The 44255-nt window shown below is 66.9% G+C and carries 40 protein-coding genes and 2 pseudogenes; 20 read left to right on the forward strand and 22 right to left on the reverse strand.

The window, feature by feature from the left end; translation table 11 throughout:
* Positions 1-42: 42 nt before the first annotated feature.
* Positions 43-1263 carry an IS256 family transposase gene (locus ACTJK8_RS26525; RefSeq protein ID WP_440762770.1) on the reverse strand — a complete coding sequence of 407 codons (1221 nt, stop codon included), beginning with the start codon at positions 1261-1263 and terminating at the stop codon, positions 43-45.
* 57 nt (positions 1264-1320) lie between these two features.
* On the opposite strand from ACTJK8_RS26525, the pseudogene ACTJK8_RS26530 reads away from it, so the two are divergent.
* Positions 1321-2292: pseudogene (locus ACTJK8_RS26530) on the forward strand (IS3 family transposase); the annotation flags it as partial.
* 121 nt (positions 2293-2413) lie between these two features.
* Here the strand turns inward: ACTJK8_RS26530 and ACTJK8_RS26535 are convergent.
* From ACTJK8_RS26535 to ACTJK8_RS26595, 13 genes are all read right to left on the reverse strand, one after another.
* Positions 2414-3691, reverse strand: a complete 1278-nt coding sequence (locus tag ACTJK8_RS26535) for a hypothetical protein (RefSeq protein ID WP_440762771.1) — start codon at positions 3689-3691, stop codon at positions 2414-2416.
* An 8-nt stretch (positions 3692-3699) separates the two neighbouring features.
* Positions 3700-5952: a DotA/TraY family protein gene (locus tag ACTJK8_RS26540; RefSeq protein ID WP_440762772.1), complete on the reverse strand. Its 2253-nt coding sequence runs from the start codon at positions 5950-5952 to the stop codon at positions 3700-3702.
* A gap of 9 nt (positions 5953-5961) precedes the next feature.
* Complete coding sequence (locus ACTJK8_RS26545; protein ID WP_440762773.1) at positions 5962-6948, reverse strand: hypothetical protein; 987 nt, start codon at positions 6946-6948, stop codon at positions 5962-5964.
* Positions 6948-7868, reverse strand: coding sequence for a hypothetical protein (locus ACTJK8_RS26550; protein WP_440762774.1), 921 nt, complete (start codon positions 7866-7868; stop codon positions 6948-6950). The genes ACTJK8_RS26545 and ACTJK8_RS26550 overlap by 1 nt, the downstream gene beginning before the upstream one ends.
* Positions 7869-7951: 83 nt before the next feature.
* Positions 7952-8710, reverse strand: coding sequence for a hypothetical protein (locus ACTJK8_RS26555; protein WP_440762775.1), 759 nt, complete (start codon positions 8708-8710; stop codon positions 7952-7954).
* Positions 8707-9690 (reverse strand): peptidoglycan DD-metalloendopeptidase family protein, encoded by a 984-nt coding sequence (locus ACTJK8_RS26560; protein WP_440762776.1) that lies wholly within the window; start codon positions 9688-9690, stop codon positions 8707-8709. Before ACTJK8_RS26560 ends, ACTJK8_RS26555 begins: the two co-directional genes overlap by 4 nt.
* Positions 9687-10091 (reverse strand): hypothetical protein, encoded by a 405-nt coding sequence (locus tag ACTJK8_RS26565; protein WP_440762777.1) that lies wholly within the window; start codon positions 10089-10091, stop codon positions 9687-9689. Before ACTJK8_RS26565 ends, ACTJK8_RS26560 begins: the two co-directional genes overlap by 4 nt.
* Positions 10088-10759 carry a hypothetical protein gene (locus tag ACTJK8_RS26570; RefSeq protein ID WP_440762778.1) on the reverse strand — a complete coding sequence of 224 codons (672 nt, stop codon included), beginning with the start codon at positions 10757-10759 and terminating at the stop codon, positions 10088-10090. Before ACTJK8_RS26570 ends, ACTJK8_RS26565 begins: the two co-directional genes overlap by 4 nt.
* Positions 10744-10986 (reverse strand): hypothetical protein, encoded by a 243-nt coding sequence (locus tag ACTJK8_RS26575; protein WP_024827541.1) that lies wholly within the window; start codon positions 10984-10986, stop codon positions 10744-10746. Before ACTJK8_RS26575 ends, ACTJK8_RS26570 begins: the two co-directional genes overlap by 16 nt.
* Positions 10983-11621 (reverse strand): YcbK family protein, encoded by a 639-nt coding sequence (locus tag ACTJK8_RS26580; RefSeq protein WP_440762779.1) that lies wholly within the window; start codon positions 11619-11621, stop codon positions 10983-10985. The genes ACTJK8_RS26575 and ACTJK8_RS26580 overlap by 4 nt, the downstream gene beginning before the upstream one ends.
* Positions 11602-12783, reverse strand: a complete 1182-nt coding sequence (locus tag ACTJK8_RS26585) for a type IV pilus twitching motility protein PilT (protein ID WP_440762780.1) — start codon at positions 12781-12783, stop codon at positions 11602-11604. Before ACTJK8_RS26585 ends, ACTJK8_RS26580 begins: the two co-directional genes overlap by 20 nt.
* A 1-nt stretch (position 12784) precedes the next feature.
* The gene (locus ACTJK8_RS26590; RefSeq protein ID WP_440762781.1) at positions 12785-13888 is read right to left on the reverse strand and encodes a type IV secretory system conjugative DNA transfer family protein; all 1104 of its coding nucleotides are present in this window, start codon (positions 13886-13888) and stop codon (positions 12785-12787) included.
* 4 nt (positions 13889-13892) lie between these two features.
* Entirely contained in the window at positions 13893-14363 is a 471-nt protein-coding gene (locus ACTJK8_RS26595) for a hypothetical protein (protein ID WP_440762782.1), read from the reverse strand.
* Between the two features lie 6 nt (positions 14364-14369).
* Between ACTJK8_RS26595 and ACTJK8_RS26600 the strand changes: the two genes are divergently transcribed.
* A complete protein-coding gene (locus ACTJK8_RS26600) occupies positions 14370-14606 on the forward strand; it encodes a hypothetical protein (RefSeq protein WP_440762783.1) in 237 nt (78 codons plus the stop codon).
* Between the two features lie 10 nt (positions 14607-14616).
* Here the strand turns inward: ACTJK8_RS26600 and ACTJK8_RS26605 are convergent, their stop codons facing one another.
* On the reverse strand, positions 14617-15183 hold the full coding sequence (locus ACTJK8_RS26605) for a hypothetical protein (RefSeq protein ID WP_440762784.1): 567 nt from the start codon (positions 15181-15183) through the stop codon (positions 14617-14619).
* The gene (locus tag ACTJK8_RS26610) at positions 15180-15587 is read right to left on the reverse strand and encodes a hypothetical protein (RefSeq protein WP_440762785.1); all 408 of its coding nucleotides are present in this window, start codon (positions 15585-15587) and stop codon (positions 15180-15182) included. Before ACTJK8_RS26610 ends, ACTJK8_RS26605 begins: the two co-directional genes overlap by 4 nt.
* A 234-nt stretch (positions 15588-15821) precedes the next feature.
* On the opposite strand from ACTJK8_RS26610, the gene ACTJK8_RS26615 reads away from it, so the two are divergent.
* From ACTJK8_RS26615 to ACTJK8_RS26650, 8 genes are all read left to right on the forward strand, one after another.
* Entirely contained in the window at positions 15822-16619 is a 798-nt protein-coding gene (locus ACTJK8_RS26615; protein ID WP_440762786.1) for a hypothetical protein, read from the forward strand.
* Between the two features lie 82 nt (positions 16620-16701).
* Complete coding sequence (locus tag ACTJK8_RS26620) at positions 16702-16887, forward strand: hypothetical protein (RefSeq protein WP_440762787.1); 186 nt, start codon at positions 16702-16704, stop codon at positions 16885-16887.
* Entirely contained in the window at positions 16884-17537 is a 654-nt protein-coding gene (locus ACTJK8_RS26625; RefSeq protein ID WP_440762788.1) for a DotI/IcmL family type IV secretion protein, read from the forward strand. Before ACTJK8_RS26620 ends, ACTJK8_RS26625 begins: the two co-directional genes overlap by 4 nt.
* 287 nt (positions 17538-17824) lie before the next feature.
* Positions 17825-18679 (forward strand): DotH/IcmK family type IV secretion protein, encoded by an 855-nt coding sequence (locus tag ACTJK8_RS26630; RefSeq protein ID WP_051475823.1) that lies wholly within the window; start codon positions 17825-17827, stop codon positions 18677-18679.
* A 12-nt stretch (positions 18680-18691) separates the two neighbouring features.
* Positions 18692-19891, forward strand: a complete 1200-nt coding sequence (locus ACTJK8_RS26635; RefSeq protein ID WP_024827552.1) for a DotG/IcmE/VirB10 family protein — start codon at positions 18692-18694, stop codon at positions 19889-19891.
* Positions 19891-20148: a hypothetical protein gene (locus ACTJK8_RS26640; RefSeq protein WP_440762789.1), complete on the forward strand. Its 258-nt coding sequence runs from the start codon at positions 19891-19893 to the stop codon at positions 20146-20148. Before ACTJK8_RS26635 ends, ACTJK8_RS26640 begins: the two co-directional genes overlap by 1 nt.
* A 4-nt stretch (positions 20149-20152) precedes the next feature.
* Positions 20153-23137, forward strand: coding sequence for a hypothetical protein (locus ACTJK8_RS26645; protein WP_440762790.1), 2985 nt, complete (start codon positions 20153-20155; stop codon positions 23135-23137).
* Between the two features lie 20 nt (positions 23138-23157).
* Positions 23158-23553 carry a hypothetical protein gene (locus ACTJK8_RS26650; RefSeq protein ID WP_440762791.1) on the forward strand — a complete coding sequence of 132 codons (396 nt, stop codon included), beginning with the start codon at positions 23158-23160 and terminating at the stop codon, positions 23551-23553.
* A gap of 7 nt (positions 23554-23560) precedes the next feature.
* Here the strand turns inward: ACTJK8_RS26650 and ACTJK8_RS26655 are convergent, their stop codons facing one another.
* From ACTJK8_RS26655 to traA, 4 genes are all read right to left on the reverse strand, one after another.
* Positions 23561-24454 carry a hypothetical protein gene (locus tag ACTJK8_RS26655; protein ID WP_440762792.1) on the reverse strand — a complete coding sequence of 298 codons (894 nt, stop codon included), beginning with the start codon at positions 24452-24454 and terminating at the stop codon, positions 23561-23563.
* Positions 24451-25941 (reverse strand): Fic family protein, encoded by a 1491-nt coding sequence (locus tag ACTJK8_RS26660; protein ID WP_440762793.1) that lies wholly within the window; start codon positions 25939-25941, stop codon positions 24451-24453. The genes ACTJK8_RS26655 and ACTJK8_RS26660 overlap by 4 nt, the downstream gene beginning before the upstream one ends.
* 119 nt (positions 25942-26060) lie before the next feature.
* Complete coding sequence (locus ACTJK8_RS26665; RefSeq protein WP_440762794.1) at positions 26061-26348, reverse strand: hypothetical protein; 288 nt, start codon at positions 26346-26348, stop codon at positions 26061-26063.
* A gap of 195 nt (positions 26349-26543) precedes the next feature.
* The gene (traA, locus tag ACTJK8_RS26670; RefSeq protein WP_440762795.1) at positions 26544-30173 is read right to left on the reverse strand and encodes a Ti-type conjugative transfer relaxase TraA; all 3630 of its coding nucleotides are present in this window, start codon (positions 30171-30173) and stop codon (positions 26544-26546) included.
* 254 nt (positions 30174-30427) lie between these two features.
* Between traA and ACTJK8_RS26675 the strand changes: the two genes are divergently transcribed.
* The 8 genes from ACTJK8_RS26675 to ACTJK8_RS26710 all read left to right on the forward strand — a co-directional run bounded on the left by ACTJK8_RS26675 (position 30428) and on the right by ACTJK8_RS26710 (position 39615).
* Positions 30428-30790 carry a TraC family protein gene (locus tag ACTJK8_RS26675; protein WP_012329823.1) on the forward strand — a complete coding sequence of 121 codons (363 nt, stop codon included), beginning with the start codon at positions 30428-30430 and terminating at the stop codon, positions 30788-30790.
* A complete protein-coding gene (locus ACTJK8_RS26680) occupies positions 30774-30971 on the forward strand; it encodes a conjugal transfer protein TraD (RefSeq protein WP_012329822.1) in 198 nt (65 codons plus the stop codon). Before ACTJK8_RS26675 ends, ACTJK8_RS26680 begins: the two co-directional genes overlap by 17 nt.
* Positions 30968-32959, forward strand: coding sequence for a conjugal transfer protein TraG (locus tag ACTJK8_RS26685; protein WP_012329821.1), 1992 nt, complete (start codon positions 30968-30970; stop codon positions 32957-32959). Before ACTJK8_RS26680 ends, ACTJK8_RS26685 begins: the two co-directional genes overlap by 4 nt.
* 422 nt (positions 32960-33381) lie before the next feature.
* Positions 33382-33927, forward strand: a complete 546-nt coding sequence (locus tag ACTJK8_RS26690; protein WP_012329812.1) for an RNA polymerase sigma factor — start codon at positions 33382-33384, stop codon at positions 33925-33927.
* 102 nt (positions 33928-34029) lie between these two features.
* Positions 34030-35028 carry a FecR family protein gene (locus ACTJK8_RS26695; RefSeq protein WP_440762796.1) on the forward strand — a complete coding sequence of 333 codons (999 nt, stop codon included), beginning with the start codon at positions 34030-34032 and terminating at the stop codon, positions 35026-35028.
* 166 nt (positions 35029-35194) lie between these two features.
* On the forward strand, positions 35195-37684 hold the full coding sequence (locus ACTJK8_RS26700; RefSeq protein WP_012329810.1) for a TonB-dependent siderophore receptor: 2490 nt from the start codon (positions 35195-35197) through the stop codon (positions 37682-37684).
* Positions 37685-38125: 441 nt separating this feature from the next.
* Entirely contained in the window at positions 38126-38917 is a 792-nt protein-coding gene (locus ACTJK8_RS26705) for an alpha/beta hydrolase family protein (protein WP_244413338.1), read from the forward strand.
* Positions 38918-39405: 488 nt separating this feature from the next.
* A complete protein-coding gene (locus ACTJK8_RS26710; protein WP_139231624.1) occupies positions 39406-39615 on the forward strand; it encodes a hypothetical protein in 210 nt (69 codons plus the stop codon).
* Positions 39616-39725: 110 nt separating this feature from the next.
* On the opposite strand, the gene ACTJK8_RS26715 is transcribed toward ACTJK8_RS26710, so the two are convergent.
* Together ACTJK8_RS26715 and ACTJK8_RS26720 are read right to left on the reverse strand one after the other, a co-directional pair.
* Positions 39726-40871 (reverse strand): alpha-hydroxy acid oxidase, encoded by a 1146-nt coding sequence (locus tag ACTJK8_RS26715; protein ID WP_043347310.1) that lies wholly within the window; start codon positions 40869-40871, stop codon positions 39726-39728.
* Positions 40872-40953: 82 nt separating this feature from the next.
* Positions 40954-42621 carry an L-lactate permease gene (locus ACTJK8_RS26720; protein ID WP_012319507.1) on the reverse strand — a complete coding sequence of 556 codons (1668 nt, stop codon included), beginning with the start codon at positions 42619-42621 and terminating at the stop codon, positions 40954-40956.
* A gap of 253 nt (positions 42622-42874) precedes the next feature.
* On the opposite strand from ACTJK8_RS26720, the gene ACTJK8_RS26725 reads away from it, so the two are divergent.
* Together ACTJK8_RS26725 and ACTJK8_RS26730 are read left to right on the forward strand one after the other, a co-directional pair.
* The gene (locus ACTJK8_RS26725; protein ID WP_058608339.1) at positions 42875-43657 is read left to right on the forward strand and encodes an FCD domain-containing protein; all 783 of its coding nucleotides are present in this window, start codon (positions 42875-42877) and stop codon (positions 43655-43657) included.
* A gap of 196 nt (positions 43658-43853) precedes the next feature.
* Positions 43854-44255, forward strand: a pseudogene (locus tag ACTJK8_RS26730) (integrase); the annotation flags it as partial.

Raw genomic sequence — 44255 nt, forward strand, 5'->3', positions numbered from 1 at the left:
CGGGACTGTCAGGAATTCCGTGTGCGGGCGGCGGGTTGAACATCAGGCCGCCATGGCCCGGGTGAAGCGCTCGCCGAAGATGACGGCGAACTGCGCCTTGGCCATGACCCACTCACGCGGCCCCATCTTCCACGCCTTCTCGGAGCGGTTCAAGACCAGGTAGAGCAGCTTCAGCGCCGCCTCGTCGGTCGGGAAGTGCCCGCGGGCGCGCACAGCCCGGCGCAGCGTGGCGTTCAGGGTCTCGATGGCGTTGGTCGTGTACAGGATCCGGCGAACCTCGCCGGGGAAGGCGTAGAACGGGACCACCTCGCCCCAGGCCCGTCGCCAGCTCTGGGCGATAGCCGGATAGCGCCGACCCCATTCGCTCGTCTCGAAGGCCGCCAACGCCGCCTCGCCAGCCGCGGCATCGAGCGCGCGGTAGATGTCCTTCAGCGCACCCGCCACGAGCTTGCGGTCCTTGTAGGACACGAAGTCGAGGCTATGGCGTAGCAGGTGGACGATGCAGGTTTGGACCAGCGCCTCGGGGAACACCGCCCGGATCGCGTCGGGGAAGCCCTTCAGGCCATCGACCACGGCCAGCAGCACGTCCTCGACGCCGCGGTTCCTGAGCTCGTTCATGACCCGTAGCCAGAACTTGGCGCCCTCGTTCTGCTCCAGCCAGAGGCCGAGGATCTCCTTGGCGCCGTCGGCGCGCACGCCCAGCGCGATGTGGACGGCCTTGTTGCGGACGACGCCCTCGTCACGCACCTTGATCCGCAAGGCGTCGAAGAACACGATCGGGTAGACCGGCTCGAGCGGCCGGGCCTGCCAGGCGGCGACCTCCTCCAGCACCGCGTCGGTCACCGCGCTGATCAGGTCGGGTGAGACCTCGATGCCGTAGAGCTCGCGCAGGTGCGCGGCGATCTCCCGGGTGCTCATGCCACGGGCGTACATCGACACGATCTTGTCGTCGAAGCCGGGAAAGCGGCGCTGATACCGGGCGATCAGCTGCGGATCGAACGTCGCCTGCCGGTCGCGCGGGATCGAAAGCTCGATCCGGCCGGTCTCGGTGGTGACCGTCTTGCGGCCATAGCCGTTGCGCGTGTTGCCGGCGTCCTCGCCTGCCAGATGGTGGTCCATCTCGGCGTTGAGCGCCCGCTCGGCCAGGGCCTTCTTCAGCTCGTCCAGCAGGCCATCGGCCTCGAAGGCCGTCTTCGGATCGGCCCCGGCCAGGAGCTGGTCCAGGATTGCGTCAGGGATGCGGGGTGCTTTGCGTCGTGCCATCGGGAACCTCCTTCGGATCCACTATGGCCGCCCGCACACGAAATTCCTGACAGTCCCCCGGCCCCCGAGAAGCTGGAGATTATCCGGCTGGTCGAGCAATCCCACCTGCCGGTGCGTGCCACCCTGGACAAGCTCGCCATCACGCGCTCGACGTTTTACCGCTGGTACGACGCTTACCAGCGCGGCGGCCCCGAGGCGTTGAGCGACCATCCCTCGCGGCCGAGCCGGGTCTGGAACCGCCTGCCTGCAGAGATCCGCGAGCAGATCGTTGCGTTCGCCCTGGAGCAGCCTGAACTCAGCCCGCGTGAGCTGGCAGTGCGCTTCACCGACGAGCGGGGCTACTTCGTCTCGGAAGCGACCGTCTACCGGTTGCTCAAGGCTCAGGACCTAATCACCAGCCCGGCCTATATCGTCATCAAAGCCGCTGACGAGTTCCGCGATAAGACTACCGCGCCCAACCAGCTTTGGCAGACGGACTTCACCTACCTGAAGGTCGTTGGCTGGGGCTGGTACTCCCTGTCGACGGTCCTGGACGACTTCTCGCGCTACATCGTCGCCTGGAAGCTGTGCACGACGATGCAGGCCAGCGACGTTACCGCCACGCTCGATCTGGCGCTGGGTGCGGCTGGGCTCGATCAGGCGCGGGGGATGCAGCGGCCACGCCTGCTCTCCGACAACGGACCGAGCTACGTCGCCAGCGACCTGGCTGACTGGCTCGGCAGCCGGGGCATCATCCACATCCGCGGTGCGCCATGCCATCCGCAAACGCAGGGCAAGATCGAGCGTTGGCACCAGACGCTCAAGAACCGCATCCTGCTCGAACACGCCTACTTACCTAGCGAACTCGAATCGCGGGTGGGGGCCTTCGTCGAACATTACAATCCCTGCCGGGCTCATGAGAGCCTCGGTAACCTCACGCCCGCCGACGTCTACTTCGGACGCGGCGAAGGGATCCTGGCCGAGCGGAAACGCATCAAGCGTCAGACCCTCATGGATCGCCGCTTGCGCCACCAGGCGCAGGCTGCCTAACCTCTCACCCCAGATGGGCCAGAGCCTCCGTTCCTGAGCGCCTCAAGTCGTCCCAAATCATTTGACGACGGACAGGTGCCGGAACTCTGCCATCACAGGCCTGGGTAATTACTATAGGTATTCAATCGAATTCGTAAACCTGAAGTCCGAGTTCCTGTCGTGTTCGATCCAGGGAAGCGCTTAGATTAACCGATCTATCCGCATCACTCGCGGACCGATAGATACTAACGCCCTGAGTCTCAAATATCTGGGCGAACCTTTGCACAGTGATGTTTTCGTAAAAAGCAAGAACCAAGTCGCTGCCCGCGTGCTTGGCTGCGTCGATCAACCGGGAAGGTGGCAGCGAGGCCGATAGGACCGAGCCGGCAATGTACAGAATTTCATTGGATAACGATTCGGGAGCGAAGGTCGCGAGCGCTTCGATGCAGTCTGTGGCCACGAGCGTTGTCGTCCATGAGGACGAAGGCCGGATGCAGGTGATCCGACGGGCCGCCATGGCGGCGGACAGGCTCAGACCCCGCGATATCGACAGACCTGATGCGGCCGCCAGTTCCCGGGCATAAGGCCGAAGCTCATCACACGCCCGCGCTTGTTGGTCCTCCGTTATCTCGTCCAGAGGTCGCGAAAGGGCTGTGAGGACGGACGTGTCGGCCGACCGAGCATCGGCCGAACTGAGATCGATGCCGCCGAGGCGCAAGGCTCCTGAAGCGAGATCCTTCAGGAGCGCGGGATCGAGCAGGGTGGGGAACAAGGTCAGCGGCTCGTAAGACAGGCGGGGACCGAGCCAAGCCAGGAGGGGCAGCAGCACTCGCGCCAGAGCGTGTGCAGACGGCGTCAGGCCTTGGCCGGCGAGCGCGGCCATGATGGCAGATTCGGTCAGGCGTAGCGGCGCCGTACCTGCATCGTGAAGATCGACCGTGGCCATCTCTGCGTCACGGCCGAACGGGCGTGCGATCTCAACGAGGCGGGGGAACAAGCACGGCGCATGGTGAGCCTGGACCACGATGGCGCCCATCTGGTGTAGGCAGGCGCCGTGGATGAGGCGCGCGGTCATCTCCGCGTGCCAGTCGGGATCCTCGGCGATGTAAACGCTGCCCCGAGCCAGGTCCTCACGCAGCAGCCAGACCTGCTGACCGTCGGGGACGGTGGTGCCGAGCGGCCAGGTCGCCGCTCCGCGCCGACGCAGGGTCGCGTCGCGATAGCCCCGGCGGCCGAGGTGCAGTGGCACGCGTGCCGGTGCCTGCCAGAGACGGTTGCCGTAGAGGAAGTGCCGAAGGTAGCACGCTCCGGCGTAGAGGAAGACTGTCTCCGGCACGAAGGGGGCACCGCTCGCAGCCAGGGCCATAGCCGTGCAGAGCGCGAAGTGTTCGGCGACCGATGACGGCTGATCCGTCCGCATGGCCGCGCTCAAGATCCGGCCAACGGTGGGGTCCTGTCCCGCAACTGCCTGCGGCGAGTCCACCATTGGCTGGCTCTTTTCCCGCTGTTCCCGCCATCCCTTGCGGCCTGCTGAAAGCCTCGTGACACATGGCCGTCATTCAGGCCGGCCGGGAGCGCGGACGCGGCTGCTTGGCCGGCGGCGCGCCGCTCGATCGTGTGGCTGAGCCAGCCGAGCACCTGCTCGGGCAACGCGCTGATCTGGCCGGCCGCGAGGAGGATGATCGTGAACAGGACCAGAACATAGGTGACGATGCCGCCGACCCCGAGCAGCACCGAGGAGATCGTGCCATCCGGCGACATCATGGAGAGCGCACCGCGGAAGAAGATGTTGGCGATGTCGAACCCGACGCGCATCATCAGCAACGACAACAGGAGACCGACGATGATGAGCGGTGGCCGCAGCAGAATGCCGAGCAGGAAGAAGTAACCCTGGCTGCTGTCGCCGACGAGCCCTGTGCCGCGGGCAGGCATGAACTTGGTCAGCAGCCAGACCGGAACGGCGACCATCGCCTCGGCGATGACCAGAAACCAGTTGATCGCCGCAAGGATGAAGTGAACAACGAGCATGAAAGGCGTCAGGCCCGAGAGCACGAAGGCCGCCGCGAACAACGCCCCCGAAACCATCCACATGAACGTGCTGGCGGCGCCGCTGGCACCCGTGACATCCCACCGGCTGAGGACCCCAGTCCCGCCGGCGAGGCCCGCCGCGCCCATGCTGAAGTAGCTGATGGTGTTCCCGATCTGCTGGGCTTCGAGGATCGGGTCCTTCCAGGCCGTCGTGTCCGCCGTGCTGTCGCCCGCGATGATCCTGATCAGGTTCGCGTAGATATAGCTGACGGTGCGGGCGATCAGGCCGTTGCCATCGGCCTCCTTGGAGGCGCTGTCGGAGGCGACGGTAGACGGATTGCCGGTACTCTGGGCCGCGAACAGACCACTGAGGCTGTTCACATAGCCGATATCGCGCTCGGCCTTCTGAGATAGGATCGTATACGCGTTGGCGTCCCGGCCGAAATAGGGGATGTAGGAGGTCGGATCCGCAGGCTTGACGACGTGGCAGGTTGCCGTGATCGGCACCGACAGCAGCTTGGCGTAGACGGCGGTCATGGAGCGCTGCCACATCACGGCGGACAACCAGCCGTTCTGTCTCGCGTCGTCGAGGTACCGGCCGACGATGCCCTGCAGCTGGGAGGATTGCAGCAGGCTTTGCGTCGCCGTGGTCTCGGCCTCGTTCAGGGCTTGGACGATGGCGCGCTTGGTCGCGACGTCGTCGCGCACACCCTTGGAGATCTGATCGGCGATGGCCGCCGATCGGGCGAGGATCACGCCCATCGCGCGCTCTATGGATTGCTGACCGTACTGTTCGGCGAGCGTCGTCAAAGCCTTGCTCAAAGCAGCATCGTCACCGTTTGCGTTGGCGGGAATGAAGGTGCCGAAGTCGAACGACACGGCGCCGCACAGATTGTCGGAATTACGGAAATATCCGGATGGATCCGTAAACGTGTAGATGATCGCCTTTCCGAAGCTGTTCAAGCCTTCGGCCGTCGCGAATTCCTGCCTGCTCTCCGACAGCTGGACGGATTTGCCGCCGGAAACGTTTCGGGCGTAATCCTCCAGTGCGGCCTTGCAGACCTGACCGTAGAGCCGGCCTTCGAGGGCTCGGGCGAGGTTGGCGCGCAGGACGAAGTCGCCGATCATCCGCTCGGAGGGTGGAAGGCTGCCGTACATGCCGTTGAGCTGCGTCGCGGCGACGCGCTGCCAGAGCGTGTCGCCGGCGCCTGAGCCCCAGACGGCGACCTGCACGACCAGGAGCTGGATCAGCGACAGGCCAGACTTGATCGGCAGCGCGAAGATCGCGCCGGCCATGACCCGCAGCAACGTCCACTTCGTGTCGGTCTGCCGACCGAACGGCTCGCCGTCGTTGGCGGTGTCGGCCACCAGGGAATAGAGCAGGTAGCAGGCCAGGATCGTCGCGACGATCAGGCAGGCGACGTTGAAGTAGCCGAGCGCGATCGTGAGCGGCCGGTCGTCCGTGCAGGCCGCGGATTTCCAGACCCCGTCGACCACGCACCCGAGCAGCTTGCGCAGGTGCGTCAGGGCGAGATCGTTGTCGACGGGCGTGAAGATCTCGCGCGAGGTCGCGGGATTGGCCTGCTGAGCCTGTGCGGCGGCTGCGAGCGCGAGGAAGACGCCGGGGGCGGCGAGTAGCGGGATCCGGCGCATCCGGATGCCTCAGAGACCGCCGCCGGCCTGTGCCGCCAGCATGGTGCCGAGGACAGCCGTCGTGCGCGCCTGCTGCTCGACCAGCGCCTGCCGCAGGGTGAGGGTGATGGAGCGGAGGCGGCCGAGTTCGATCAAGAGTCCGTGCTCGGACTGACCGGCCAGGCCAGCCGACCATGTCTCGAAGGCGGGACCGCCGCCGTACTGGGCGATCAACGCGTCGAGCTGCTTGAGCGGCGATTGCGCCGCCATCCCGAAGCCGTGCCCTGCGCCCAGGGCGGCAGCACGGACGGCGCTCAGCGACACGAGGGCGGGTGAGCGGAGAGCCTCGACACGGCGGGCCCGCAGCATCATCAGGTCGGCTTCCGAGCCCGGCATCTGGGAGGTGGGCTTGGGCATCGGCAGGCCGGCCATCGCTTCGATGACGGACGCGCGATCCTGGTCGTTGGCCGCGGGGTCGAGCAGGACCGCGGCGTTCATCCTGTCCGCGTGGTCGAGTCGGTCACGCGTCGCCTCGGGCAGCGGCGTCACCTTGCCGGGGCTGACGTCGAGGTTCCGGTACAGGCCGCGACCGTTGAACGTGATGTTGGCGAGCGCCTCGTTCGTGTCCTGGAGGAGGCTGACGGAGCCGCACGCGTTGACCCCTTGGCCAGTCTCGATGCCATACTGCTCCTTGGCCTCGACCATGGCCTCGCCCTGGAACACGCCGGCGAGGGTGCCGGCGACGGCTTGGTGAGTGCCGCTGGCGACGTTGGTCTCCCGCTCGCCGTTGGTGGCGATCTGCGACACGTTCACCTTGATCGCGGACAGCACCATCTCGGCGGTCAGGGCGCGTGCGGCGGAGACGGCGGTGCCGAGCGCCGTGACCTGCCCGTTGAGCGCAGCGGTAGCGCTGACATGCCCCTCGATCCAGATCGGATCGGCGACGGGGCAGATCTGAGCCTGCGCCGGCACCGAGAGGGCGGCCAGGGCGGCGGCGAAGAGGAATGGGCGCGTCATCACGGGTAGCTCGCTCGGCGGAGTGTGGCCCCGGCCACGTCGGGGGCCTGGCTGGAGATCCGGGCGTTGACCATCGCCAGGAGCAGCGAAGCCGCGGTCGCTTCGGTGCGGAAGCCGTTCCTGAGCTGGATGGCGATCTGCGCGAGGTTGGCCGCCTCCATGCGCACGGCGTCCTGCAGCAGGCCGCGCGTGTGCTGCCCGGCGACGCCCGCAGCCCAGCTCGCGCCGCCGTCGCTGCCCTGCCAATGCTGGGACAGGTCGCGGGCCCGGGCGATGGGTCCGGTCTCCGCGTAGTCGGCGGCGATCCCGGCCAGTACCGTGGCCGTGAGCGAGCGGTACGTGTCGCGGCCGGTCTTCTCCAGCTTGGCGAGACTTGCTTCAGCCGTTTTGGGATCGCCTAGAGGCTTAGGCTCGGGCTCGGGATCGGGCGGGCCGATGACGGCGTCGATGAACCGGGTCGCGGCCGTCGCGTCACCGGAATACAGGGAGGCCCCGTCCGGCGCTTCGTTCGCCTTCAGGTCGGCCGACCACCGGGCGGGATCGGCATACTTCCCGGGCTGGGCCAGGACGGCGCCGGCGATGCGCTGGCTCTCCATTCGAGCGGCCTGGATGGCCTGATAGAGGTTCTGAGCCTTGCCGGCGGCATCGCAGGGGCGGTAGCCGATCGACTGGTAGCGATGCGTGGCCTCCGCGATGGCCTGACGCTGGCGCTGCGCGGCTATGGTGGAGGCGAGGGCCTGTCCGGCCCCATGCATGCCGTTCGAGAGCTGGTCGCTTCCCACCGCCGACTGAGCGGTGAGGACCCGGATCGCCGACACGAGCCGGGCACGCTCGAGTGTCTCCTGACCGATGAGGGCGGCCTGCGTTCCGGCGATCGTGCCGCCAACGGCGGAGACCAACGTCGCGGTCTGGGTGTTCACGCGCGCCTCGACGCCCTGACAACTCTGGGCGAGCGCTAATCCAGGGATCGCGGTCAGGACTAGTGCGGCACCAAGGGCAGCTCTCATGGCGTGGAACCTTCCTGCTGACGGTCGCCGCCCATGCCGCTGCCGATCACGCCGACGAGGATTGCGCGGGCACCGGTCAGGACGGCGCCCTGACGACGGGCGACGATGAGGTCGAGGTCCTGTTCGGCGGTCTGCGGGTTCGATCGCACGGTGGGCAGCGGTGCGATCACGTCGAGGTAGTCGGCGGCGGTCGCGATTTCCTCGGGGCCGTAGTTGCGGTTGAACAGCCATGGGCCGGCATCGGAGTCGCCGGCTCCGAACCCTCCGCCCACGGACTTCCTGCACCAGCCTGCCTCCTGCTCGTCCGCCGTGCAGTAGAGTTCGCGCCGCTGCTGAAGGCTGATGCCCATGCGCTCGGCACCGTCACCACCGGTGGTGAGCCAGGTCCGATCCGACTTGCGGAACGCATCACGGACCTTACGCGCGGATGCGTAGGCATCGCGCTCGTCGGCGATGCCGAGAGCAACCGTACAGGCAGCGTATCCGGCGCCGGTGTTGTAGCCGTAGGTGTGCTGCGCGCGGGCGAGCCGCAGGGCGTTGTCCTGGCTCGTGATCGCGGACGCCGCGCCCTGGGCGGCCATGGCATAGCCGTTGGCCGATTGCTGCGATCGGGTGCCGGTTTGGGCGTCGTCGACGCGCAGGGCGGACAAGAGCCGTTCGAGCGAGATCGGCCAAGCCTGGGCTCGGGCCGCAACGGGTTGAACGCAGAGCGCGATTGCAATGACGAGAAGGGACGGCGGGCGCTGCCAGGTCATGGCCGCGCACCGTCCGGAGAGCGCGAGCCGGCGGTCGGCCGAGCGTCGAGCGCATAGAGCGCGACGAGCTGCGCCAGCGCGGCGTTCATGCGCTCCTGATACTCGACGGCGGCGACGTTGGCCGTCAGTTCCGTGGCGTTCTGCTTGGCCAGCTCGATGTAGAGGCTGCGGTTGTCCTGGTTGGCCACCTTGACGGCGTAATCGGGCGAACCGGTCTGGATCGATGCCGCGCCCCCAATGGCGCTCTCCTGGGATTGCGTGGTCGCCTCGGACGGGGTCTCGCTGGCGGTGGGGCTGGCCGGGCCGTCTGTGGTCGGGCTGCAGGTCCTCGGGAGCGACATCGATCGCTGGCCGCCCTCCATGTCCGGATAGGGATTGGAGATCGGGATCTGGTGGGCGAGGAACGGCTCGGGGTTGACGTAGTACCAAGCGGTGGGCAGCGCTTCCTTGATCGCGTCCGCGGTCATGGGCGCGGTACTCTTCGGGGCATATTCTTTCCAGACACGGCCGGTCTGTCCGGCGGCTGCGATGACACTGCCCTTCAAGATGACGTAGAGGTGAAGGTGCGGCGCGCAAACCTTCATCCCCTTGCAACCCATGGTTCCGACTTGTTCACCAGCTGAAATCTCGGCACTCTGGCCGTTCTTCAGCCTAGTTGTCTCCATATGCAGATATTCGAAGCGCGTATCACCCGAAGTAACGTCAGCGATTACTCCACCGCCTCTAAAATTCCGAAAAAGCACTTTACCCGATGATCCAGAAAAGATCTTTTTTCCAAATCGATCGTTGTTTATTATATCAATACCTTGATGATAGCCTGGAGACGCTCCTTTGTGCCCTGTCCGATTGACGCCATAAGGTGACGTTATATGTTCGCCGGCCGGGTTCATGACGTCGACGCTCAGGCACGTGCCGGCATATGCGGGCTGAACTGGCGCGGTCAGGAGGACCAGAGCGATCTTGGGGATCGACGCCTTCAATTTTTTCCTCCGGAGCTGCACCGACCCATTGACGAATTGTTGTATACAATTTGATCGTTGGATTTGATCTTCAGAGAAAAGCCGTTATCTTCTTCATCTGGACCTTCACGCATTCCTTCTGGAACTGACGCATCCCATTTACATTTATAGTCACCATAGATGATGCCCCTTTTTGACGTAATACGAGTTATTTGACAATAACCAGATCCTCCGTCAAGATGTTGAATGACTTGTGTCGGCTCTATCGTCAGAACTAACCGAGTGCATGAAGGCTTGCCTTCGAATAAATCATCCCAAACACCGATGATATTTGCAGGCAAGCGCTGCTTGTCGTCAGCCACAGCTGTCCCAGCAAGTAAGGTAATGGCTATAACGGTCGCGGCGCGTTCAAACTTCTTCATTGATAGATCCCCCTGTATGGCGATGCCGCAGGTTCGGACGCACCGGCGGGCGCAGAAGGCTGCAAGGTCGGTTGCGTCGTTTGAGCGGGTTGAGGAACGGGTTGCTGGAGCTGCGGCGCATTCGTGAGGTCCAGGGCCGAACCTGTCGAGTTGTTCGGCTCGAACTTGTATCTCCCCAGATCTGGTATGTTCGGCATCATGACCGGAGAGACAGACCCGTTCAATGCGCCAAACAGATCACGCGTGATCGAGCTTTGAAAGCTCGCCATTTTCTGATTGATGCTGTCAATAACCTTCTCAAATTGTTTGTCCAAAATTCTACACACTTGGTTCTTCGCGGCATCGATTGCCTGCTGGATGAGGTTCTGTGCTTGGGAGGTCAGGAACCCGGACAGGTCCGGGATGAGGCTGGACAGGTCGAACCGCTTGAGCAGGTTCACGGCTACACACGAGTCGGATCCGTTGAAGAACTCGCTCGGGTTCACCTTGGCGGCGTCGATCAGCGTGATCTGACGCTGCACGGCGGCGTCGGCCGCCTGCTTGATGAGGCAGTCCGACTGCGGCTGCTGGGCTCGCGCTTCCCCGGAGAGCGCCAAGCCTGCCAACAGGATGGCGGCGAGCGCGGAGTTGGACCGGGAGCGACGCGCGACCTTCAGAACGATGGCCATTTTCCACCCTCTATGAATTTCGTGTGCCAGTATTTCACCATCTGCTGGGGCGTCAGTTTCTTCCTGGCGCAGTAGAACAGGAATACGGCATAGATGCCGAGCGCCATGAACGTGTAGCGCGACAGGCCCGTGAAGATCAGGAGCGGGAAGAAGATCGCGATGCTTCCGTGCATGCCGCCACAACGCAGCGGTTCAGCGGTCCAGCGCCACGGCAGCATCCGGTTCATGACGCGCTCCCCGGCGGGGGCAGAGCGCTGCCGGGGGTTGGGATTTCGCCCATGCCCGGCTCGGCCATCGAGCGCGGCCCCCCCGCCCAGGCTCTGACGCGGCCGACATCCAGGTGGCAGAAGCTCGGGTAGATGCCGACACCGCCTCGGGCGAACAGCGCGCCGGCCATGGCGACGGCCGCCGGGCTGTATCCAGCCGCCTTCACGTCGATCGCCCGGCCGGCGAGGTGCAACGATCCTCGGGCGGCCCCCTCGATGCCGGCATTGTGCCGACGCGTGCGGTAGCCCGAGGTCACCACGAGCGGCAGCGGCGCGCCGTGGACAGCGCTCATCGCGGCTTGGATCGATGCCAGCAGATCGAAGAGCTGCGGCTCGATCCACACGGCGGCATCGCCGTCATCCACGTCCCGCAGCAGCCACGACAGCATGACGAGGTCGCGGTGATTGTACCCGGCGGCCGTTCGGACGATCGCGCTCGCCTCCTCCCCGGTCCGCTCTCGCCGCAGCCACAGCCGGCCGATGGGTGCCATGGGAGGCGTACCGGCGAGCGCGCGGGCATAGGCCGGATCCGGACCGGCGAAGCGGAGCGCCGAGAGGCTGGCCAGCGCGAGGAGGCTACGCCGCGAGACGGTCATCGCGATAGCCGTAGTTTTCGAGGACGCGGTTGGCGGTCGCGGTGTCGATGGTACCGTCCTGGAGGGCGGCGAACACCGTCGCCTTCATCGACTGCCCCTCGTCGCCGCGTTGGATGATGGTGCGAAGCGTGTCGATCGAATGCTCCATGCCCGCGCGGCTCACCTCCCGCCGGATCGGGTCGGTGAGCACCTGCCATTCCCGCAGGCAGACGCGGCCTCCACCGACGCGCGGGACCAGGAGCTGTGAGACGACCATGTGAGTCGTCGCCAGCACATCGTGGAACGCCTGGATCTGCAGGTCGGCGGGGAACTTCAGGGTGAGCCTGCGGACGATGCTCGCCGCGTCGTTGGCATGTGCGGTGGTGTAGATCGGGTGCCCGGTGTTGGCGGCCTCGGCGCAGGCCAGGATCGTCTCCTTGTCGCGCAGCTCGCCCACCAGGATCAGGGACGGCTTGCGGCGGAGGCTGTTGCGCACGCCTGCGTCGAAGCTCGGCAGGTGCAGGCCGATCTCGTGCTGCATGATGAAGCAGCTGCCCGATGGCACGCCCTCGAAGACAAACTCGATCGGCGCCTCGTAGGTCAGGATATTGCCCTTGATCGGGGTGGGCTCTTCGAGCACGCGGCGCATCAGGGCGGCGAGCGTCGTGGTCTTCCCGGAGCCCGTGGCACCGGCGATGATCACCGCGCCTTGAGCGGGGGTCGACTCCGAAACGATGTCGGCTTCGACCTTCAGGGCCTCGACGGTCGGCGGCTCGATCGGGATGTGGCGGCAGACGATCTGCACGCCGATGTCGCCCTCGTAATAGCCGGAGGTGACGTTGATGCGGAAGCGGTGCTTGAGCGGTTCCCCATGCCGGTCACGTCGTTCGGGATCCTCAATCGAAACTGCCCGGTCGAAGTCCTGGCTGCTGTAGAGCTTCGACATCAGGGAGTCGGTGGAGGTCAGGTCGATGGCGATGCGCGCCAGGGTGGCCGGCTGGAGCCAGACGCGGGTGAGCGCGAATGGGGCATCGTCGATAAGGGCGAGGACCGGGCGGCCGGTCTGGAAGATGACGTCGGAGGCGCCGAGACCGATCGCGTGGATGAAGATACGCGTGACGTCTTCACGCGTATGGATCTGGAAGTCGGCTTCGAGATAGCGCGTGGCGCCGGTCCAACGCATCTCAGCCTCCCTTGGGCGCGGCCAAGCGCTGGAACTTCGGGCTGACGACGAGATCGATGGTCTGCTCGCCGACCTTGGCGGATCGACCGCCTCGACCGATCCGCGAGGCGGTGGACCGGACCTGGGTGACCGGCAGGCTGACGGCGCCCTGCTGGGCCAGGTCGTGATAGCGGCGCATGCCGGCGAGATCCCGGTCCAGGCGGTCGAAGTTCGCGTCGAACTCGAAGCGGGCCTGCTCGACGCCGATCCCGAGGCCGGCCTTGTAGCCGGCGTCCCAATTCGCCTGCTCTTCGGCGCCCTTGGGCGGGGTCCACGTGCCGGTAGAGCCGGGAGGTGAGGGGACGATCAGATAGTCGCGCCAGCTCGGCGGTGCGACGGCGAGGCGTGCCTGACGCACGATCTCGAACGACCCGAGCGCGGTCTGGATCGTCCGCGAACCGTTGACCTGCTTGACGTCCCGCAGCTCGGAGATGACCGGCGGGACGATGTGGCCTTCGATGAGGAGCGTCTCGAACGGGTACTTGGCGTCCAGCCGCCGGCCGATCTCCGGCGTGGCGAGATAGTCGGCGATGCGGTTCAGTTCCTCGACGTAGCCGGCCTGGATCCCGGCGGTGCGGCCGTTCTTCTGCACGACCTTGGCCGGCCGGTTGGCGTCGCCGAAGATGTCGGCGGAGTAGCGCGACAGGTCGGCGTTTTGCGGATGCGGCGGCACTGGCGCGGTGGTCTGCGTCAGGGCATCCGGCTGCATCGGCGGCGGCCCGGATTGGCCGGGGAGCGCCTGCGCGCCGTAGGTCAGGGCGCCGAGCGCCTGGGCCTGTGCGGATCCGTAGTAGCCGGGCGGGGGATAGCCACCGTAGACGCCGGGTGGGGGGTAGCCCCCATAGTAGCCGGAAGGCCCGGGACCGACATACGGGCCATACCCGTTGGGCATGTAGCCGGGTCCTGCGTATGCCGGGTAGCCGCCATAACCACCGTAGGCGGGACCGGGCAGCACCGGCTGGCAGGCGGCTGGATTGGCCGCGCAGTAGGTGTTGGGCACCTGGGCTGCGGCTGGCACCGAGGCGGCGGCCAGGAATGTCCAGAGAAGAATGCCGTGGAGGCGCACAGGCTCAGACTCCGTGCTTCTTCAGCTCGGCGTCGATGTGGCTCGACGTGTTCGGAGTGACACAGCCCGAGAGGACCAGACCCAGGCCTCCGAGCGTCATAACGGCGAGCACGAATTTGCCGGGGCGGCGGCGCGTGGCCTGCTGGACGGCGACGATCCTGGTAAGCATGGACAACGACAATTTCCCGAGTGAACGGCACGCATGGGCGTGATCTCTTTTCTCCGCCGCGTCGTCTCCAGACGAGTCGGGGTCGAGCACCGGCAATTCCGCGCGCTGACCGGCACCGTCCTCGGCGGTGAGCGCGCGCGCTGCCCGCATTGTCGGCGTGGGCGCCTCCGGATCGATCCGGAGGCGAACGACGTGCGGATCTGCGATGCCCCGGCCTGCGGCGCGCGCGTGCCGTTGTCGGCGCTGGCAGAGGTGTTCGCGGTCGCCGACGATCAGGCCGCGCGGGTGGCGGCGCAGGAGCGCCAATCCGCCGTGCTGTTCCTCGCCGGCGCCGAGGGGCTCCTGGTTTTCTGCGCGGCCTGGGCGATCTGGACGAGGTCCTGGGCGACGCTGCTGGGGGGGACCCTGCTGTCGATCGTCGTCGGCGCGATGGCCCTGGTCGCGCGCTATCGCGCTTGGCAGATCCAGAACGGGCGCATGTTCGAGCGACAGGCCCCTCTCGGAGCCTATCTGCGTTGGGAACTCGCGGGCCTGCTCGGCCGTCGGTGACGCGGGCATCTCAGCGACCCATCATCGCGCAGACGTTGTCCAGGGACACGTCCATGTGGATCGTGTTGCCCACGAGCCGCGCGACGTCGTTGACGAAGAAGGCCAGGGTCCCGCCGACGAGGTACATGACGGCCGAGCCGGCGCCCGGGTGATGGGCGGCGGTCGCATGGTAGAGCCTGAGCGCGGCCGTGAACCACGCGACCGAGCCGAGCGCCATGAAGAAGTAGGAGATCGCGACGCGGATCTCGTCGCAGGGCGCGGTGCGGTCGATCACGCCGTAGTTGAACAGGTTGTACGTGATGTTGCCGCCCAGGACGAAGCTGTTGGCGAAGCGCCACAGCAGGATGGGGGCGACGATCATCGCGCCGGCGAGCACGATCTTCCCGATCGCCACGTCGATCGTGACCGGGCGGTTGGAGAATTTGTACTCGCCGGCGGCGACGTTGTAGAGCGCAAACAGCCCGCCGGTACCGACCCAGATACCGAGCACGGCGATGAGGATGAAGACAAGCTGGACGACGAGCGGGAAGATCTCGCTCAGGGAGACCAGCAGGGCTCCGAGATCCGGGACGATCACGGCTTACCCCCGCGGCTGGAGCTGATGGCTCGCTTGGCCCGCTCTTCCATCTCCGCCTGAGCCGCCTGCTGGCTGAGCAGGAAAGCATCCAACCGTTCCATGCGCTCTTCGAGGGCGCTTACGCGGGCCCGCAGCTCCTCGAGCGACAAGTCGGTCGGATCGGCGTCGACCTTCGGCGCCCGATAATGGCGGTCGTCCACGACCTTTCCATCGACGTAGCCGAAGCTCGATCGTCCGGATTGAGGGGCCTGGGCCAGCGCGTAAGATCCGCAGCCGGCTGCGATCGGAGCCGCGAGGAGAGCAGCCAGCGCGAAGATCACGACGGCATGGTTCAACCCTCTGCCCTCAGGCCGAGGCCTCAAAGGCTGGGTGTGGGTGATCCCATTTTTGATCCAGTCACGCATCTTATCATCCGAGCGCTTCTCAAGTCTACGTGTGTAAATTTACAGAATCATTCCCAATCTCCGAGCGCTTCATTCGATCGATTGGATCCGATTTTAAATGCGTCAATTTCTAGTTACGCATTTCTATTTTGCGATCGCGCGGACGAGCCTGCTTGCCAACTATTGACACGCATCACGCCGCTTCGCAATAACCGTTAAGTTGGCGTTAAGGAACGGCCGGGGATCCGATCGACTATGCAAGGCGCGGTCAAGCACATCGCGTGGGCATCATCCGTCGCGGCATGTGTATATTTTGTGGCCGTCAACCACTGGTCACCGGTCCAGATCACTGCCCCCAATCAAATCGGCAGCACCAATACTTCGCTTGGTGTTCTGTCGGGACGTGTGATCGATGAGGTAGCCCCATGGGCCGCGCGGAAACCGGTGGGCGAGCCCTATCCGCGCGCGCCCGAGGCCGCTGTCGCGGCCATCCCGCCGACAGCCAACAGTTCCGGACCACTCGCCGGTGCCGCCGGCCCATCGAGCTCGCTGGCAGCGATCGAGGATCCCGCCTCGGCCCGTCAAGTGATGCAGATCCTCGGCAAGCTCGAAGCGGTCGCGGATGTGCCGCCGGGGACGCCCGCCGAGCGGGTGGCGACCATCTTCTTCGATCCGCGCTGCCCGTACTGCCATGCCGCCTTCACGGCGCTGCACGGCCGGATCGCCGCACGCTGGATCCCGGTCGTGGTTCTGGGCGAGCCGGAAGCCGGCAACCGCATGGCGGCCGCGATCCTCGCGGCTTCGGATCGGCAAACCGCCCTGGCGACGACGTTCGACCGCAAGCAGGACCCGGGCGGCACGCCGGCCACGGATCTCCTGGCCAAGGTCGCGGAGAACCGGGAGGCCTTCGCCGGCGTCTTCGCGGCCGCGCCCAGCCTGAAGCCCGGCGTGCCGACGCTGTTCGTACCCAGACCCGACGGCCGGGTGACGATTCAGGTCGGGTTCCAGGCGGGTGATGAGGCCAAGCTTCAAGCCCTGATGAACGGCGGCTGAGATGGCCTCCCGAACGACCGTCGGCGCTTTCAGCGTCCCGTCCTTGCCCGGCTGCACGCCTCCATCCGTCTTGGAGGCCGAGATGGTGCGCCTGTCGCGGGTCGCCTCGATCCTGTGCGGGGCCATGGTGGTATCGCTGGCCGGCACGGTCTGGCTGGCGCACGCCGCGGTCCGGCGTGCGGACGTCATCCCCTACGTCGCCGACGGCGGCGTGTTCGGCTGCGCGGTGCGCCTCGTGCCGACGCCGGCCGGCAAGGCGCGCTCGTGAAGGGTCTGGCTCAGATCGAGCGCGAGGCCGACGCCGGCCGCTCGATGATCCGCAACCTCTGGATCTGGATCGGCCTGCTGTCGGGCTTCACGACGCTGTCGCTGCTGGCCAACTTCATCCTGGCCTATAACGCCTTCTATCGCTTCCCGATCAAGCAGTTCGTCTGGACCTCGGACGCGCAGGCGGTCTGCGATGCCATCCCGCTGACCGAGCCGAGCATCAGCCAGGCGCGGCTGAAGGACTTCGCGGTCAGCGCGGCCGTCACCCTCAACAGCTACGATTATGCCAACTGGCGGGCGCTCATCAACAACGCCCTGGCGCAGTTCTTCACCCCAGGCGGGCGGGACCGGTATCGCGCGGCGCTGCAGGAGAGCGGCGTCATCCAGAAGGTCGTACAGAACTACCAGACCGTGTCGGCCGTGACCACGGACCCGGCCAACATCGCCGAGGAAGGCCGCATGAACGGCCGGTATTACTGGCGCGTCGAGGTGCCGATCCAGATCTTCTACCGGACCAACATGGAGACGAAGGTCGAGCGTCGGCTTCTGACCATGACCGTCGTCCGGGTCGACCCGTCGCCGATCAACCCCAACGGGATCGCGATCGACGCCGTGATCTCGACCCAGCAAGTCACGAACCAGGTGCCCTGATGCGCTCTCCTGCTCCCGCATGGCTGGCGCTCGCGATAGCCGTGGCGACCACGACGGCAGCCGCACAGCAGCCGGCTCCCCCGGCGAGCGAACCGTTGCCGGGTCCCGCAAACCCCGCGCCGATCCCTTCCGCATCCGCAACCCGGGCCTCGGACGGCAACATCCGGCGACCGAGCGGCGTGCCACCCGTCGGGGCGGGGATCCCGACGACAGGTTCGTCAGTGGCGGCACCACCGCCAACCCCGCGGGAACTCACGCCGGACGAACTCACCGACCTGAAAAGCCGCATGGTGACCGGTGCCCGGCGGGTGATCCTGGATCCCAAGGAGATCACGGACCTGCGGCGTTCGGTGCTCGACGCGCAAGGGGCGGCCAATTTCCCGGGCCGCGACGGCCGGATGCCGCGGCCGGAACCGCGCCAGATCTCGGTCACGGAGCGCTCCAGCCTCAGTGCGCCGGAGACGCTCAACCTCGCCTTCGGGGTCGTCAGTCCGATCACGTTCGTGGACGCGAAGGGCCGGCCCTGGCCGATCGCGTCCGTGGCCTACGACCCGCGGCTGTTCGCGCAGGACGGCGCGGGCTGCGGCACGGACGCGCCCCTGGGTGCCTCGCGGGTCGCCGCCTCGGCCGGCGGCGATCGGCCGAGCTCGATCAACCTGATGCCCTGCCGGGTCGACACCTGGGGCAACATCCTGATCCGCCTGGAGGGGTTCGCCTACCCGGTGGCGCTGATGGTGCTCAGCGGGGTCAGCGATCACGTCGACATCCCGATCACCGTCCGGGTCGCGGGCGCCTCGCCGCTGCAGCCGGTCGCCACGGCCAGGGCGGGCAGTACCGGGCCGCGGCCATCCCGATCGGGTCCGGTGCCGACCGTGAACGGCGACGCCCAGCTGCTGCACCTGTTCGGTGCCGGCACGCCGCCGCGGGACGCCCAGGCTCTGCGCGCCTCGGGCGGCGCCCAGGCCTGGATCTACCGCGACCGGATGTACGTGCGCGCCCGCGGCAGCCTGCTGAACCCGCCGCACGAGGCCTCGGCCGAGGCCGCCGACGGCTATCGGGTGTTTCAGCTCGCGCGGCCGAGCGCCCGGCTCCTGGCCGAAGGCCCGGACGGGTCGGACGTGACCATCACCGTCGACTTCTGAGGGAAGCGCAGGATGGCGATCAATCCCGTCTACCTCCTGATCGGCGGCGTCGTGTCGGTCCTGGCGCTCGGCACGGCGGTGGTCATCCTGGCCGATCGGCCGGGTACGGACATGGGCGCGGCGGGCCAGTCGGAGATCCGCGGCACCACGCCGAACCCGGCCAACGATACCATGAAGCCGGTCGGCCGCCAGGAGGCGGACCGGCGCGCGGTGGTGAACCAGCGACTGGCCGAGGAGCGGCGCCCCGGGGAGAACTTCGTCGCCCAGCCGGTCATCGCCGAGGCGCGCGGGCCGCAGCGTGGCGAGATGCCCGACAACCCGCCCACTGCCCAGCCGGCACAGCCGCTGGTCGCCGCCGCGCAGCCTGCTCGGCCACCGGCCACCGCCCCGCCTCCTGAGACGATCGTGATCTACCGGGACGTGCCGACAGCCCCGGTGCCGAGCCCGGATCAGGTCGCGGCCATCGCCGAGCAGATCAAGACGCTCCTGAAGCCGGCGCAGGGCGGCTTCGCCGTGCGCGCCTTCGACAAGGGCGAGCGGCCACTGCCGCAGTCACCGGTCGCCACGGGGCCGTTCGGGCCCGGCGTGCGGCACGCGATGGTCGCGCGGACCGGCGACGTCGCCTACGCACTCCTCGATCGTGGCTTCAATTCCGACGATCCGGCCGCACCGGTATTCGCGACCATCACCGACCTGGATGCGCATGGACAGCCTGGGCCGCTCAACGGGGTGCGGCTGATGGGCCAGATCGTCTACTCGGCGACGCAGGCCTCGATCCGGTTCGGCACCCTGATCCTGCAGGACGGCCGGCAGGCGCCGACCCAGGCGGTCGCGATCACCGTGGATCAGGCGCGCACCGGCGTGGCTGACGATGTCGATGAGCACACCCTGTCCCGCTACGCCAATCTGGTGGTGGCGAGTCTGATCCAGGGTGCTGGCCAGCTCGGGCAACAGCTCACGCAACAGAACACCTACACCGTCTTCGGCAACGGGTACGCCGTTCAGTCCGGGCGGGGCATCAACTGGCCGGCGGCCGGGATGGGAATGGCGATGCCCCTCGGGCAGGCGCTGACGGCCGTGGCGGCGCGCAACTTCAACCAGCCGCCCACCCTGTCGTCGCCGACCAACTTCCCGATCGGGATCGTGTTCCTGCAGCCGATCGTCCTGCCGGTCTACGGCGCTGGCTCGCCGGCCGCGGCCCGGGGTCCCTGATGTACGGCGACGGCAAGGGCTTGGCCGATATCCTTCGTGGGCTGATCGCGGCGGCGGAGAGCTACGCCGTTCTGGCCATCGTGGTCGCCACGGTGCTCGGCATGTTCCTGGCCGGCTACGCCCTCGTGCGCCTGCACCGGGCCAATCAGGCCGAGGACGGCACGGCGCTGGGCTGGATGATCGCGCTGATCGTCGCGAGTTCGATGACCTGCCTCGGCGTCGTGCTCGGCAGCGTCTCCTTCCTGTTCGCGGATTGAGCCGATGCGCGGGGCCGACCTGTTCTGCGATCTCGCGGGCTTCGAGCCGGAGCGGGACGAGCCCGTGGTCTTCGCCCATGACGGCTCGCAGCTGACGCTGATCGAGATCGACGGGACCCGCTCGATCGTGTCGGCGGAGGACTACGAGCGCAACGTGGTCGAGCGCTTCGCCGGTGGGATCTCGCAGATCCTCAAGCGGCCGGGCCATCAGCTCAGCATCTCCTACGAGAGTTCCCTGAACGTCGAGCGCGTCCTCGATCCCGCCGCGGAGCGCCAGGGGCGGCACGCGCGCCAGAAGGGCCTCGCGATCGAGGCCCTGATCGAGGAGGGCCGCGCGGTGCTCGAACGCCGGGCGCGCTCGGAGAAGATCCTGCTGGCGGCCTGGACGCGCCCGACGGCCGGCCGGCCCGAAGAGGTGGTCCGCGAGCAGAAGGAGAACGTCAAGGCGTGGCGCGCCCTGCCCCCGGCCGAGTCGGCGCAGAGCCCGTACCTGAAGCTGGGGGCACTGGAGGGACCGCACGCCGCGTTCGTCCGTCGGATCCTCGAAGCCCTGTCGGAGGCGCGGATCCAGGCCCGGGTGATCGGGCCCGACGAACAGGGACGGCGGCGGGATCTGGAAGAGATCCGCCGCGGCATCCTCTACCACGAAACGCCGGCGGGCTGGTCGCCCTACGGGCCGGGCGCGCGCCGCTACCCAGGCGCGAAGGAACGGCACGACGCGGACGTGTCGGAGTTCTTCGCCCCCACGGTCGCCCGCCAGATCATGACGAGCAATGTCACGACCTCAGCCAACCTGCGCACGGTCGAGGTCGGCGGCCGCCGTTACGCGGTGGCGGTGATGCGCATGTTCCCGGCCAGCATCCAGCCATTCAACCGATTGATCCAGAGCCTGCTGGAGGCCTCGTCGAAGTCGGCCGACATGCCGTTCCGGGTGTGCCTGCATCTGGAGGCGCTGAAGAGCGGCGACGTGAGCCTGCGTCTGCGCAAGGTCATCGCCGGGCTACTCGCTTGGGCGAGCCCCGGCAACCGGAACCTGTTCGAGGCCCTTCGCGGGCTGGACGAGCTGCTCGGCCGCGACGACGAGGCGGTCGTGAAGGCCCGCCTGAGCGCCGTCACCTGGTCGGAGCCCGGCGAGGATCCGATCATCGTCGAGCGGCGTCGCTCGGTCCTGGTCAGCGGCCTGATGACCTGGGGTGAGGCGGTGGTCGCTGACGCGGCCCACGACCCGCTGCGGGGCCTGTGCGAGACCATCGCCGGGATGACGCTGCAGGCGCGCGTCCCGCCGGGATCGCTCGCGCCCTTGGGCGACGTCGCCGCCATGCTGCCGTTCCACCGGCCGGCCGAGATCTTCCGGCAGGGCCAGACGATGCTCACGACCCCGGAGGGCAAGCCGATGCCCTACGAGGCCCTGTCGGCCGAGCAGCTGTTCTGGCTGACGCTGATCTACGCGACCCCAGGCTCGGGCAAGTCGGTGCTGATGAACCGGCTCAACGTCGAGTTCGCCGCCTTCAGTCCGGGGACGCTGCTGCCGTTCCTCGCGATCATCGACGTCGGCGTCAGTTCGAGCGGCGCAATCGAGCTGATCCGCAACGCCCAGGCGGCCGAGCGGGGCCACGAGGCCTACTACATCCGCCCGCAGAACGATCGCGAGCACGCGGTCAACCTGTTCGACCTGGGCCTGGGACGGCGCACGCCGCTCGACCGCGAGCGGACCTTCATCGAGAACTTCCTCACGACGCTGCTCAAGGTCGACCACCCCGAGTTCGCCCTGCTGGTCCCGCGGCTGATCGCGCGGGTGTTCCAGCTCAAGAGCGATCTGGAATTCTCCAGCTCGCCCGCGGTCTACCAGCCCAACGTCGATCCGGAGATCGACCGGTTGGTCGGTCGGCACGGGATCGGCGTGACGGAGCGGACCCGGTGGTGGCGGCTGGTCGACGCCTTCGTCGAGCGCGGCCTGTTCGTGGCCGCTGAGCGGGCGCAGCGTTACGCGATGCCGTTGCTGGAGGACCTCGCGCGTGTGCTCGGCGAGCCGATGATGGCGCAGGACTTCACGCCGGATCTGGTGCGCCTCGTCCAGCGCGCGCTCGAAGCGGCGATCGAGAAGTACCCGATGTTCGCCCGGCCGACGCGGCTCGACCTCGGACCGGCGCGCGTGGTGTCGATCGACCTGCAGGACGTGGCGGTCCGGCACAAGTCGCCGGAGGCGGAGCGCAACAACGCGCTGATGTTCATGATGGCGCGTCAGGTCTTCCTGTCGAAGATCTCGGGCCACGCCGACGAGATCGCGAAGATGGACTTGCCGACCGACGAGGGGATGCGGTCGGCCTACGTCCGGTACTGGGAAGTGCGCTATCACGAGATTGCAGAGACGCCCAAGCGCCTGTGCATGGACGAGTATCACCTCACGGGCGGCGTCGAGTCGATCGCCAAGCAGGTGAAGTCGGATGCGCGCGAAGGCCGTAAGTGGGGCCTGGAGCTGATCCTGGCGTCCCAGCTCCTGGCCGACTTCGACGTGCTCGCCGACATGGCCTCGACCGTTCTGGTGTTGAACGCGGACTCGAACGAGGTGCGCGAAGAGGCGCGCCGGGTGTTCGGCTTCGACGAGGCGGTGAAGACGGCTCTGGAGCGCCACGTCCACGGCCCACAGGGGCGGCGCGGCGCGAACTTCCTCGCCCGGTTCAAGCTGCGGGAGGAGGAGCGCTGGATCGTGCTCAACAACAGCCTCGGTCCGCGCATGCTCTGGGCGCTGACCACGAAGGCCGAGGATCGGCAGGTCCGCGACGAGCTGTACCGGCGGCTCACGGTCAACGAGGCACTGCGGATCCTGGCCGCACGGTTTCCGGATGGCACGGCGATCGACCTCTGGAACCGCGTCGCGGGCCGTGCGCGCCAGGGTGACGACCGGATCGCGAAGACCATCGTCGATCAGGTCTTGGGAGAGCTTGTGGGGGGCGACGGCGGCGGGAGAAAGCCCGCCTTGGTCGCCTGACGAGGAAAAGGGGGAACACTATGCGGTTGAATGACTTACAGTACAGGATCCTGGCGAGTGCGACACTGTGGGCCACGGCCGCGGCTTCGGCGCTGGGCCAAAGTTCCTCGTCGGATCCGTCGGCGCCGCTCGACCTGCTGAAGACCGCGCGCCAGAAGGCGCAGAACAGCTCGCTGAACGCGGACAGCATCGCGTCGGGCGGCAACAAGGCCGGTATCGTGATCATCGTGCTGTTCGCCGTGGTCGGGATCGGGCTGGCCGGGGTGAGCGGAGTGCGGCTGTACAAGGCGGCACAGGACGACAGCGGGCGCGAAGACACCGGCCGGGCCATCGCCGGTCTCGTGATCGGCGCGGCCCTAACCATCCTCGGCGTGGTCATCGGTGTGGTGACCAACTACATGACCGGCAGCAACTGATCCCGGCTCAGTCGAGCTCCGCGGAGACGACCCGCTCGTGGAGGAGCGGGTCGGCGAAGCGCAGCCACGCCACCGCCGTCACGGGGAATACGCGTTTGTCGCGCGCTGCGACGGTGAGCGCGGCCAACGCGTCGTGCATGGTCGAGGCGGCAGCGAGGCAGGCGTGGGCCGCGTCGAGCGCCCGAAGATCGCGGCCGGACAGCTCGGTCATGACCTGGGTCAGCGTGTCTTTGATCAGGGTCAGATCGCTGGGCTTGGGCTCAGGGTGATCCGCGCGAACGAGCCGCCAGACGAGTCGCGTCACCGACTCGATCGGAGTTCGGTCGGCGATCGGCGCCAGCGCGTCGGTCGCTAGGGCTAACGTCGCCGCCTGCGGCCAGGGCAGGACCTCCATCGCGGTCCAGACCGCCGAGCCGTCGCGCAGGTCGCGCAGGCCAGCGAAGGGATTGGGTTCCGGTCGCGAGGATCGGGCGAGCGGTCGCCCGGGCGGGATCAGGTGCGGAAAAGCGGGCTGCAGCGCCGTTCGGATGGCCTCGGTGCCGAAGCCGCCCGGGGGGGCGGCCAGAACCGCTCGGAGATGCCTCCGCGACACCTTGCGGTAGGCCGCCCAGCCGATCGCCGCGGTGCCGACGGCCGAGGCGAGGCCGAAGGGCAGGCTGGACTTGTAGATCGACAGGAAGTCGAACGGCTTCTCGGCCGGGACGCTGGTGAAGTATCGGCCCCAGCCGGTGAACAGCCACAGGCCGGCCGACTCGGCGATCCGGACGCCGGCATACAGGCGCCCCAGGATGGGAGAGGCGGCAGCCCAGATGGCGGCCAGCAGGCCCATACTGGCGAAAGCGAGGAGGGCCGCGGCGACGAGGGCGATCGAAGAAATTCTGCCGGAGGATCCAGTACTCATTGGCCGAGGCCCGGCCCATCTTGGGAGAGGTTGCGCTGCTGGGTGCGGGCATGAGCGAGTTCCTGCTCGGCCAGCACGCTGTCCCGCAGAGGCTGCAGCACCGCGCGGATTTCGTCCAGAGCCCGCGGATCCGGCAGCAGCTCGGCCGCCGCCGCCGGAGAGCCCTTGGCCAAGGTCGCGGCCCCGGGACGCCCGAACCGTTCGTAGACCGCCGCCTGGATCGTATGCACCTCCGCCATGAGGGTCGGGTCGGCCGCGATCTCCCGGGGCGAGCGGCTGGCCAGCGCGGCGGCCAGCGCGGCCGAGGGCGCCGGCACCGCGATCCGGTCGCGTTGGGCTTGGCGCTCAGCCTGCGCCTTCAGTTCCGCCAGCGCGGCCGCGGTGGCCACCTGCAGGGCTCGCGCCGCCCCCTCGAAGGCCGGCAGCGCGGCACGCGCCGCCTTACGCGCCTTATCCTCGCCGAAGGTGCCGCGTCCGCCGAGCAGCTCGTCGTCCCGAGGGGTCGCGACGGACTGCGGCTCAGGGCCGCGATGCTGCGCGACGGCGCTTACGGCTCGATGCGGCTCACGGAACACCCTGGCGGCTGCCTGCTCCAGCTCGGAACGGGCGTGGCGGACGTGGGAGCTCCGGCCGAGATGGGCCTCGATCGCGGCCGGCTGGAGGGTCGGAAGGCTCGCCTGTCGTCGGGGTGGGATGAGAGCCCGCACCTCGACGGAGGCCTGGGCCGGCTCCTGCCGGACGGACGGACGGGACGGCAGCTCGTCAGGCCCGAGGACGCGCACGGTCACGCGCTGGTTGTTCTCCGGCCGGTCTGGAAACGAGCGGAGCGGCACGGCGGCGACGTGATTGGCACGCTGGATCAGCACCTGATCGTAGGTCGTGGTCAGGACCTGACCACGGACCTCCGTGCCGATCTCGGCGCGCATGATCCGGGGATGGCCGAGCAGGCGCATCACCTCGACGGCCTCCGAGGAGAGGCGCCCCAGTTCGGGGTGGGCGCGCTGAAGCTCGGAACGGCGGGCCTCGGCGATGAGGCTCGCCAGAGGCGCGAGCTGGCCGTCGTTGGCGAGCACGAGCGCATCGCGGGTCTCACTCGCGACCCGGCTGAGAACCGTCTGATCCAGCGCGAGATCGCGCGCGCGGGTGAACTGATCGACGAAGGCGAACAGGGTGCGGGTGTTGCCCTCGCGGAAGGGATGCGCGCGCCAGAGCTCCGCGATGGTCCCGGCGAACTGGCCGGCCTCACGGCGCGCGGCCAGGTCGGTCCACTTCGTGTTACGCAGCTCGTTGAGTGCTCTCTCGGCGTCCCGCGCGATGTCGGGGGTGTCGCTGTAGAGAACGCTGCCACCCTTGAGGACGACCTCCGTCTTCCAGATGTCGATGGTCCGGATTTCCCCGGCCCAGTCGTACACCTTCTCGAACAGGCGGCGATGGACGTCGCGGTAGTGATCGAGATCGAAGGCGCCGGTCACGGGGGACCGGCGCATTGCTTTGAGTGCCGCGAATGAATGGGCTTGCTCGAAATCCGCGAGGTCTTCCGGATCGCGGAGTCCGGGCTTGTTCCTGAGAACGTTGGTCCCTGAGTAGACGTAAGGATCGCCGGCGCTCATGCGGCGTCGACCTTCTCCTTCTGGCGGCGGGCTCTCGTAGCCACGAGGCCTTCGTCCAGGGTTATGAGATCTCTCTCGGCGAGGAGGCTGACGAGCTGGAGCGATACGCTCATCTCGTTGCCGGAGCCGCGCATGATCGCGAGTGCCTGCTCGTCGTCATGGGTCGCGAGCCCCCGGACGAGGGGAGCGAGTTCGCTGTCGGGGACACCGCTCGCGATGCGCTCCAACAGGGCGACGGCCCCTTCACGGGACATGAGCGGATGAGCACGGGTTGGATCGGACATCACATCGTCTCCTACAAGGAAAGCTCGAACAACCCAACAAGTTTTATAACATAAAAGTGGCAGAAAGTCAAGTATAGATCAAATTCTGAGCGATCCGTCTATGCCGCGACGGCGGCTTCGCCTCCAGATCGCAATCCTCCCTCTGTTGAATTCTCGGTCCGAACACATAGGATCCGATCTCTCACTCTGATGCGCTCACAGACCGGGGCTTAGATCTCGACGCCGCCGCAAATCCTGTTGCGGGACTTGGTCCAGCTTGCCCTGTCGCGCCAATCGGGCGGCGAGGATGCCGGCACCGTTCATGAGATAGCGCAGCTCCTGGGTGACCGGGCCGTGGCCCGGCGGGAGCCGCGGCTCCAGCCGATGCCCGATCGAGCCGTCACGCCCGAACCGCTCCCCCGCCGCCCGGGCGAACGCCTCGATCTCCGGATACAGCGCTTGATCGGCAACCACCCGCGCGACCGCCGCATCCTGCGTACCGGGCTTGGCCTGCGCTACGGCGCGGATCGCCTCCTGGGCAGCCACGCTGAGCCCCGGCAGGGCAATGCGCAGGTGAGCGCGATAGGCCAGCTCGTCCCGGCGTGCGGCGGCGAGCTGCGCCTCGTGGGCCGCCTTCAGCTCACGGGCCTCGCGCCGCGCCACCGGCAGCGAGCGCACGGCCCAGTCGCGCTGCCGCTTCGCCGTCTTGGAGGCGAACAGCCCGGTCCCGCCGTGCAGGCCACCGAACCGCTCCGGCGCAGCGAGCAACGCGTCGACCCGTTCGGCGAACACGGCTTCCGGCTGCGTCAGCTCGGCCTGGATCGCAGCCAGCAGCGGCTTCGGATCCCGGACCATGTCGGCCAGGGTCTCCGCCAGTTTGGTTCGCGGTCGGTCGACGGTCTTCATCGCGGCCGCCCGGGCAGCGACCGCCGCCTCCAGGCCGGTCTCGCCCAGATCCACGGCCGCGAGGAACGGCATCGGCGGCGGCCGATCCTGTGCAGCGTCGGCCGGAGTCGGCGCCGGCTGCGCCGAAGGTCGATCCGGAGCCGGTGGCTCGACCGGAGCGATCGAAGCCGCCACGCGGGCGCGCGGACCCGCCATCGCCGCCCCGAGCCGATCGGACAGGCTCCGGAGTTCCGCCCATTGCAGGCGTAGTTCGTCCACCAGCCCGCGCAGACGCGCCACCAGCCCTGGCCAGACCGTCGCGGGCCCGTTCAGACCGCGCCGCTCCGCAAACGCCGAGGCCAGCGCCCGCAGGTCCCGCGGGCGCACCCGCTCGGCCGTCAGTTCCTCGCGCCGCTCCGCCACCGCGAGCTGACGTTCCAGATCGGCCAGGCTCGCCGCGACCGCTGGGTTGGCCAGCCGTGCCGCCTCCTCCCGGTAATCCGCCTCGCCCTGGTAATCGAGCGTCGTCTCCTTCGCCCCGTCCCGCGACAGGCGTCGCACCAGACCGGTCAGGGCCGCCTCGTCGTACTCCGCCGCGCTCGGCGCCGAACCGAGCTTGCCCTCCAGCTTGTCCCGCCGCCAATCCGGGATGAAGTCGGCATGGGCGGCGTGCAGCACCGCGCTGTGCCGGTGGCGCGTCATCGCCACGTAGGCGAGGTGCCGGTCCATGCCGGGTGTGGCCAGCACATGCACCCGATCGAGCGTCGCACCCTGGCTCTTGTGCACCGTCGCCGCGTAGCCGTGGTCGATGTTGCGGTAGGCCGCCTCCGCGATCTCGACCACCCGACCGTCGCCGACGCCGTCCTGGTCCAGGCGCACCCTGAGAAGACCGTTCGCCACCGCGACAACGCTGGCCAGCATGCCGTTCTTCACGCCGAGCTGCCGATCATTCTCCAGGAACAGCACCCGGTCGCCAGCGGCGAACTGGCGCTCGCCGCGCGCGGTCATGAACCGTGCCTCGCCCGCGAGCCGACCTTCGGCCTTCAGGGCCTCACGCGCCAGCGCGTTGAGGGCGAACACGTCCTGATTGGTCTGCGCCAGGATCAGCGTTTCCGTCGGCCGACCGTCCGGCTTGGTCGCCAGATAATCCGGCTTCCAGGCCGCGATCAGCGCCGCCCGGGCGGCCTCGCGCGAGGCCGTGAACCGTACCATCCCGAGTTCGCGGTAGGTCGTAAGCGCCGCTTCGGTTTCCCCGCGGGCGAGCGCCACGGATGCTTGGCGCATGCGCGGATCGGATTGGCGCCAGATCTCGGCCAGCTCGATGTAGCCCACAGCCTCGGTAATTGCCCGGAACGCCGCACCCGCCTCGATCGGCTGCAGCTGCATCGCGTCGCCCACCAGCACAAGCTTGGCCCCGCGCCGCTCCACCGCCTCGACCACCCGCGCGAGCAGCTGCGAGGACACCATCCCGGCCTCGTCGAGCACGAACACGTCGCCCGTTTCGAGTTGGTCCCTGCCTTCTTTCCAGGCCAGTTCCCACGAGGCCAGCGTGCGGCTCGCGATGCCGGAACTGCGCTCCAGGCCTTCGGCCGCCTTGCCGGCGAGCGCCGCGCCGAACACCCGGTGCCCGGACCCAGTCCAGGCCGCATTGGCCACGCCGAGCATGGTGGATTTGCCCGCGCCGGCGAAGCCGACCACCGCCGCGATCCGCTCCCGGCCGGTGACATGAACGACCGCCTCGCGCTGCGCCTCCGACAGGCTCGGGCGTGCGGCGAGGGCGGCATTCAGGGCGGCCTGTCCGACCACGTGGGAGTGCTCGGTCCAGAGCCGCGCGGCACCCGCCTGCATGGCCAGTTCCGTGCGCAACATCGTGCGCGTCGTGAACCGGGCCTGCGCGATCACCCGCTCAGTCTCCGGGTCGATCACCTCGGGGCAGACCGCCACCAGCTCCGGCGACGTTCCCAGCCGCAGTCGCACCGCCTCGAAGGTCGCCGGATCGTCGACGTAGCGGAACACCGCTCGGGCGATGTCGCGCTCCTCGAACACGCTCTTCTCGCGCGTCAGGATCGGCAGCAGCAGGCCCGGATCGGCCACGATCGCCGCGGCGTTGCGAGCGCGCAAAGCCCGCTCCTCGGTGACGCGGGCGGCTTCCTTTCCGTTCACCGCCATGTTGGTGGCGGTGACGCCGACATGCCCGGTCGGCTCCAGCGCGATGCCGGCTTCCGCGTGCGAGCGGTGATCGATCCGGACCTCCAGACCCGCCTCCGCGAGGTGGCGATTGGCCGTCTCGGCCCAGCTCCGCCGCCAGCCGGCGAGTTCCTTCATCGGTGCAGCCATCCGCTCGTAGCGGGGCTTGCCGTCATCCCGGTAGACGACGTTGCCGGCCGCGTCGCGCAGCAATTCGAACTTCGCCGCGAAGCCCTGTTCGGTCATCCGTCGCAGCGGGATCATGACGTGGAAATGTGGGTTGCCGGCAGCCTCGTGTACGGCCCAATCGGCCACGAAGCCCTTGGCGGTGACTTGGCTCTCGATCCAGTCCCGAGCGAGCGCAAGGGCCTGCTCGCGAGTGAGTTCCGCCGGCAGAGCGATGTTCATCTCCATCGCGAGGCCGGTGCCCTTCAGGCCCTCCTTGGCCTCGACCGCGTTCCACAACACCTCGGAGGCACCGCGATCGTCGCGGCCGTCGATGGCCGTACGGAACCAGGCGGGGACCTCGGCCGGCAGGCTAAGCTCGGCGTGGGTGACATGCTCCTTGGCGCCGTAGTCGAACACCTGACCGGTGGCCGCGCAGGTCAGTTCGGTGGCGCGCCGATATGCGGCCGCGGCGACGGCGCTTCGGCCCTCGGCTCTGCTGATGATCTGCGCGCTGAGATGGTAGATCGCCAAGCCCGCCCCCGAGGACTTGGATAGCACTGCCAGCGGGGAAATCAAGAATTTCCCCATAAGTGCGCCCTTCGCCAAAGCTCCGGGATCACGCAGAGGCACTATGCGCCGTAGATCTGCATAGACTCGATCCCTATCGGTCCAGAAATCCACACAAAATCAATTCGCTCGATGCAACGGCAAGCTGTCAGATGGTGCGGCCGGCTGCCACCAAATCTTTGAGAGATGCAGAATATTTGAACGATCCACGTAGCAGATCACTTCGCATCGGGCGGGACGCTTGCTATCCTGTGATCGCACATTCTTCCCGTGGTCATGGAATCCTGCACGACATGGCAAGGCTGCAATCCCGTAAGACGATCCTCAAGGAGATCGCCGCTCTCCAGGAGAAATTGAAAGAGCACGACAAGGCACAGGCCGAGCGGATCGGGCGCCTCGCCCTCAGGTCCGGTCTCGCCACGCTGGATATTCCTGAAGCCTCGTTGATGGCCGAGTTCGAAATCCTGGCGACGCGATTTCGCCAGCAGGCCGCTGCCGAGCCACAACAGACCGGAGAGGAGTCCCAAGGAGAAGGAAGCGAAGCTGACGGGATCGGCGATCCCGGAAGCTCCTCGACGGACGCGAGCGACGCCGAGGCAGCGACTGATCCGGCGCCTGCGGCGGTTGGAAAGACAGCTCGTGAACGCGCGGCGTGACGAGCGGCGCACCGACGCGCACCTCAAGATCCAGCTCGGCGGTCTGATCGTGAAGGCAGGACTTGCCGCCATGCCACGCGATCAGCTTCTCGGCCTGCTCTTGGATGGAAAGGAGCGTGCCCGGGATCCCGACACCGCCGAGCATTTCGTGCGGCTCGGAGAAAAGGCATTCCGGGAATGAAGTGGTGGGCTGCTGCGGCGATCGCGGCCGCAATCCTCGCGATCTACCTCGTCATGCTCCTAGTCATCTGGCCTTGGATGCTGTGGTGCTTCCCGTATAATCCGGGCTACACGCTCGCCTATCGGTCCTGCCGGGTGGCGACGATCGTGGCGCCGGCGATCTTCTTGATGGGCGCCTCAGGCTTGTCGAGAAAGACCGACCTCGGCCGGGTGGTCGCTGGAGTCGGCTCCCTGGTCCTGCTCGGCCTCATCGGCTGGACGGTATTTGACGAGGTCCGTCGTCTCAGCCGGTTCTCGCCGGCCTATCCCGTCGGCCAGATCCTCCACTTCGTCGACGTGCCGCTGTTCTGCGGATGCATGTTCGCGCTGTTCGTGGTGATCGTGGCCCCGCTCGTTTCCCTGGTGAAGGTGCGGCGCACGGCGCGCGGCTACGATCGGCCGTTGCGCTCGAATTCGGCGGCCTTCGGTGACGCAGAGTGGGCGAAGATGAAGCACGTCGCCGAACTGTTTCCGCCGGACGGTCTGATGCCGATCGGAGAGCGCTACAGGGTCGATCTGGACGATCGGGCAACCCGGGTGTTCGACCCCTCGGATGCCAAGACGTGGGGCTCGGGTGGCAAGCGTCCGCTGATGGGCTTCAACTGCAATTTCGGTTCGACCCACGGCCTCGTCTTCGCTGGATCCGGTGGCTTCAAGACCACCGGTTTCGTCGTGCCGATCCTGCTGCGCTGGCCGCACAATGCTGTCGTCCTCGATCCCTCGCTGGAGGTGCATCCGATGGTCAGCAAGTTCCGGGAGAAGATGAAGCCGGGCGTCGAACGCAAGGTGATCCGGATCGATCCCAACGAGGAGAACAGCGGCTTCAACGTGCTCGACTGGATCGGCACGGGCTTGGGAAGTCCCGAGGAGGATATCGCCGCCGTCACATCCTGGATGACGACCGGAAAGGTGACGCGCGACGATCCGAATTCGTTCTTCCGCAACTCCGCCCAGCAGCTCCTGCGGGGGCTGCTCGGATACATCTGCCTCAACGCATCCTATGAGGGTCCGCGGACCTTGCGCGCCATGCGGGAGATGATTTCCGATGACGAGCCGCGCTTTCGGGCGCGGCTGCGCGAAATCGTCGATGCCGAGGAGGAAGGCTCATTCGCACGGCTGGCGCTCGGTCCGTTCATGGCCATGACAGAGACGACGTTCTCGGGCATCTATTCCACGGCCTCGGAGATGACCGACTGGCTGTCCTATGCGCGCTATGCCGGCCTCGTTTCGGGCGGATCCTTTTCCAGCCAGGACCTGGCGACGAGCGACATGGATGTCTTCGTCTGCCTCGACATCAAGACCCTCGATAACCACTCCGGCCTGGCCCGGGTGATCTTCGGCGCCCTGCTGAATGCCCTCTACAACGCCGACGGCAGGGTCAGGGAACGGGTCGCATTCCTGATGGACGAGGCGGCCCGCCTCGGCCACATGAAGATCATCGAGACGGCCCGGGATGCCGGCCGGAAGTACGGCATCACCATGGTGATGGTGTACCAATCGATCGGTCAGCTGCGCGATCAATGGGGCGGAAAGGACGCGCTGTCGGCGTGGCTGGAGTCGACGTCCTGGCAGTCCTTCAGCGCGATCTCTGACCTCGACACGGCCAAGTGGCTGTCTGAGCGTTGCGGGTCCTATACGCAGAATATCGTGTCCTTCAGCCAGCAAGCTCGTTCGGGCGGCGGAAAAGGCGGGGGCGGTGTCAGCGTGTCGGCCTCGACCGCGCTGCAGAAGCGCCCGCTGATCTTCCCGGATGAGATCATGTCGGTCATGCGCCGGGATGAGCAGCTCCTGTTCGTGGCCGGTATCGCCCCGATCCGCTGCGGCCGACCGATCTATTTCCGCCGCCCCGAGATGGTAGCGTTGTGCGGTCAGAACCGGTTCGCCAAAGCCGGCCACCCGATAGACGTGGCGACAGAGCGGACGGCCATCGGATCTGAAGATGCAGCGTAGACATATGCAGAGCCTCTTTTACCGCCCAGTCCAACCAAGCCAAATCGCCTCAGGGCCTGGGCTTGATCTGTTTGGTCATGGGGATGTCCGCGATGGGTGGATATGCGACTGTCCGCTTCCAAGCGCAGAACGCATTAAGCAGACCCTGTTGTGCGCCCGCCTGCGACTGATTTCATTGTCAAAGCTTCGGACCGATGCCAGGCGCTGCCCCAAGCTGCGCAAGACGAGAAACAGTATGTTGTCGTATCGGCGAGGATACCGCTCATTAGTAGGAGCTGCAATCTACTTGAAGTTATATCAATTCCAAACAATTGCGATATTATCTTTGGTGTGGTTTCTGCGTCATAGTCCTTCAGCTGGGGAGTTGCGATCAGATCCGCTTGCGACGCAGCCGCTACGGTGCGGTGCATCGGATCGATTTCATGGCCGCGGCTTCCGATACCCAGAGCGAGCGAAATGCGCGGTTCGGTCTGCTCTATCGCTCCTACCAAACTGCGCTGCTGCGCTTCCTCACCAACCGAGTTGGCCGAGAGGACGCACCTGACCTGGTTCAGGAAACCTTCGTACGTATGGTTCAGAGCGGTACGGACCCCGGCGTCATTCGGAACGACAGGGCATTTCTCTTCCATGTCGCAGGCAATGTGGTCGCCGACCATGGCCGAGCAACCCGCCGCCGCAACCGGCTCCTCACGCCCGACGAGGTGGATGCCCTTCTATCCGTGCCCGACGAGTCTGCGCGGCCCGATCGGGCCGCGCAGGCGCGTATCGAGGGGCAGCACCTGGCCCGCGCGCTCGCCGAGATGCCGCCGCGACGCGCCGAGGCGTTTCGGCTGAGTCGGCTGAATGGCCTGAGCCATCAGGCCATCGCGAGCCGTCTCGGCGTGTCGGTCCGGACGGTGGAGGGGGAGATCCGGATGGCCCTCGATCACTGCGCCGAGCGGCTCGGCCGGCGGCCCCCGAACCCGTGATTGCGGGGGCGACCGGCCCGGAACGTCGAATGACTGGGGCAATGGGCGTATGGCATAGCCGCAGCGGCGGTACGGACACCGAGTGGAGCGTTTGCGGAGAGCATGACGACGGCCCACGACGATAACGGGCATCGCGACGCGGCGCACGCCCGCATCGAGGGGCAGGCCCGGGCCTGGGTTGTCCGCCTGACATCGGGCTCGGCCACAAAGGCCGATGCGGAAGAATGTGCGGCTTGGCGAGCGGATCCGGAGCACGATGCCGCGTTCCTGGCTGCCGCCCGCCTCTGGCAACTGACGGGGCGTGCCTTCGACGGGGGAGCGGCTGTGACCGGCCGGCAGACCTCCGCCCGGCCGACACGCCGCCACGTCCTACGCCGGGCGGCCTGGGGGGTCGGAGCCGCATCGATCGCTGCGGGTTGCGGCGCCGTCGCCCTGCGCTGGCCGGAACTCAGCGCGACCTACCGCACCGGCACCGGTGAGCTCCGGACGATCATCCTTGCGGATGGCACGCGGCTCGAACTCGATGCCGAGACGTCCCTTGATGAGGGCGGTGCGGACCGGCGGCCGGTGCTGCGCCTCCACACCGGCGCGGTCGCGGTCACCGCCACGGACGGCGTGCCGGTGACGGTGCAGGCCGCCGGCATGCGCGCGACGACCAGTGGATCCGCCGGCGAACTCGCCGTCAGCTTCCGTCCGGCGCCCGACGCAGCGGGCTGGTTCGGCGGCCGAGTCGTCACGGTCTCGTGCCTCGCCGGGGGGGTTGAGGTCAGGGAGAGCGACGCGGCAGCCTCGACCCTGCTTCGCGCTGGATACAGCATCGCGGTCGGACGTGGTCCGGCGGCCCCGCATCCCCTGGACAACGCCACGACAGCCTGGCGCCGCGGCCTGCTCGTCTTCCGGGATACCCCGCTCGCCACGGTGGTGGACGATCTCAACCGCTACCGGCCCGGACGGATCGTGCTAGCCGGCAGCGTGGCCGCGTCGCGCCGCGTGACAGGCGTATTCCATCTCGACCGGCCAGACGAGGCGTTGACCAGCATCCGCACCGCGCTCGGCCTCGCCGAGTACCGCCTGGGCGAGCGCCTCATCCTCCTGCGCTAGCAGCCACAAGTTTTTTTGCGGGCTTCGCCAGCCCAGACGTCTCAGCACCCGGGCAGGCACGGACGACCTGCCGATGAGCGGCGGCACGCCGCGCGGGGACGGTGGGCTGATGAGCGGGCGGGACGCATGGGACGCAGTACGCGGTGCAGGACGAGACGGACGTCGGATGGCGGCAGGATTGAGCGGTCTCGCGGTGCTCGTCGCCGCCATCCCGAGTCCGGCCTCGTCGGCGATTGCGGCGGGACCGGATCTCGGGCAGGCGATCAGGCCGGTTATTCGCGTCGCGGCATCGCACCCAGCTGAGGACGGGGCAGTAGTCTTCACGATCCCGGCCGGTCCCCTGGACGAGGCACTGGCCGCCTTCGCGTCGGCGAGCGGCGTGCAACTGATCTACGATGCCCAGACCTCCGGGCGGCTCAACTCTACCGGGTTGTCCGGCCGCTACAGCCGTGATGAGGGGCTGCGGCGGTTGCTCACCGGGACCGGCTTGGTGCCGCACTTCACAAGCGCGCGCGCGGCGACCCTGATCCGCGTCGTGGCCGAGGCCGTGCTGCCCGGACAGGACGGGACCGCCGTCACCCTCGACATGCTGGAAGTGATGGGCGAGAGCGCGGTCGGTCCCGTCAACGGCTACGTCGCGCGCCGCAGCGCGACGGCTACGAAGACCGGCACGCCGATCCTCGATACCCCTCAGGCGATCAACGTGATCGGCCGAAAGGAGATCGAAGATCGACAGGCCCAGACGCTGACTCAGGCGCTTCAGTATACCCCCGGCGTCATCGGCCAGTACGGCAACACCGATCTGCGGGTCGATTGGCTAACCGTGAGGGGCTTCGTGCCTGGCCGCTATCTCGACGGCCTGCGCCTACCCTTCGGCGCCCGCGGCTACTCGCAACCGCGCATCGAACCCTACGGGCTGGAGCGCATCGAGCTCTTGAAGGGGCCGTCCTCCGGACTCTACGGTCAAAACTCGCCCGGCGGGCTCCTGAACCTGGTCAGCAAGCGGCCGAGTTCGGTTCCGCTCGGCGAGATCCAGCTTCAGACCGGCAGCTTCGGTCGCGTCCAGGGCGCGTTCGACCTGTCCGGGCCCATCGATCCCGACGGACGCATTCTCTACCGGCTCACCGGTCTCGCGCGCACCACTGGCACGCAGGTCGATTTCCTGGAGGAAGACCGGGTCTTCATCGCGCCGAGCGTGACGTTTCGCCCGGACTCCGACACCAGCCTGACGATCCTGTCGCAGTACCTAAAGATCGACTCGCCCGGGGGCGGCGCACCTCAAGCCCTACCAACGCTCGGCACCCTCTACGCCAACCCGCTGGGGCGCATTCCCACCCGCCGCTTCATCGGCGAGCCAAACTACGACCGCTTCCGCCTGGAGCAGGGTTTCGTCGGCTACGCCTTCGAGCATCGCTTCAACGACGTCTGGACCGTGCGGCAGAACCTGCGTTTCTCGCACGTCGATACCGACACGCAGCGCGTGCAGGGTATCGCCCTCGGCGCCGACCGGCGAACCCTGTCGCGCTACGCCTGGGCCTTCCCCGAACGCGCGAACCTTTTCAACATCGACAACCAGGCCGAGGCGCGCTTTCACACTGGCCCCTTCGCCCATACGTTGCTCATCGGCCTCGACTACCTGCGCGAGGATGCGCGCTATGACGAGTCGCAGCTGCGCATCGTGCCGTCGATCAACGTGTTCGCGCCGGTGTACGCCAACACCGTGACGCGCCCGCCGGTCGGCACGCGGATCACGCAGGGCCGCAACCAGACGGGCCTGTACGCTCAGGACGAGATCCGCATCGGCGGCTTCACCCTGACGCTCAGCGGGCGGCAGGACTGGGCCGATGCGGTGACCCGCACCCGCACGGTGGCAACTGGCGCGACTACCCAGGTTCGACAGGACGACGCAGCTTTCACGGGGCGTGTCGGACTGAGCTACCTCTTCGACGGCGGCCTCGCGCCTTATGTCAGCTACGCCACGTCCTTCCTGCCGACCTCCGGCACGAACCGGCTCGGATCCCCCTTCGCGCCAACCACCGGTGAGCAGATCGAGGCCGGCATCAAGGCACAACCCGTGGGCACCAACCTGCTCATCACGGGCGCCGTGTTCGATCTGACCCAGCAGAACGTGCTGACGCCCGACAGCTCGGACTTCCGCTTCAACACCCAGGCGGGCGAGGCACGCGTCCGTGGCGTGGAGCTGGAGGCGAAGGCGAGCTTGACGGACAGCCTCGACCTGATCGCCTCCTACGCCGCGATGCGCAGCGAGTTCACACGGGCGAACGCCAACGCGGCTGGAACCAGCATCGTGGGCAACGAACTGCCTTTCGTGCCGCGGCACCAAGCGGCCGCGTGGCTCGACTATACCGTTCGGACCGGACCCTGGGCCGGCTTCGGGTTCGGGGCCGGTGTGCGCTACATCGGCACCTCGGTCGGCGACAACGCCAATCTCTACCGGATCCCGGTGGTGACGCTGGTGGATGCCGCGATCCGCTACGATTTCGGTTACCGCTACCCTGCCCTGAAAGGTGTCGATCTGGCGGTCAACGCGACGAACCTGTTCGATAAGACCTACGTGACGACCTGCATCGCGGCGACCGGCTGTTACTACGGCAACCGGCAGACAATCCTGGCGACACTGCGCTATCGCTGGTAGTAACATTAAAAGTCGGGGCGCTGATTTGCACCCCGATGGTGGCACTCTACGAAAGCCGACGTTGCCCGACGGTTGATGAATGGCCGCTTTCGGGAGGTCCCATTGACTGTCTGAACGGCTGACATGGGTCGGTAGCGGCAGGACCGCTCGGGGTGGTTTTCGGACCGCCTGCATTTGGACGTCTCGGCTTCAACGCCGTAGGATCGCGTCTGTTCGCATGCCGAGGGCCCGTTCTTGCCGGTTGGGTTTCGATCAGGTCGGTGTCTGGACCCATCGCGCTCCAACTGGGAGGGCACCGGCGCTCGCCCACTGTCGTGGTCAGCTTGGTATCCCGCCGCTGACCTCAACGTTGCGGCACACCCTGGCCGAGCATCGTGGTTCAAGCTGCGACCCGTCGCCATCGATGCGCCGCCTGCCGAGGCTCAAACATCCCGACCGCTGATGCTGCTTTCTCATGGCAGCGGTGCAAGCGCCCTCGCAATGGATTGGCTTGGCCATCGACTAGCAGAGCGCGGCTTCGTCGCCATTGGCATCGATCACCACGGGCACACGAGCAACCAGACCTATCGGGCGGAGGGATTTCTCTGCCTTTGGGAGCGTGCACGTGACGTTACCGCTCTGCTCGATGATCCGTCCTGGCGAGGCGATCTCGGCATAGCAGTCGAGGACCGGGCCTGCATCGCCGGCTTCTCGGCCGGTGCCTACTCCGCGCTGCTCCTCGCAGGTGCGCGCGTCGCCTACTCGCAGTTTGAGCCTGACAATCCGGTCACGAGCCCGATCCGAGGCCCGCGCGAATTTCCGCAACTTGCTGAGGAGTTGCCCAAACTGCAATCGAGCGCAGTGTTTCGTGCCTCGTGGGAGAGGCGGCGTGATGACTACCGTGACGAGCGCGTACGATGCGCGGTCGCCATTGCTCCAGGACGATCCGTCCTCGGCTTCTCCGAAGAGAGCCTGCGCGCCATCACCCGTCCCGTCCTCCTCATAGGTGGCGACGCCGATACTACTGCTCCGCCCGACCTATGCTGCCGGGCGCTCCAAACGAGCGTCGACACCAGCACCTTCGAGACGATCCGCGGTGGGGTGAACCACTACACGTTCCTTCCGGAAGGCAGCGATAGAGGGCGAGAAGCTGCTCCGGAACTGTTCGAGGATGCATCTGGGTTAGATCGCAAAAGCGTTCACGACCACGTTGCCGCAATGGTTGCGGAATTCGACGAGCGCGTCCGCTCTTGAGCAATGGCTGCTGTCGGCTGAACGTCTTGGATGGGTCGGGTGCAGAATGACTGGACAGGGTGGTTTTCCGCCGGTCCGGTTTCGGTCACAGATCGGGAAAAGCGGACGCTCGGCCGCAGCAAATTCATGCCGAAAGCGAAGTGGCACATTTCAATTCAAGTAATAATTTAGCAAAAGTTCGCTTTATTACAAACTGCTCGGACTCCAAAAATCGGATTGTGGAAAGTAAAACTTTAATTTCTCAAATTTACAAAGTTATATTTAATCTATAATTCCCAGCCTAAAACTCAGTTGGTCTGCGGCGATCGACGCCAGCGGTTTTTCGACCGTCGACCTGACCCTATCCGCTCCGCCAAGCCTCTTCGCTCAAGTTCGATGCAGGCCGCGCAGACGCCGTCGATGGGATCGGAGCTGGAGTGGCCAGACCGGATCTTGATGACTGATGCGCTCATGAATTCGTCGTCTAGAGCCGCCAAGATCTTAAGTTCGTGCGGCGTGAGCGGACGCAAGATGAACTCCTCAACGTTCCGGTAAGCCGTATTTCACCCGGCTTAAGCGCCACGCCCAAGCTGCCGTCGATGCTGGAGCCGATGATCGACCGGACCAAGTTGATCTGGCCCGTCGGCTGCGACACGGCGCCGGACATCTTCCAAGGGCTCGATCGCCTCGGGCGCGCATCCCGATTACGATCCGGCTGAAAAGCTTGGACAACCGGCGATGCTGCGTCTTTCCTAGGATTCGCGGACCCGCGCTCAACCACATCGCAGTGCGTTGCAACGGCCCGCGACAGCGGCAAGCCCGGACCCCGTCAGGAGAAGCGCAAGTTGCTCCGGGTCAGCTGATCGACGGATGCGCAACCCATCAGCCGCATGTCCCGTTCGATCTCGGACCGCATCAGGTCCAATGCGCGCTCGACGCCGGCCTGACCAGCCGCGGCGAGGGGGAACAGGTAGTAGCGCCCGAGGCCGACGGCCTTCGCGCCGACGGACAACGCCTTCAAGACATGGGTGCCGCGCTGGACGCCGCCGTCCATGATCACGTCAATCCGGTCACCGACCGCGTCCACGATCTCGGCGAGCTGGTCGAACGCCGTGCGTGAGCCGTCGAGCTGGCGGCCGCCGTGGTTCGACAGGATGATGCCGGTGCAGCCGATGTCGACCGCACGCTTGGCGTCCTCCACCGACATCACGCCCTTCAGACAGAATTGGCCGCCCCACTCACGCACCATGGCGGCGACGTCGTCCCATGACAGGCTGGGATCGAGCATCTCGGTGAAGTAGCGGCTGATAGAGAGTGCCCCGCCGCCCATATCCACGTGGCCATCAAGTTGCGGGAGCTTGAAGCTCTCGTGCGTGACATAGTTGATCCCCCAGGCCGGCTTCATGGCGAACTGCATCATCCCGGCGAGGGTGAGCCGGAACGGGATCGAGAAGCCCGTCCGCTTGTCGCGCTCGCGGTTCCCCCCCGTGATGCTGTCGACGGTCAGCATCATGACCTCGATGCCGGCCTGCTTGGCCCGGGCCATCATCTCGCGATTCAAGCCGCGGTCCTTGTGGAAGTAGAACTGGTAGACCTGGGGACCGCCGCTGATGCGACGCGCTTCCTCCAGGCTTACGGTCCCGAGCGACGAGACGCCGAACATCGTCCCGTACTTGCCCGCCGCAGCGGCGACGGCGCGTTCCCCCTGATGATGGAATAGCCGCTGAAGAGCCGTGGGCGAGCAGTAGACAGGCAGCGCGAGCCGCTGGCCCATGACAGTCACGGACAGGTCGATATCGCCGACGCCGCGCAGGACGTTCGGCACCAGGTCGCACCGGTCGAAGGCCGACGTGTTGCGCCGGTACGTGACCTCGTCGTCGGCCGCCCCGTCGATGTAGTCGAAGATCGGCCCGGGCAGCCGGGCCTTCGCCATGCGGCGGAAATCGTGGAAGCTGTGGCAGCTGTTCAGTCGCATCTCGGATCCCCGTGGGCGCGTGGCGCCATCGCCAGAGCAGAAGGATGGCCGGGAGGGATCGCTCGCCCCCGGCCCGGCGGCCTCAATGAGCGAGGGTTGGGATGGCCGCGGCCGGTACCATGGCGGTGAATGGCGGCACGTAGGCCTGCAGCATCACCAGGACGCCGACGAGGCAGGCGAGCGCGATAGAGTGGAAGAAGACGTAGCGCAGGATCTTCGCCTCGCCGCCGTACCACTGCGTCGCCGTGGAGGCGACGACGATCGACTGCGCGTCGATCATCTTGCCCATCACGCCACCCGAGGAGTTCGAGGCCGCCATCAGGGTCGGCGACAGGCCGAGCTGCTCCGCGGTGATCTTCTGCAGGCCGCCGAACAACACGTTCGAGGCCGTGTCAGAACCCGTCAGCGCCACGCCGAGCCAGCCGAGCATCGCCCCGAAGAACGGGTAGATCCAGCCGGTCTGCGCGAAGGCGAGGCCCAGCGTCGCGTCGGTGCCCGAGTACTTGGTGACGTAGCCCAGCGCCAGCATCGCCGAGATCGTGATCAGGGAGTAGCGCACGAGCCAAGCGGTGCGGCCGTACTCGCGCAGCAGCTTGAGCGGGCTGAAGCCGAGGATCAGGCCGCCCACGATCGCCGAGAGCAGGATGCCGGTGCCCGTCGCCGAGAGCAGGTTGAGGGTATAGATCGCGGCCTCGCTGTGACTCGCGGCGACAACCGGCGGCATCTTGAAGACGAGGTTGTGCAGGTAGGGCACCGGCATCTTCCACACCCAGAGGGCGTCGAGCCAGGCGCGGAACTGCGGCGTGCCCCAGGCGAAGACGAACAGCGACAGGATCAGCCAGGGCAGCCAGGCGCGGAACACCGTGCCGGGGGAGTGAGTCCGCCGCTCAGCGACCGGAGCCGTTCCTGCGGCGACATCGGTTGCGGTCCAGATGCGAGCGGGCTGCCAGACGCGCAGGAAGCCGGCGAGCGCCGCCATCGAGCAGATCGCCGCGACCACGTCTACGAGCCAAGGGCCGTGGAAGTTCGAGACGAGATACTGCGGAACCGCGAACGAGAGACCGGCCACGAGCAGCGCTGGCCAGACCTCCAGCATGCCCTTGCGGCCGGCAAACGCCCAGATCAGCCAGAACGGCACGAGGAGGGAGAAGAACGGCAGCTGCCGGCCGATCATCGCGGACAGCGCGATGAGATCGAGCCCCGTCACCGCTGAGAGCGCGATCACGGGAGCGCCGAGCGCGCCGTAGGCGACGGGCGCCGTGTTGGCGATGAGTGAGAGGCCCGCGGCGGCCAGCGGGGTGAAACCGAGGCCCATCAGCATCGCGGCCGTCACCGCCACCGGCGTGCCGAAGCCGGCCGCACCCTCGAAGAAGGCGCCGAACGAGAACGCGATGAACAGGAGCTGCAGCCGCCGGTCCGGCGTGATGCCGGCGATCGAGTCGCGCAGGATGTCGAACTGCCCGGTCCGCTCCGTGAGCCGGTAGAGGAAGATGACGTTGAGGATGATCCAGCCGATCGGCAGCAGGCCGAACGCCGCGCCGTAGACGGCGGTGGCCCCGGCCATCGGGGCCGGCATCCCGAAGCCGATCACGGCGACGCAGAGCGCCACGACGAGGCCCAGCAAAGCCGCGACGTGCGCCTTCAGGTGCAGCAGGCCGATGCCGCCGAGCAGCACGACGATCGGCAGGGCGGCGAGCGCCGTCGACCAGAGTGCGCTGCCCAGGGGATCGTAGACTTGGTTCCAACTCACGGCGTGGTCCTCCCGATGGTGGTCCGATCCGAGCCGTGATCGAGCCAGCACCCATCGTCGCCCCGCGCGTGTGGCGTACGCGCGCAGAACCAGGGCCGCCTTCACCGAGCTGAACCGACGCCAGGGCTTATTATTAAACCGCAGGCGATCTGGTGGTAAAACAATTTTACCAATCGTGTCAACTGGACATGGCGCTTGCCCGAGCTACAGTTGTCAGGCGGGGCGGGTTGGTACGGGTGAGTGGGAGCGGGAGATGGAGGAGGACTCGATCAAGGGGGCGAGCGCTGCCGAGAGCACAGCGCGCCACCTGAAGGACCTGATCCGCGAGGGTTCTCTCAGCCCGGGCGATCATCTACTGCCCGAGCGTGATCTGGCCGTGCAGCTCAACGTGTCGCGCCCGACCTTGCGACAGGGCATCAAGATCCTGGAGGACGAAGGCCTCATCGTCCAAACGCCCACCGGACGCTCGGTGGCCGCCCTCGGCCGCGGGATCACGGACCCGCTGATCGCGCTCATCGCCTCCCATGCGGAGGTCGTGGACGATTACCTGGAGTTCCGGGCGACGACCGAACGGCTAGCGGCCCGCCTCGCGGCCGAACGCGCGAACAGCGTCGATCGCGAGCGGCTCAGCCTCTGTATGGATCGCATCGACCGCGCTCACGAGAGCGGCGTCCGGCGCGAGGAGGCGGAGGCGGATGTCGACCTGCACATCGCGGTCTACGAGGCGAGCCACAACCTCGTCGTTCTGCACACGATGCGGGCGTTGTCCGGCCTGCTCCGTCAGGGTGTGATCGAGAACCGCGAGACCTTGTTCTCCCGTCCGGAGACGCGCGACCAACTGCGTGCGCAACATCGGGCGATCTTCGAGAGCGTGATGGCCGGAAATGCGGAGGAAGCCGCCAATGCCGCTGAGGCGCACGTTCACTACACGCACCACGCCCTAAGTGAGATCAAAGCATCGGAAGCGCGTCTTCAGGTATCGTTGCGCAGGCTGAATGGGGGTCGGGTTTCGACACGGCAGAAAGTCGAGCGATAGGCTCTGATCAGCGCAGTAAAGCCTTTGACGCATCGTGACACCGCGAAACATGCGTCCGCTTTCGGGATCCGCATGGCTGTATGTGAATGACTTAGTTGAGTCGCAGTCGGAACGTCCGCAAATGCCCGCTCTCCGAAGCTTCAGTTCGGGTCTCTTCTCGCCTCGTCGGCATGGGCCGGCGGCGAGGAGACAGACGATGGGACATTCTGCACACGATCCGGCCGTCAAAGGACGGCCGGCCTGGAATGCTGGCCGCAAGCTTGGCGCCAAACGAGCCCTCAAGCCTCAGCAGGTCTGGGCCATCCGGTTCTGGCTTGACCGCGAATTGCGCACACGCGACCGAGCAATGTTCGACCTTGCCATCGACAGCAAGCTGCGCGGCTGCGACATCGTCAAGCTAAAGATCGGCGATCTCGTCAGTGGCGGTCGCGTTCGTAGCCGGGCCATCGTCATCCAGCGCAAGACCGGCCGACCGGTGCAGTTCGAATTACTCGAACCCGCACGAACCAGCATCCTCGCATGGCTGGAGGCCAGGGGTGGTACGCTCGACGACTACGCTTTCCCCAGCAGGCTCGACGGCGTCACGCACATCAGCACC

Origin of the sequence: Methylobacterium sp. 22177 (assembly GCF_052045615.1) — a bacterium.
In the GTDB taxonomy this organism is placed as follows: domain Bacteria; phylum Pseudomonadota; class Alphaproteobacteria; order Rhizobiales; family Beijerinckiaceae; genus Methylobacterium; species Methylobacterium radiotolerans.

Coding starts and splice junctions, on each gene's coding strand:
- ACTJK8_RS26525 (WP_440762770.1), bottom strand. CDS start 1,263: ATGGCACGACGCAAAGCACCCCGCATCCCTGACGCAATCCTGGACCAG.
- ACTJK8_RS26535 (WP_440762771.1), bottom strand. CDS start 3,691: ATGCGGACGGATCAGCCGTCATCGGTCGCCGAACACTTCGCGCTCTGC.
- ACTJK8_RS26540 (WP_440762772.1), bottom strand. CDS start 5,952: ATGCGCCGGATCCCGCTACTCGCCGCCCCCGGCGTCTTCCTCGCGCTC.
- ACTJK8_RS26545 (WP_440762773.1), bottom strand. CDS start 6,948: ATGACGCGCCCATTCCTCTTCGCCGCCGCCCTGGCCGCCCTCTCGGTG.
- ACTJK8_RS26555 (WP_440762775.1), bottom strand. CDS start 8,710: ATGACCTGGCAGCGCCCGCCGTCCCTTCTCGTCATTGCAATCGCGCTC.
- ACTJK8_RS26565 (WP_440762777.1), bottom strand. CDS start 10,091: ATGAAGAAGTTTGAACGCGCCGCGACCGTTATAGCCATTACCTTACTT.
- ACTJK8_RS26570 (WP_440762778.1), bottom strand. CDS start 10,759: ATGGCCATCGTTCTGAAGGTCGCGCGTCGCTCCCGGTCCAACTCCGCG.
- ACTJK8_RS26575 (WP_024827541.1), bottom strand. CDS start 10,986: ATGAACCGGATGCTGCCGTGGCGCTGGACCGCTGAACCGCTGCGTTGT.
- ACTJK8_RS26580 (WP_440762779.1), bottom strand. CDS start 11,621: ATGACCGTCTCGCGGCGTAGCCTCCTCGCGCTGGCCAGCCTCTCGGCG.
- ACTJK8_RS26585 (WP_440762780.1), bottom strand. CDS start 12,783: ATGCGTTGGACCGGCGCCACGCGCTATCTCGAAGCCGACTTCCAGATC.
- ACTJK8_RS26610 (WP_440762785.1), bottom strand. CDS start 15,587: ATGCGTGACTGGATCAAAAATGGGATCACCCACACCCAGCCTTTGAGG.
- ACTJK8_RS26615 (WP_440762786.1), top strand. CDS start 15,822: ATGCAAGGCGCGGTCAAGCACATCGCGTGGGCATCATCCGTCGCGGCA.
- ACTJK8_RS26620 (WP_440762787.1), top strand. CDS start 16,702: ATGGTGCGCCTGTCGCGGGTCGCCTCGATCCTGTGCGGGGCCATGGTG.
- ACTJK8_RS26630 (WP_051475823.1), top strand. CDS start 17,825: ATGGTGACCGGTGCCCGGCGGGTGATCCTGGATCCCAAGGAGATCACG.
- ACTJK8_RS26635 (WP_024827552.1), top strand. CDS start 18,692: ATGGCGATCAATCCCGTCTACCTCCTGATCGGCGGCGTCGTGTCGGTC.
- ACTJK8_RS26640 (WP_440762789.1), top strand. CDS start 19,891: ATGTACGGCGACGGCAAGGGCTTGGCCGATATCCTTCGTGGGCTGATC.
- ACTJK8_RS26645 (WP_440762790.1), top strand. CDS start 20,153: ATGCGCGGGGCCGACCTGTTCTGCGATCTCGCGGGCTTCGAGCCGGAG.
- ACTJK8_RS26650 (WP_440762791.1), top strand. CDS start 23,158: ATGCGGTTGAATGACTTACAGTACAGGATCCTGGCGAGTGCGACACTG.
- ACTJK8_RS26655 (WP_440762792.1), bottom strand. CDS start 24,454: ATGAGTACTGGATCCTCCGGCAGAATTTCTTCGATCGCCCTCGTCGCC.
- ACTJK8_RS26660 (WP_440762793.1), bottom strand. CDS start 25,941: ATGCGCCGGTCCCCCGTGACCGGCGCCTTCGATCTCGATCACTACCGC.
- ACTJK8_RS26665 (WP_440762794.1), bottom strand. CDS start 26,348: ATGTCCGATCCAACCCGTGCTCATCCGCTCATGTCCCGTGAAGGGGCC.
- ACTJK8_RS26675 (WP_012329823.1), top strand. CDS start 30,428: ATGGCAAGGCTGCAATCCCGTAAGACGATCCTCAAGGAGATCGCCGCT.
- ACTJK8_RS26685 (WP_012329821.1), top strand. CDS start 30,968: ATGAAGTGGTGGGCTGCTGCGGCGATCGCGGCCGCAATCCTCGCGATC.
- ACTJK8_RS26690 (WP_012329812.1), top strand. CDS start 33,382: ATGGCCGCGGCTTCCGATACCCAGAGCGAGCGAAATGCGCGGTTCGGT.
- ACTJK8_RS26695 (WP_440762796.1), top strand. CDS start 34,030: ATGACGACGGCCCACGACGATAACGGGCATCGCGACGCGGCGCACGCC.
- ACTJK8_RS26700 (WP_012329810.1), top strand. CDS start 35,195: ATGGCGGCAGGATTGAGCGGTCTCGCGGTGCTCGTCGCCGCCATCCCG.
- ACTJK8_RS26705 (WP_244413338.1), top strand. CDS start 38,126: ATGCTGCTTTCTCATGGCAGCGGTGCAAGCGCCCTCGCAATGGATTGG.
- ACTJK8_RS26715 (WP_043347310.1), bottom strand. CDS start 40,871: ATGCGACTGAACAGCTGCCACAGCTTCCACGATTTCCGCCGCATGGCG.
- ACTJK8_RS26725 (WP_058608339.1), top strand. CDS start 42,875: ATGGAGGAGGACTCGATCAAGGGGGCGAGCGCTGCCGAGAGCACAGCG.